This is a genomic window from Nocardia sp. NPDC047648 (genome assembly GCF_040642815.1).
Taxonomy (GTDB): domain Bacteria; phylum Actinomycetota; class Actinomycetes; order Mycobacteriales; family Mycobacteriaceae; genus Nocardia; species Nocardia gamkensis.
On record NZ_JBEYSX010000014.1, the window covers coordinates 1 to 56756 of the forward strand.

Consider the following 56756-nt stretch of genomic DNA (forward strand, 5'->3'; position numbering starts at 1 on the left):
CGCGGCGGCCACTCGGCCGCGTCCGCGACGCAGTCGCCAGCGGCGGTCACTCGGACGCGAGCCATGAAGGGGCCGCGAACACCCAGCGCCGCAGGCGCTGGAAAACCAACACCGCGAACACGCCGCGCCGCAGGCGCGGCCGGTCCAAGACTGTGTAGGTTGACCCCTCGTGGGTAAGAGCAAGCGCAACAGTCCTAAGCCCGGCGGGAACCGGGCCCAGCGTCTCGCCGAGCGGCGGGCAGCGCAGGAGCAAGCGGCACAGGCCGTCACGCGGCCGTTCGAGGGCCTGGCCGCGGAGTGCGATCTGGTCGCGCTCCGTGAATTCGTTCCCTCGGCGACCGCGCGGTTGACGCCGGTGGCGTCGGTCGCGGCCGAGCGGCCGGTCGTGCTCGCCACGGTGCTGCCCGGCGCGGTGGCCGCGCTGGTGCGCGCCGGCGACGAGCCCAGTGGGTACGTCGGCGTGCAGACGCAATTCCAGGGCGCCGACCCGGCGGCCGATCTGGCCGCGGCGATCCTGTGGACCCAGTCCGCCGAGCCCGGTGATTCGCTGTCCTCCGTGGCGAGTGTCGCGGGCGGCCCGCGGCTGGCCGATGTCATCGATCCCGCCGCGAGCCTGGAGCTGACCGTGCACCAGGACTTCGACTGGTGGGTGCCTGCCGGAGTCGAGCCCGACGCGCAGGTCGCCGCCACCATCGAGCAGGCCAAACAGGCGATCATGCCGTCGGCGCGGCTCGGGCTGGACGCGGACGCGATCGGTGCCGCCTGGTGGGTGGACGCGGGCGAGAAGGCGCATATCCGCTGGGTGCGGCCGGAGGACGAGGACGCGCTGATGCTGGCGCTGGCTCGCCTGCACGCCTCCGGCGGCCTGCACCTCGGCGAGGGTTCCCGATTCGCCGGGTCGTTCCGTACGCACGGCGTGCTGGTCCCGGTGTTCGACTTGGACCCGGAGCGGCACCCCGACGAATGGGTGAAGCCCGCAACCGAATTCGGTGCGCGCCTGTCCGAGGCGCTGGCCGTCGACGCCCCGCTGACGGCCGACGAGCGCCGCTCCCGTGACGGCCTGCGGTCACGTCAGGTCACACTGCGCTGAGTTCCCGGTCGACGGGATTCATGCGAAATACCTATCGATCCGCGGCGCCGCTTTTCGATTGCCGCCGATAACGCTGAACGATAGGGAAGTCTCACCGAACTCTCGACGAAAAGCGCCGGAACCGTCTCGCGTGGATTCGGCGGGCAAAAAGACCCCGAACAGCGGCAGGCCCGGTTCCTGATAAGAAACCGGGCCTGTTCGCCTTCTCGGCGCGAGCTCCGTCAGACGGAGCCGCCCGCCACCGAAGGCGCACCGGAGGTGTCGCTCGGGCCGCTCATTTCCCGGGCGACGAATTCCTCCAGGTCGAACAGGTTCGACCCGGCGCGATCGGCGATGGTGAGCAATGTGGTCATGTTCGCGACTTCCTCGACCTGTTCCTTCAGGAACCACTGCATGAACTGTTCGCCGAGGTAGTCGCCCTCTTCCCGGGCGGTGCTCGCCAGCTGGATGATCTGCTCGGTGACCGTCTTCTCCTGGGCGAGCGCGAGCGCGATCGGCTCCCGAGCGCTCTCGAAATGCGATTTCGCCGCGTCGATGCCGGAAATCTCGATGCTGATATCCCGGTCCAGGAAGTACTGCACGATCATCATCGCGTGATTGCGTTCTTCGACCGACTGCTTGTAGAACCGCTTGGCCAGCTGCGGCAGGTCGGCATTGTCGAACCACACCGCAATCGCGATGTACTGATGCTCGGCATTGAATTCGTGCCGGATCTGATCGTGCAACAGGCTGTGAAATTTGCTGCGGGGTGCGTCCGGATGGCTTGACATGGCATCGACATTAGCGCTGGTCAGATCGCATGTCATCCAAGTGCAGCCTTATTGAGGCTAGTATTGCCTAATTAATTCCGCGCTGCTCCAGCCATTTTCGGCGCCGGTATATCGGTGCGCTGCCGCACCCGCATCTCCCGGGCGACGAACTCCTCGACGTCGAACAACTGCCCGTCGGCACGGTCGAGTACGGCCAGCAGCGTGGTCATCCGGGCGACGTTCTTCACCTGTTCCTCCAAGAACCACCGGACGAATCGTTCGCCCAGATAGTCACCGGAGCCGCGGGCCGCACGGGCAAGATCGCTGATCCGGGTGCTGCGGTCCTGTTCGATCTCCAGCAGCAGAGCGATTGCGCCGCGCGGGGTTTCGAAGGTCGATGTGATCTCCTCCAGCCCTCCGATCTGCACCGGGAGATCTCGATCCAGCAGGTACTGGACCATGCGCAGCGCATTGCCGTGGTGTTCGCGTGACCGGCCGTAGGCGTGTCCGGCCAATTGCGGCAGTCTGCGCGCGTCGAAGTACACGGCGGCGGCGAGATACTGCTGGGCGGCGGTGAATTCGTGACGGATCTGCGTGCGCAGCAAGTCGGGAAAGGACTCGTCGGCCTCGTCGGTGTCCGGCATGGCATCGACGCTACCGCGTCAGCAGATCCTCCGGAACGGCACGGTCGGCGGCCAGTGCGTCGAAGAAGCGGCCGGCCTTCTCCTTGTCCCATAGCAGCACGTTGCCGCTGTCGGTGTCGTCGAATCCGCCGATCGGTACCGTCGTGGCGACGGTTTCGCCGCGCAGCGCCCAGCCCAGTCCGCCGAGGTCCCAGATGTGGTCGCCGTTGTCGACCTTCAGCGATTCGGCGGTGTCGGAGGCCAGCGGCCACAGCTTGAACGGGTTGGCCAGGGTGGCGCCGCTGGTCGCCTTCTTCAGCAGGGCGGCCATGAACAGGCGCTGGTTGTTCATCCGGTCGATGTCCGCGAGCGCGGTCGCCCGGCTGCGGACGAAGCCCAACGCCTGTGGTCCGTTCAGCCGCTGGCAACCCGCGGGCAGGTCGATGCCGGCGAGCGGGTCGTCGATGGCCTTCGGAACGCACACGTCGATGCCGCCGAGGGTGTCGACCACGCCGGCGAAGCCGCCGAAACCGATCTGCGCGTAGTGGTCGATGCGCAAGCCGGTGGCGATCTCCACGGTCTGCACGAGCAGCGCGGGGCCGCCGATGGCGAACGCGGCGTTCAGCTTGTCCTTGCCCTGGCCGGGGATGCCGACGTACGAGTCACGCGGCAGGCTGACCAGGGTGGTTTTGCCCGATTTCGGCACGTGCACCAGCATGATCGTGTCGGTGCGCTCGGGGCCCACCTCGCCGCCGGTGGCGAGTTCCTGCTCCTGCTCGGGGGTCAGCTCGCCGCGGCCGTCGGAGCCGACCAGCAGCCAGTTCGTGCCAGGGGTGTTCCCGACCCGCTTGGCGTAGTTCGCCAGGGCGGGGATGCGGTTGAGCGAGTTGTCCAGTTGGATGACGGCGCCGACGGCGGCGATCACCAGCACCAGCAGGATCACCAGGAACCAGCGGAACGGGTGTCGCCTTCGGCGCGGTCGCGGCGCTCGCGGCGGGCGCTGGCCACGCGGCGGCACGGGCGGTGGACTCTCCCGGAACGGCCGTGGCTTTCGGGGCGGCGTGGGCGGCGGACCTTCGTGATAGGGCACCGGGCGCTGCGTGGGCGCGTGCGTTGGCGCTTCGTGATGCGGCGCCGGGCGCTGCGTGGGGGCGTGCCTGCGGGCCGGGGGAGGCGGCGGCATGCGTCGTGCCTGTTCCGGGGGGACCTGCGAATATGCCAGCGGCTGCCCGTGCGGGTCGACCGCGCCATCGCGACGCATCACCTGGGTGGGCTCGATCGGCGGCGGCGCGCCCGGACCGGGCGGTGGCACGCGGCGGCGCATGGGAGGCTCACCGGGCCTGCCGGGCGGCGGCATCCGGCGCGTGTGCGCGTTGCGCTGGGGGTCGTCGCCGTTCATCACTGAAACTCTACTTATCGGGCGGTTGTGAGGTGTCGCATGTGGACACCGGGCGCACACGGAAGCGGCGCTGCTTGCTAATTCGCGGGCGGCGCCGGGTTGTTAGCGTTCCGCGGGGCACGGTTGCGTCACGGGAGCCACGAAACATGGCCACGCAGAACGGTATAGCCGAGATAGGCGACCGCATCGATGGTCGCGTGCGCGAGCACCAGCGGCCACAGCCGGTTCGTGCGCTGCCAATAGCGACCGAATATGACGCCCATCACAAAATTTCCGAGTCCTCCGCCCAGTCCCTGATACAGGTGATAGCTGCCACGCAGTAGCGCCGAGGCCAGCAGTGCCGAGTTCGCCGACCATCCGAGCCTGCGCAGCCGGGTGAGCAGGAACGCCACCACGATGACCTCCTCGGCCAGAGCGTTCGCGCAGGCCGAGAGGATGAGCGCGGGCAGCCGCCACCAGTAGTCGCCGAGCGAGGCGGGCACGATCGTCACGCTGAGGCCCAGTGCGTGGGCAAGCAGATACAGTCCCAGCCCCGGTACTCCGATGATCGCGGCGAGCGTCAAGGCGGGTAGCACGTCCTCGCGCCACCGGAGCCGATTCGCCAGCCCGATCAGTCGCGGCCCGATGCCGCCGCGCCACAGCAGATACAGGCCCAAGGCCGCCCACCCGAGCAGCCGCAGCACGCTGAGTAGCTGAAACAGCAGGTCGATCGTGGATTGCGTGGACCGCGACGGGTTCAGCGCGACCGTCCGTCCGCCGATCCCGCCCGGCGCGAGCGCACTTTCCACCAGCGAAAGCGCGGCGCTGAGCCCGCTGAGCCCGAAGGTGACGAGCAGCACCACCGCGATCTCGAGTTTGAGCGCCAGCCGCTCGCGATCGGTCGGCTCGGCCTCGTCCCACTGGGCATCGGACTCCGCACGCATGGGTCGAATCTATTGCGCTCGCCCGGCGCGGCGCGCGGCGCGTCACCGTCGAGTTCCGCGAAGGTCCGGAACCCGCCCGTCGGTGCGTCACCACGCGTCGTGTCGTAGTCGCTACACGTCGGCCGCCGCTGTGGTCGGCCTGCGTGGTGCTCGGGCGGGGTCACATGATCGAGCCGGTTCGTGATCGAGCGGCCAGACCCGAGGGGTCGGGCCGCACCGTGCTCGGGTCACCTGGTTCTGCTGTGCGGTGCGCGGGGTGGTCACCGGGTCAGATGCGGCGCAGTCCGTTGAGGAACGGGCAGCCCGCCAGGGTGCGTACGGCCCGGCTGAGGCCTTCGATGTCGTCTGCCGGAGCGCTGAACGGCAAGCGGAAGTCGTGGTCGCCGTCGTGTCCCTCCACCCGCAGGGTGAGCCCGTAGCGGTCGATGGCGAGCGGGTGCACGGTGCCGCGCTGTAGCTGCGGCGGCAGGTGCCTGGCCAGCTGGGCGACGATATCGGCGTGGTCGGCCTGCATGTGCTGCAGCCATGCGGATTCCATGGCGCAGAACGGATCCGGCTGCGCCGAGCGCAACTCGTCGCTGCTCACCGATTCCGCGCCGGTCGAGTCGGCGACCACCGCGGAGTTGATCACCAGCCGCAGCAGCGTGGCGCCGAAGCCGATGTCGAGCAGGCCGGGATGCGGGTGGTCCTCGGCCACCGCGGTGGCCAGCGCGCGCTGCGCCTGGGTGGGCACCGCACGCACCCAGCCGCGCAGCCATACCAGTGCGCGCACCGGCTCGCGCAGCGGCAGCGGGGCGTGATCGGTGAGTTCGAGCACCGCGGGCGCGCCCTGCTCGCCGGAATTGCCGGCCAGGATCGCGGCGACCGAGGCGGTGGGCACCGCGATCACGGCGTCGCCGCACTGGCGTACGTGGTGCACCGACGCGGGGGTGGGATCGATGCCCGGCATGGCCAGCACCGCTTGCTCCGCGTGGGCGCACGCGCTGCGCACCCGCTCGGCGGTGGACGGTGCGACGGTCGAGGACGGACTCGGCATACAAACCTCCGTGGAGCGGGCAGCGCGGTATTGATTAGGTTACCCTAAGCTAAGTGACGGCGCGCGGATTCCGCAAGCGTTCCGATCGAGCCGAATCGAAGCGACCGTGGCGCGGCGGATCTCATGTGCGCCGGTCCGCGGGCAGCCGCCCTCGGGTCGAAGAGTGTTGTTACGGTGAGGGCGTGTCGGAAGGGACGGAATCCGGAGAACCGGTGCTGGTGACGTTGTCGACGCCGCCGCGGCGCAGTCTGGTCGACGGGCTGGTCCGCAACATCGGCGCAAGCCCCGCCGCGCCGGCCGTGGAACTGGACGCGCCGGACAGCGCGATCGCCGCCTTCCTCGCGCAGGCGGCACACTCCGATACCGGTTTCGTCGCCCGTACCGCCTCCGGTGAGCGCGCGGTGGCCATCGTCGCCGCGACGGCCGCCGCCCTGTGCGGCGAAGACATCGGCGCCGCACTGCGCAACCCCGATATCGCCTTCCTGACTTCTCTGAAACCACCGGCTGTCGAGGCGGTCAGATCCGTCCTGCTCGCCATCGAAACCGCGGCCGTTGACCGGGTGAACGACGCGTTGCGGGTGCTCAACGAAGGTTGAACGGCGCTCGGGCTGCCGTGGAACAGCGGCCGCGCGGTGCCCGGGCCTTCCGCGATTGGTGGGGGGCCGGGCGAGCGCGCAAGTAATCTCGTAACCGTGCCGCGAATCGCGTACTTCGGGCCGTCCGGAACCTTCACCGAGATGGCCCTCGCCCAACTCGAATCCTCGGGAACCTTCGACGGACCCGTCGAGCGGATTGCCGCGCCCAGCCAAGGGGCCGCGCTCGACTTGATCCGCTCCGGCGACGTGGACGGCGCGGTGGTGCCGATCGAGAGTTCCGTCGAGGGGTCGATCTCGGCGACGCTGGACTCGCTGGCAATCGGCCCGCGTCTGCAGATCGTCGCCGAGACCGAACTCGAGGTGAGCTTCACGATCCTGGGCAAGCCGGGTACGGCGCTTCCGGATGTGCGTAACCTCGCCGCATACCCTGTGGCCGCCGCGCAGGTGCGGCTGTGGGTTGCGCGGCATCTGCCGCAGGCGCAGCCCTACACCTCGGCATCGAATGCCGCCGCCGCGGAAGACGTGGTGGCCGGCCACGCCGATGCCGCCGTGTCGACCGCCCTGGCGGGCGAGCGGCTGGGGTTGATCGCGCTGGCCTCCGGAGTCGCCGACCACGAGCAGGCCATCACGCGATTCGTGCTGTGCACCCGGCCCACGGTCGCGCCGCCCCCCACGGGTGTCGACCGCACCTCGATCGTGCTCGAATTGCCGAACGTACCGGGCTCGCTGATGCGCGCCTTCGCCGAATTCGCCACGCGCGGTATCGATCTGACCAGGATCGAGTCGCGGCCCACCCGAACCGGCATGGGCACCTACCGGTTTTATCTCGACTGCGTCGGGCACATCGACGACACGGCGGTGGCCGAGGCGCTCAAGGCGCTGCACCGCGCCGCGCGGATCCGCTTTCTCGGGTCCTGGCCGGCGACATCGGCGACCGGCACGCCGCCACCGTCCGACGAAGCCGCGTCGGAGTGGTTGATCCAGCTGAGAAAGGGGAAGGCGGACCTATGACCGGGAGGTTGATTCTGGTCCGGCACGGGGAGACCGAAGGTAACGTCGCCAAGCTGCTGGATACCAGAATTCCAGGACTACCGCTGACCGAACGCGGTGCGGCACAAGCGAAGACGTTCGGTGAAGGCCTGCTCCGCGCGCCGAAGGTGCTGTTCTCCTCGGCGGCGCTGCGGGCACGCCAGACGGCGAGCTACATCGAGGCGGCGACCGGTGTCGCCGCCATGGTCCTGGACGGCTTGCACGAGGTGCAGGCCGGGGACCTGGAGGGCCGGCACAGCGAGGACGCGCACCAGGCGTTCCAGCAGATCTACCGCGCCTGGCACGAAGGCGATCTCACGTTGCGGGTGCCCGGCGGCGAGTCCGCCCAGGACGTGCTGGATCGATTCCTGCCCGTGATCGCGGAGTTGCGGAACACGTATCTGACGCCGGAGGACGACGGGCACGGCGACGTGATGGTGGTCAGCCACGGTGCGGCCATGCGGCTCGTCGGCCGTACACTCGCGGATGTTCGACCGCCGTTCACCACGAACAACCACCTGGACAACACCGAGACCATCGAGTTGGTGCCGATGCCGGACGGCGGGTGGGAGTGCATCCGCTGGGGCCGGTTCACGCCGCCGTTCGGCTACGACGTCGCGCCTACCTCCGACGACCCCATGGGTTAGCGACGCAGGTTCGGCGTGCTCAGGACAGCTTCGGATGCCGCGGGAACTCTTCGCGTTCCGGCAGGGAGTTGATCAGGTCCTGCACCGCCGTGCGCAGTCGCGCGGGGGTTCCGCTACTGAGTGACGTCCACTTCACGCCGTCGTCGGACTTGCTCGCGGTCGCGATGAATCGCCCTGCACGCGTGTTGAAGACGGCGATGTGGTTGTCGGCCATGTCTCTGGTGCCGTCGCCGTAGATGACGCCGACTATCTCTGCATACGAGTGGATTTCGACCAAAGCCGCCGCCAAGGTCTTCGCATCGTGGGCAGGATTGCCCACCTTCGTCAGCCGCTGGGCGGTGGCCGCGGCGTCACCGGTGTCGCCGAAGATCGTGGCCAGCTCTTCGGTGGGGGCGTTCATGCCGTACAGCTCCAGCGGCTCGGCGTAGCCGAGGGCCGCGAGAATGGTGCCGGGCAGGTCGATTCCCGCCTCGTCGATGACATAGGAGTCCTGTCCCCGAAGGGCGACGACCGCGAGGTCGGCGCCCTTCGCCAGACAGAAGCGACTGACCCAACCGTCGACGATCAATCGCAGCGCGATGATCCAATGCGGCCGGTTCAGCGCGCGTAGCCGATTCTCCAGGTCGCGATGGAGCACATCGTCGATGAGGAGTTCCCGCTGGACGAGCGACTCGGCGGCCGCGTCCATCGCCGCTGTGTGATCGGTCAGATTGTCGTAACGTGCCCGAGCGTTCAAGACGACGGGGACTTCGATCTGCAGTTTCTCCACGAGAAACTGCATCTCGTCGAGCGACAGGACGACCGCCTCGAGCGTCGACGGGTCGCGGCCCGCACCGAGTACGGTCACCTAGCCGTCCCGCTGAAGTCACCGCCGATGACTCCATCGGCGGTGAAGCGGCCGTCGTTGAAGTGCTCGGTGGACCGCAGGTAATCCCGGCCGTTGTGCTCGCTCTCGTCCTCCTCGTCGCTGCGAGCCTGGTTCCCGAGCAGCGGATTGCCGTTACCGTTGTTCGCCGGACGGACCGGGGCAGCCTCGACGGGCTTGACCGCCACAGTCTCCTGCACCGGGGCGGAGCCACCGATCGTGCCGCTGGAGCCCCAGCCTTCCGGAAGCTTGAGCGATCCGTTGCTGATCCCGGCCGACCCGAGGCCGGAGAACGACACCGCCCGAGTCGCGGCGCCGGTGGCGGTCGCTGCCGCACCGGCTCCCATGGCCATCGGAGCCATGCCGGAGAAGGTGGGCGCGGAGGTGGTGGTCGCCGCGGCAATCGCGCTGCCCGCGACATTTCCGACGGTGGAGACACCGGTGGTGGCGATCGAGCCGACGGCCTGAGCGGCCTGGGTTGCAGCGCTCGCCACACCGGGGTTGCTCAAGAATGCCTGCGTGGCGGCCACGGCGGCCTGGATCGGATCGGCCGGGACCTCGGTGGTCGTATCCGCCGCCTGTTCGGGGCCGGCCGATCCGGCGCCCTTGGCGATCGGCGGCGGCAGCAGGAACTCGGCAGGCGTGGCGACCATGGCGCTGGTGGCGGCCTCGTAGGTCTCCATGACCAACGCCGCGCGAATGTCCATGGCGTTCCTGGCGACTTCCGCGACCTCGAACGCGCCGCTCAGTACGCCGGGCGGGTTCGCGGACGCGGCCAAGGCTGCGTTGACGGCCGCGATCTCGGGCGGGCTGGGCATCGCCAGCGAGGCGACGGTGTAGGCGGTGGCGTTCGCCGCGGCCTTCGCGCCCATCGCGGCCGCCTGCACGCCCTGCTGCTCGGACCAGCCGAGGAAACCGGTGAGCTTGCTCAGCGCGGCGATACCGTTGATGCCCTGCATCCCGACGCCGAGTTCGGCCATCACCCTGGCGACGGTCGTCGTCGCGTCGATCCAGGCGGCGGTGAGGCCGCCCCAGGCGGTGGCCGCGGCCGAGATCGGAATCGCGTGCGCGCCCGCGTGAAGGGTGGCCGAATTGATCTCCGACGGGCGCGCCGCCCAGATCACCCCGGTGACTCCTGCAACCATGTTTGACTTCTCCCCTGCTTAAGCGTTGCTGATGGGTCTGGAACTACACCTGGATGGCGCTGATGCCCGCGGCGCGCACCACGTCACCCGCGACGTGCTGCGCCAACTGCATGCGCAGCGTCGCCGCGGCGTGGTGGCATTCCAGAATCGCCTGCGCGATCGCGCGGTCGTGCGACATCGCCCCCTGGTTGAAATGGCTCGCGCCGAGGAAGGAGACCTCCTCGGCGCCGGAGGGCAGCACGTGCGTCGCGGGCGCGGTGATCGCCGCGGCGGCGGCCAGACGTTCGGCGACGAGGTCGAGTTCGGCCGCGGCGGCGAGAATGGCTTCGGGTGCGATCAGTACATGTCCAACCATGACTCGACTCCTTCTAGTGGCTGTGGGGCGGAACCACGAGAATTCCCCCTTCGAGTGATAGGACGCGACAGCAACGCGATCGGTTCCATCGAATCCCCAACTTTTCGATCTCCGTGCCGATTACACACCCACCGCTCGGGGCGCGCAATACAGCTCGGTTCAGACTATCCCCATCCCAGCTGATGCAGGCGGTCTTCGTCAATGCCGAAATAGTGTGCGATCTCGTGGATCACGGTGACCGCCACCTCTTCCACGACTTCCGTCTCGTCGGCGCAGAGTTCGAGAATGGCCTCGCGGTAGATCGTCACGGTATCGGGAAGCGCTCCGCCGTAATGACTGTCGCGTTCGGTGAGCGCGATGCCGTGGTACAGGCCCAGCAGATGCGGATCCTCCGGATTGCGCGGCTCGATCAGCACCACCACATTGTCGATCGCGCGGGTCAGCTCGGGCGGGATGAGATCCAATGCGTCCCCGACCAATTCCTCGAACCGGTCGTCGGACATCGATACAGGCATCGGCGCCGGGCTACCTCGGCTGGGGCTGCGGCGGCAGCGGCGCGGCGCCGGGCAGCGGTGCGGGCGTGGAACGCCCGGTGTTCGGCGGCGGCACCGGCGCCTGGCCGTTGATCAGGATGTCACCCCGGGCCGAGCCGGTGATCGGCGCGAAACCTTCCCGATCGGCGCCCTTGCCGATCATGCAGTCCAGTTTGCGGCTGCCCGCCATCCAGCTGCGGGCATCGATGTAGTCGAAGAACAGCGTGAGCGTCTTGTTGCGGATGACGTCCGGCCCGCCCAGGTAGTCGGTCGAGGTGCGGGTGCACTCCTCCTCGACGAACTTGTCCTGGTCCTCTTTGGCGGGCGGGCCGCCGGTGAAGTGCCCGGCGAGATCGACTGTGGAGACGATCTCGACGGCGTGCGGCTGCGCGCAGTCCACCGGATCGGTGGGCAGGTTCTGGTTGATGCCGAGGCACACGCCCGCCTCGTACACCTTGGACTGGTCGTGCTCGGTGGCGCTGCCGACCGACGGCGGCGTGCCGACGCTGGCCGCGACCTGCAGGCCGCAGCGCAGAGTGCGATCACCGTGCTGCCAGCCGTCCGGGCTCGGGTACATCAGTCCGACGATGTACTTGCCGCGCGGATCGAAGCGGCCCGACATGTACTTCTGCACCGAGGGCACGCAGTGCTCTTCCTTCAGCTCGGTGAGCCGCAGCGAGTCCGGGAAGCGCGAGCCGGGACCGAACTCCTTGCCCGGGTACCTGCTCATATCGATGTCGGCCGCGACCTCGAACATGTGCTTGCTCGAGCAGTTCACCTTGACCAGGTCGGACCGGTCGGGCTTGGTCCAGCTCAGGCAGTCGCCCTTGGCGGCGGTGCCGAATTCCTTGTCCAGCACGGGCTGCGCCGGGGCGCCGGGATTGTGTACTTCCAGGTTCTTCCCGTTGTCGAAGCCGGTGATGGACAGCGTCACCAGGGCCGCGACCACGGCGCCGACGGCCACCGCGAGCAGACCCCAGCGCAACGTGGGCGCCGACAGCTGCACATCGCGCAGATCGCTGTCGGCGAGAGCGGCCTTGGCCGAGTCGATCGAGCGGCGCACCGAGTCGGCACGCGACGACCCGCCGCGCTTGGGCGCCTGCGGGGACCGGGACACAGGTTCGGAGGACATCGCGGTCCATCATGGCAGCGTCCGTGCCTCGGTGCCACGACCTGCCCCGATCGGCGCGGCACGCGTCACGGGCGGTCAGCCGCGCAGAGCCGACAGGAAGACGCCGGGCAGCCGTGCGGGGTTGGCGTCGGCGTAGAACTCGGTGAGCCTGCGCCCGGTGGTCGCGGCGGTGGCGTTGCCGACGAACCACGGCGGCTTCGGGGAGAGAGCGAGTTCGCCGCCCAGCAACGAGCGCGGCGCGGGCCGGAACGGGCCGCGCACCACCGTGCGCTCCACGTCGTCGAGCAGCAGCGCGTTGTGCACCACGCCGATCCCGCTCTGCACGTCGTCGAGGGTGTGGCCGGGGAAGGCTCCCCAGGCGGCCCGCGGCGCGAGGAAGGCCAGCCCGGTCCAGGTGTTCACCGCGATCGCGCCGTAGCGCAGCCGCTCGATCGCGCGGTCGAAGGCGATGCCGAGCCTGCGGATGGTCGTCGGATGAGCGATGACGTTCGCGCCGAGCGTCCCGGTCAGCTCGGCATTGGCGAAGTCGACCGCGCGTTGCAGGAACTCGCCGCCCGTGTAGGGCAACTCGACCACGCCGAGCACGGGGGAGAAGTACTCCGTGCGCAACAGCGGTGTGCCGGTGGGCGGCAATCCCTCGACCAGCACCCGTTGCCCGCCGAGACGCTCGGCCTCCGGATACGAGGCCACCGCGTCGGCGACACGCGCGTCGCTGCCCGGGTAATACGCCGTGCGCTGTGGCGCCCGCTCCATGGCCAGGCGCAGCTCGGCGAGGAACCGGTCTTTGCGGTCCCACTCCGCGCCGATCACCACCGCCTGCGCGGCCACGCAGTTGTAGCCGCCGTTGTGCAGGCGCTGGGTCGCCACGTGCTCGGCCTGGTAGCGCAGATCGGCGTCGGACCAGTCGCCGGGCACCACGATGGTCGGCGAGACCCCGCCCAGCTCGCTGGTGATCGGCTTGTCCAGCAGCGGCCGGTTGTCCTTCTTGCGCTCCGCGCCCTCCGCGCCGGGGCCCCACACGATGGCATCGTGGGTCTGCGCGCTGCCGGTCATGTGCACGTGCGCGACATCGGGATGACCGACCAGATAGCCACCCTGCGGTGCCCCGCCGGTGAGAATCCGCAGCACGCCGAGTTCCAGCAGCGGTTCGAAGACCATCTCGAACACCGTGAACAGCGGGTCGGTGATCGGGTTGAGCTTCAGGGCGACCACCCGGTTGTGCGCGTACAGCTCGTACAGCGCGTCCAGCGGCGGGATCGAGGTGATGTTGCCCGCGCCGAGCACCGCGCCGATCCCGCCGGTCGCGGTCGGATCCAGCTGGCCGAGTCCGGCTCTCCTGCGTGCGGCGCCCGCGTCCACGCCGGGTCGCAGCCACACCTCACCGTGAAAACCGTTGAGCAGCAGCCGGTCGTAGACGCCGAGCGGGAATACCGGCACCGCGACCCGTCCGCCGGGCGCCTCCCGCAGCGTGATGCCGGTCAGCGGGGTGCGCCCGGCCTCGAGTGCGGCGAGGGTGGCCGACAGCGCGGCCGTGGCTTGCAGCAGGGTGAGCGGGCCGGACATCCATTCCTCGCCGACCAGCGGGGAATCCGGGGCGAGGTCCTTGACGACACACGCGGCGCGCACCCAGTCCTCCGCGAAGCGGGCGGTCCGGGCGTGGATCTCGTCGAGCAGCTCGCGGCGGCGGCGCAGCGAGGTCGCGGCCCACGCCTTCTCGCCCGCGATGAGGTCGGCCAGCGCGTTGTCGATGGCTGTCTCGTCGAACGGAGTGCCCACAAGCCCACTATGCGCGCGATCTCGCGCGGATGTACCGCATCCTGGGATATCGGCGTGAAAGCTCGGCACAGCGACCACTAGGCTGGTTGCCCATGATCGACCTCCGATTCCTGCGGGACGACCCCGATGCGGTCCGCGCCTCGCAGCGCGCCCGCGGCGAAGACCCCGCTCTCGTCGACGCGCTGCTCGAAGCGGACGCGGCGCGGCGTGCCGCGGTGGCCACCGCGGACAATCTGCGCGCCGAGCACAAGGCGATGGGCAAGCTGATCGGCAAGGCGAGCAAGGAGGAGCGTTCCGCGCTGCTGTCGCAGGCGTCGGAGATGTCGGTCAAGGTCAAGGAGGCCGAGGCCGCACAGCACGCCGCCGACGCGGATCTGGACGCCGCGCATCGCGCCATCTCCAACGTGGTGCAGCAGGGCGCGCCCGCGGGCGGCGAGGACGATTACGTCGTGCTGCAAACCGTCGGCACGCCGCCCGAGTTCGACTTCGAGCCGAAGGACCACCTGGAACTCGGCGAGTCGCTCGGCCTGATCGACATGGAGCGCGGCGCGAAGGTCTCCGGCGCCCGGTTCTACTTCCTGACCGGCTACGGCGCGCTGCTGCAGCTAGGGCTGCTGCAACTGGCCGCGCAGCAGGCCGTGGCCAACGGCTTCACCATGATGATCCCGCCGGTGCTGGTGCGCCCGGAGGTCATGGCGGGCACGGGGTTCCTCGGACAGCATTCGGCGGAGGTCTACCACCTCGCCGACGACGACCTCTACCTGGTGGGCACCTCGGAGGTGCCGCTGGCGGGCTACCACTCGGACGAGATCCTCGACCTGAGCGGCGGGCCCAAGCGGTATGCGGGCTGGTCGTCGTGTTTCCGCCGCGAGGCGGGCAGCTACGGCAAGGACACCCGCGGGATCATCCGGGTGCACCAGTTCGACAAGGTGGAGATGTTCGTCTTCACCACGCCCGATCAGGCCGACGTCGAACACCGGCGCTTGCTGGCCTGGGAACAGGAGATGCTCGCGGCGATCGAGGTGCCCTACCGGGTGATCGACGTCGCGGCAGGCGATCTCGGCAGCTCCGCCGCGCGCAAGTTCGACTGTGAGGCGTGGGTGCCGACGCAGCAGACCTACCGCGAGCTCACCTCGACCTCCAACTGCACCACCTACCAGGCACGCAGGCTGTCGGTGCGTTATCGCGACGAGAACGGCAAGCCGCAGATCGCCGCCACCTTGAACGGCACTCTCGCGACCACCCGCTGGATCGTGGCGCTGCTGGAGAATCATCAGCAAGCCGACGGGTCGGTCCGGGTTCCGTCCGCCCTGATCCCGTTCGTCGGGACCGATGTGCTCCGACCCGCGAACTGACGACACGCGAATGACGTCCGGGTGAATAGCTACTGGTTCGCCATGCCGGATTCCCGGGATGTGGCAACCGGCGGGATTCCTTGTGGATAGGCTGTTCGTCGTGCGAGGAATCGGGTCTCGCGGCGATACCCGAACCCGGGTGCGGGCCGCGTCTGCGCTGGCGACGGCTATGGTCATGGCTCGGACCACCGGGGCGTTCTACGTCATGGGCGGGGTGCTCGGTCTGTTGATCACCGCCATCGCCCCTGGTGAGGAGGGTAATCGGCCGCTGGTCGGCGGGGCAGCAGCGGTAGCGCTGGTGCTCGGTCTCACGCTGCTCGCGTGGGGGCCGCGGCTGCCGCATTCGATCCACCACGTGTACGTCGCGATCGCGACGGTGCTGGTGACCATCGCGGTGCACTCCTTCCCGAACACGGTGGGCGCGATCAGCCTCGCCGCGTTCTACGTATTCATCGCCTGCGACGCCGCCCTCTTCTTCGCCTGGTCGCAGGCCGCCGCCCACATCGCGTTCGCGTTGGCGCTGTGCCTGTGGGTGCTGCCCGCGCGGCCGGTGACTCCCGGGCTGCCGTGGTGGTCGGGCCTGATCCCGGCCGGTGTGACCTTCGGCGTCGGCGTCGTGGTCGGAATCCTGACCAGGATGGCGTCCGAGGCCGACATCGACGTGCTCACCGGGCTGCTCAATCGGCGCGGCTTCGACCGGGCGCTGAACACCGCGATCCAGCAGGCCACCAGGTCCGGTCACGGGCTCGCGCTGGTGCTGGTCGACCTGGACCGCTTCCAGAAGATCAACGACCATCTCGGCCACCGCGCCGGTGACGCCGTCCTGCAGCGGGTGGCCGACACCTGGTCGAAGTTGCTGGCCCCCGACCAGCGCTTGGCGCGCTACGGCGGTGACGCGTTCGCCTTGCTGCTGCCGAACACCACCGAGCAGGCCGCGATTCTGCTCACCGAACAGCTGCGCGCGGCGGTGACCACCGGCTGTTCGGCCGGTGTGACCTCCTGGCAGCCGGGGGAATCCGGGTCGCTGCTGGTCAGCCGCGCCGATGTCGGTTTGTACCGGGCCAAGCAGGCCGGGCGCAACCGGACGGTGCTGGAGTCTTCCCGGCAGTTGCCGCTGGCGGTGGAGCTGCGCGAGGCGATCGACCGCGGCGCCCTCGACGTGCACTACCAGCCGATCGTCAGCCTGACCGAAGGCGGCGGCAAGGCGGTCGGCGTGGAGGCACTGCTGCGCTGGTCGTCCAGCGCGCAGCCGGACGTCACCACCGAGGGTCTGATCCGCGTCGCCGAGGAGTACGACCTCATCTCCGACCTGGACGAACTGGTGCTGCGCCGGGCCTGCGCGGACGCCGCGCGATTGCAGGAAACCTTCGCCCAGCTGGATCTGACGCTGAATGTGAACGTCAGCGGGCTGGAGCTGGCCGAGACCGGTTACGCCGACCGGGTGGCGGGCATCCTCGCCGCCACGGGCTGGCCCGCCGATCAGCTGGTGCTCGAGGTGACCGAGAGCGAACTGGCCGCCGAATCACAGACCGCGATCGAGAACCTGCACGTGCTGCGCGACCGGGGCGTGCGCATCGCCATCGACGACTTCGGCACCGGTTACTCCTCGCTCAGCAGGCTGGCCACCCTGCCCAGCGACATCCTCAAAGTCGATCAGTCTTTTGTCGCCGCGATCCGCTCCGATTCGCCCGCGCCGCCTTTGCTCGGCGTGATCGCCGCGCTGTCCAATGCGCTGGACCTGCAGGTCATCGCCGAGGGCGTGGAGACCGAATACCAAGCGGCCGTGCTCACCGAACTGGGCTTCGCGCTGGCGCAGGGCTATCACTACAGCGATTCGCACCCGGTGTCGGAGCTGATCAGCGACCTCAACGAGAACAAAGGCCGGATCGGCCCCGGCGTCACCGACCGGGAACTGGGTGATGGCGACTCGGTGCCCGCCAACGGTTGGGTGCCGCTGCCGTAAATCGCTTGACCGTACGGGCCGACGGTGAGCATGCTGGTCGACATGCGATTGCTCGTCTACGCCTATTGATTCGCCGAATCGTTGCGCCCCCCGCGGGCGGGTAGCGCACATACCTTCGGCCTGCGCTCGCTGACGGTTCGGGCGGTGCTCTTCAAGAGCATCGGTGAACTGATTCCGCTGTACGCGTTGTACGCCCTGCTGTTCGCCGACCACGGCATGAGCACCGGGCAGATCTCCTTGCTGTTCGCCATCTGGTCGGCGACTTCGTTCCTGCTCGAGGTGCCCTCCGGTGCGTGGGCCGACACGGTCTCCCGGCGCGGACTGCTCGTGCTCAGTGGTGCGTTGCTGACGGCAGGCTTCGCGCTGTGGACGGCGGCGCCCTCCTTCGCGGGTTTCGCCGCGGGATTCGTGCTGTGGGGAACCTCGGGGGCGCTGGCCTCCGGCACCTTCGAGGCGCTGCTGTACGACGAACTGGCCGCCCGGGGCGAGTCGTCGGCATACCCGCGCGTCCTCGGCTATGCCCGTGCAGGCGCGGAAGCGGCCGTCGTCATCGCGATCGTCGCCGCGACACCCCTGTATCTCTACGGCGGCTATGCCCTGGTCGGCTGGTCGAGTGTCGCCGTCGCGGCCGTGCACACGCTGATCGCGCTGTCGCTGCCCACCGCGCCGAAGGCGGTGTCGGCGACGGACATCGACGACCTGGAAGAGGAAGAGCCGGCATCCGCTGTGCCGGCCTTGGACCCGGCGGTCGGGAACGTCGCTTCCCTCCTCGGCTTCGCAGGTGACTCCGCCCGGCCCGGTGGGGCGCCCGGCGCGGATGGACGTGGTTCCGTCTCGGTGTCCGGCGGTCGGGACGAGACGGACGAGGCGGCGTTCACCGAGAATCGCGAAGCGGCCCGGCCTCGCCCGTTCGCGCGATATCTCACCATGCTGAAGGCCGGTGTGGGCGAGGCGGTCCGCGTGCGGGTGGTGCGCCATGGCGTGCTGCTGGAAGCGCTGCTGTTCGGGATCACCGCGTTCGACGAGTATTTCGCCCTGCTGGCGGAGGAATCGGGCGTCTCGACCGCTGCGGTGCCGCTGCTGGTCGGTCTCACGGTGCTCGGTTCGCTGACCGGTTCCGTGCTGGCGGGGCGCACCGAAGGAATGTCGGGTCGCACGATGTCGATCGCGGTGGGCATTGCCGGCGTGCTCTTCCTCGGCGGCGCGCTGATCGCGGGCCTCGCGACCGGTCGTCCGGACGCGATCTACCTGTTGACGGGCCTCGGTTTCGCGTCGATCGGCGTCTCCTACGGCATCGTCTACAACGCGGGCATCGTCGCGGGCGCCCGCCTCCAGGACGCCATCGAGGGCCCGGCCCGGGCGACCGTCACCTCCGTCTCCGGTCTCTTGGGCGAGGTGATCGCCCTAGCGGTCTTCGGCTTCGCCGCCGTGATCACCCTCTGGTCCTCCATGGCCACCCTCCTGGCCCTTCTCGGAGCCTCCATCCTCGTCCTCGCCACCCTCGCTCCCCGCTGGCTCCCACCCCGCGCCGACTGACCAGCGGCACACCACCGAGAACTCTTCTCGGGAAACGCCGCGACCACGTACCAGTCGCGGTTGGGTAGCGTGCGGAAGGTGAGTGCGGAGGCGAGGGTGGGGCTGGTTTTCGGGTTCGCGATCGGTGCGGGGGTGGCGGTGCAGGCGCGGATCAACGGGGCGTTGGGGGCGCGGCTGGAGGACGGGGTCGCCGCGGCGGTGATCAGTTTCGGGGCGGGATTCGTCGTGCTGGCGGTGGCGTTCGCGGTCAGTGGGCGGCTGCGGGAGGGTGGGCGGCGGGTGCGGCGGGCGTTGTCGGAGGGCGTGCTGCGGCCTTGGCAGTTGCTCGGCGGTCTGTGCGGCGCGTTCTTCGTCGCGTGCCAGGGGCTGACCGTCGCGGCGATCGGCGTCACCGCGTTCACCGTGGCGGCCGTCGCGGGCCAGCTGCTCAGCAGTCTGGTGGTCGACCGGCTCGGGCTCGGTCCGAGCGGACGCACGCCGGTCACCACGGTGCGTCTGGTGGGGGCGGCGCTCGGCGTGGTCGCAGTGCTCGTCGCCGGATTCGGGCACACTCGCGTCACCGGTGGGCTCTCGGTGCCCGACGCGCTGCGCGGCACGCCGACCGCTCTGCTGATCGTGCTGCCCGCGCTGGCGGGCATCGGACTGGCCTGGCAGCAGGCGGTGAACGGCAAGGTGGGCGCCGTCGGCGGGTCGCTCTCGGCGGCCATGGTGAATTTCTGCGCCGGTCTGGCCGCGCTGCTCGTCATCGAGGCCGTGGTCGTCGCGTCCTCCGGCGGACCGGCCGAATTCCCGACCGAGCCTTGGCTGTATCTCGGCGGCTTCATCGGCGTCGCCTTCATCGCCCTCGCCGCGCTGACCGTTCGCTGGATCGGCGTCCTTCTGCTCGGGCTCACCTCCGTGGCGGGGCAGTTGCTGGTCTCGGTGATCCTCGATGTGCTCACCCCGACCAGCGCAGGCCTGTCCGCCACCGCGATCGTCGGTTGTGCGCTGACCCTGGTGGCGGTCGCCATCGCCACTCGGTCCCAGTCCTGAGAACACTCGCCGCGCATTCATGCTCGAAGCGCATGAGTGTGGAATGGTGCGCTCATGCTGATCGAATACGGGGTGTGGGTTTCGCGGCTCGGGCTGTGTGTCGTGTTCGGGTTGTCGGCGTGGGGCAAGCTGGCGGATCGGAGCGCGACGCGGCAGGCGGTGGGGGATTTCGGGGTGCCGCTGCGCTGGGTGCCCGCGGTGGCCCGGACGCTGTCGATCGCCGAAGCGACCATCGCGGTAGGCGTGCTGCTTCCGTGGGTTTGCGGCGTGGCCGCGCTGGCGACGCTGCTGTTGCTCGCCGTGTTCACGGTGGTGATCGTGCGCTTGCTGCGGCGTGGCGAGCATCCGTCCTGTTCCTGCTTCGGTGCTGCGAGCGCCGCGCCGATCGGGCCGAAGATTTTGGTGCGCAATGGTCTTTTCGCCGTGCTCGCAGTGCTGGTGGGTATCGGCGCGCTGACACATCCGCGCGTGCCGATGGATCTGCCGGCCGACAACGCGATCGGTTGCGCGGTGGCCGCCGCCGTCGTGGCGGTGCTGGTGTGGTTGGCGGGCCAGGTGCGTCTCCTGCGCCGCCGGGTGGACGAGCAGGTGTTGTCCACACTGGGTGCGGAGGGCTTGCCGGTCGGCGCGGTGGCGCCGGAGTTCGAACTGTTCGGCCCGCAGGGAACGAAGACCACGCTCGAGGATCTGCTGAACGGGGCGAGGTCGGTCCTGCTGGTCTTCGTGCACCCGGGCTGTGAGTTGTGCGCGGCGCTGGCCCGCGAGTTGCCCCGCTGGCGCGCTCGGGCGGCTGACGCCCTGGCCATCGTGGCGGTCGGCAACGGAGACGCCGCCGAGCAAGCCGCTTGGGGCGTCGAGCACGGACTGGGTGACATTCCCTCGCTCGTGCAGCAGGGCAACGAGGCAGCCTTGCGCTACCGGGTGCGCGGTACCCCGTCCGCTGTGCTGATCGACCCCGAGGGGCGGGTCGCCGCGCCGGTGGCCAGAGGGGGCATCGCGATCCGCGAGTTGATCACCACGGTGCGGAAAGCGCCGCGCGAACCCGCGCGCGACAGGGTCCCGGCCGGGGCCGCGCGTTGATTTCGGGACGTACCTCTTCTTCGCTCCCGAGACCGACCCGAGGCCGGTAATTCGCTAGTTGGCAAATTTACAGCAAATTAGCTTTGGGCACCGATAGGATCGAGTCGCACCGGTGCGGAATTCGCCATCCATCGACCACAGGACCCATCGACAAGAGGGGAAAGACATGGCGCTCTTCGCATTCACCGACTACTCCGGCAAAGAGTTCATCATCCAGCTGACCAATGAACAGCGGATCGCTGAGGCCCGCCGCATCCTGTCGGGTGACGAGCAGATGTCTGTGCACGTCATGGGAAGGATCCGGAAGATGCCCGCGCCCTACAACCCGGGCTGGGACTTCCATATGGACCCCGACACCATCACCTTCTTCACCATGGCGATCGAGGTCTGCGACGCCAGCATCATGTACGTCAACGACCACCTGGACGAGGCCTGTGGCGCGTTCCTGCCGGGTTGTTTCTGGTGCCCGTGGTCGTCGAAGCTGACCCGCGAGGTTGCCGACCGATAGCAATCAGCTGGCAACTGCTTCCGGCCGACGTGGACGCGTCGGCCGGAAGTGGGTCAGTCCAGCTTGCGCGAGCGCAGTTCGTGACCCTTGGACGTCTTGCACCGTCCCGACTCCAGGTCCCACTGCCAGCCGTGCAGATTGCAGGTGAGCGTGTTGCCCTCCACCACACCGAACTTCGACAGGTCCGCCTTCAGGTGCGGGCAGCGGCGCTGCACCTCCCAGCCGCTGAGCTCGGTGGAGGCGGAATCGTCGTGCGCCTCGGCGAACCAGCCGTCGGCGTAGGCGATCCGCTCGTCGGTGAGGCATTTGAAGAACGTGTAGAGGAACTCGTTGTACCCGCCGATTCGCCAGGCCTGGAAGCGGGTGGACAGGAAGATGGTGTTCACCCAGTCGGGCTCGCGGTCGCGCAGCACCGTGCGCACCAGTTCCGGCGCGATGCGGAAGCCGTAGCGGTAGCGGCCCTCGCCTTCGATCGGCTCGCGCACGGCGCGCTTGGGGAAGTCCAGCACGATGGTTTCCTCGCCGATCACCAGGCCGACGGGGTAGCCGATGCCGTCGCAGATCACGTCGCTCTGCGCCATGATCGGCTCGAACAGCTTGCGCAGCGGTTCCAGCAGGGAGCCGTCGCCGCGTTCCCAGGTCGCCTTCTCGGCCTCCAGCACCGGCGCCAGGCGCTGGGCCATCCGCTCGATGTACTCGGCCTTGTGCTCGTAGATCTCGGCCGGGTCGCTGGGATGGGTCAAGGTGAGTTCGGCGCCGCGCACGTCGGCGACCGAACCGGGGATCATCAGGATGCCGCCTGCGTTGCCGTGGATCTCCATCTGCTCCAGGAACACCTTCTGATCGGGGAAGATGTTGCCCTCGTCACCGCGGTCGTCGTTGAGGTAGCGCAGCTCGTCGTCGAGGAACACCGGCGGACCCGCCGACGGCACCACCCAGGTCGCGCCGACCTGCTCGATGTAGCTGCGCGCGCGGTCCATGCCGCGCTGACGCTTCTGTTTGCCGAAGTTCGACTTGGTGCGAGCCGGGATGTCGTAGACCATCGGGTACCAGATCGCGCCCGAGTACTGCAGCAGATGGATGTCGACGTGGCCGAACGCGTCGTGCAGCACGTCCATGTCGACCGGCCGGGCGTCGTTCATGTTGAAGCAGGTGGTCTCGCCGTCGGAGACGACGAGCCCGGAGTCGCCGATCGGGCCGTCGGCGGGCGCGCGCAGCGCGATGATCATGATCTCCAGGTCGCCGCCGGGACCGGTCACCGTGTGCTTGACCGAGTCCTCGGTCTCGAAGAACTTGTGGAAGCCCAGTTGTTCGAGCTCGCGGCGCAGATCCGGCACGGGATAGTCCGGCAGCAGTACGGTCGCGTCCTTGTCGACGTGCTCGGCCAGCGTCCGAGCGTCGAAGTGGTCGCGGTGCAGGTGCGAGACGTACAGGAAGTCGCACGCGCCCAGCTCGTCCCAATCCAGCCCGGTGTTGTCGGGGAACGGGAACCAGGAACCGAAGTACGCGGGGTTCACCCAGGGATCGCAAAGGATCGACCCGGCCGCGGTGCGGATGTGGAATCCGGCGTGTCCGACGCTGGTGATCTGCACTAGCTGCTCCTCCTGCTGTTTACCAGCCAACCAGGGTAGTAGTTACGGCGAGATGTCGCCGATGCAGTAGCCGTCCGGCCCGGAGCGCAGGGTGAAGGTGCGGGTCTGCGTCACACCGGAGGAGTTGGTCACCGGCACGAGCACCGCGATGTAGTCGGTGTTCACCTGCTCCGACCGGATCTGCTGGTCGGCGAACTCGGTGGCCCCGGTGAGCACGCCCTGGTTGTTCGCCAGCGGCGCGGCGCTCGGACGCCCGGTGCCTTTGGGGTCCCAGGTCGCCGGGGACGCCTTACAGATCAGAGGGTAGTCGCCCTCCTTGTCGGCGGGGTCGAGCGGTGTGCCGACGAACCGGGACAGGTAGCGGCGCACGGTGTGGCGGGCATCGGCGTCGTTGTAGGCGATCTCCGCGCCCTCCGTGGCGACGCGTGGGCAGGCGTAGCCGCTGTCGAGCTCGGCGCGTGGCACGGCGACCGTGGTCGCCGGGCTCTTCCAGACGACGGCGTCCTCGGTCGTCGTGCCCGGCTGGGCCAAGGCGGTGAAGACGGCCTGCTGGTCGGCGTACATCTCGGCCACATTCCTGGGCGCGATGGTCCAGCACTTGTCCTGCATCTCGGCGATGGTGTGCGAGCGCAGGTCGGCGGCCCAGCGCTGCATCGCGGTCGCGGCGGCGGGCAGCCCGGCGACCGCGCCGACCGGCGGAGCGCCGGCGGGAACCGGAGGCAGCGCGGAGGTGCTGGGCGGTGGCGTGGTCGGGGCGGCGGCCGGTGGCGTTGTGCGCACCGCCGCCTGCGGCGCGCTCTCCTCCGGAATCCCGACGACCGAGTCGCAACCGGACAACGCGATCGCTGCAATCAGGACCGAGCCGCCGACCAGCGCAGCGCGGGGCGCTCGCCCACCCGAGGCCCGATTCCGCTCGCGTGCTGCACTGCGGTCGTACTCGCGCGGTGCCGATCGGGCGCGTTCCACTTCGGCGATCCTCTTCTCTCAGGCGTGTGATCGGGGCTGCTCGTGCGTCCTCGCTCCGGCGCGACGCGTGATGGCGCGCACTGCCGGTGGGGACGAGCAGCGACTACGCTAGCGGACTTGTGGAACCCGTCTATCGGACGATCATCGGGCTGGCCCGTACCGTCTTCTTCGTCGAAGGTCTGAAGTTCACCGTCAAGGGCGCTGAACACATCCCCGCCCGCGGTGGCGCCGTGCTGGCGGTGAACCACACCGGCTACATGGACTTCACCTACGCGGGCCTGCCGGTGCGCACCCCGAAGCGCTACGTCCGGTTCATGGCCAAGAAGGAGGTCTTCGACAACAAGATCTCCGGCCCGATCATGCGCGCGCTCAAGCACATCCCGGTGGACCGCTCGGCGGGCGCGGACTCCTACAAGGCCGCCGTGGAATACCTGCGCCGGGGCGAGCTGGTCGGCGTGTACCCAGAGGCGACGATCAGCCGCAGTTTCGAGATCAAGGAATTCAAGTCCGGCGCGGCGCGCATGGCCGTCGAAGCGGAGGTGCCGATCATCCCGATCGTCATCTGGGGCGCGCAGCGGGTCTGGACGAAGGGTTTCCCGAAGCGGCTCGGCCGCACCAACACCCCCATCTCGATCGCCGTCGGTGAACCGATCCAGCCGTTCGAGCCCGTCGCCGAACTCACCGCCGAGCTGCGCTCGACCATGCAGGACATGCTGCTGGACCTGCAGAAAGACTACGTGCACGAGCCCGGCGCGTACTGGGTTCCCGCCCGGCTGGGCGGCAGCGCTCCTACCCTGGAAGAGGCGGACGCGATGGATGCCGCCGAAGCCGAGGCCAAGGCCGCGCGCAAGGACGCGGCGGGGCAGTAACGGGAGCTGTGATGGCGCGGGAACCGGTCTACGACATCCTCACCGGCATGGCCCGCGCCATTTTCTTCGCGCAGGGTCTGCGCATCGATGTCGAGGGGCAAGAGCACATTCCGCGCTCCGGCGGCGCGGTGCTGGCCGTGAACCACACCGCCTACCTCGATTTCATGGAGGTCGGGCTGATCGGGCGGAAGTCCGGCCGCAACGTCCGGTTCATGATGAAGGCCGAGCTCGAGCACGGCATAGTCGGCTTCCTCATGAAGCACTGCAAGGCGATCGGCGTCGATCGCACGGCGGGCGCCCAGTCGTACGCCCGCGCGGTGACCGCACTGCGCGACGGCGAGCTGGTGGTGGTCTACCCCGAGGCGACGATCAGCCGCAGCTTCGAACTGAAGGAATTCAAGTCCGGCGCGGCGCGCATGGCTCTGGAAGCCGATGTTCCGATCGTGCCCTTGATCATCTGGGGCGCCCACCGGATCTGGACCAAGGACATCCCGAGACAGCTGGGCCGCCATCGTTTCCCGATCAATATCCGTATCGGCGCACCGATCCCACCGGACGATCCGGCCGAGAAGCTCACCGCCACCCTGCGGACTCGGATGAGCGAACTACTGGAACGCGCGCAACGCGACTATCCGATGGCGGAAGGCGCCCGCTGGGTGCCCGCCCGGCTCGGCGGGACCGCCCCGACCCTCGCGGAGGCGGCTGTGCTGGAACGCGAGGAGATGGAGAGGCGGCGGCGCGCGAAGGCGCGGTGAATCGACGCGTGCCCGGGGGAGGGCCCCGTGACAGGCTGTGGCGGTGTGGGTCGTCATCCGATCAGGCGGCGTCGATGGCTACGGTGATCTTGCGGGCCATGTCGGTCATGACCGGGGTGGGCGTGCCCTTGCGGGTTCCGGCGGCGGTGTCGATGGCGACGAGGACGGCGCTGCGGAAGTTGTCGGCCTCGGCGGGATCCTGCTTCTGCAGCAGATTCATTGCCGCGGTGAGGGCCGGCAGTACGTGGTCGGCGAGTTCGGCGACGTTCTTGCCGTTCAGGGTGATGTCCTTCGACTTCGCGGCGAGTACGTGCCCGACCAGGCCGGTCGCCGACGACAGGGCGATGGAGCCGTGGGTGGCGGCCTTGTGCGGTGAGCCGGTGGCGTCAGCGGCGGCCAGCAGCGAGACAGCGCCGTAGGCGGCGGTCCGGATGGTGGCCTTGTCTTGGTCGGTCAGGGTGACGGACATGGTGGTGTCTCCTTCGGAATGGGTTGTGCGGCAATGCGATCTGTTGGACGAGTCCCGGATTGCCGGGGGTTGGTGGGCGAACGAGGTCGCCCAGGCCGACGGTCGGTCAGCGGCTCGGCGAACCCTGCTGGTCGTCGGCCGCCGTGGTCTCGCGGACGGCCTGGGCGATGGCGCGGAAATCCTTGCGCAGGAGCGCGCCGTGGTTGCTGGCGACCTTCGCGGTCACGCGGATGTTCGGGTTGCGGGCGCACACCGCGTCGAGGCCGGCACGGATCCGTTCCTGCTCGTCACCGCGGCTTCCGAACGACGTCCCGGAAGCGACCACATACCGCACCGGCACGCTGATGTCGTCCAGCACGGGACCCAGCTCGCGTTCGCGGGAGAGCCTGCCGAGTTCGATATTGCTTTCGGCCATCTGTTCGACGGTCATCCGCGGGGTCAGGCCGGTCGGCCGCAGCAGCGGCGTGAACCAGCCAAGCCGCTTGAACAGCTTGCGGATCCGCTGCTCCATGGCCTCGTCGAGCCAGTCGTACGGGAACGCGCCGTCGACCAGCACCGCACCCATGGCACGGCAGGGGTTCCGGGCGGCCCAGTGCGCCGCGACGACCGCCCCGTAGGACCAGCCGGCCACCAGCGCCCGGTCCACACCCCTGTCAGCCAGGACGGCGTCGACGTCCCGGATCGCGGCCTCGAGGGAATAGTCCGCCGAACGCCGCGATTTGCCGCGAGCCCGCTCGTCGAAGGTGATGTGCCGGTATTCGGGGCCGAGCTCGGCGATGACCCGCCGCCAGTACCCCTGAGTGGCGAACTGGCCATTGCAGTAGACCACGGGAATGCCGCGCCCGCCGGTGTCGGTGACGGCGAGGGCCGTATCGTCGACCGGCACCATGCCGGTCCACTCAGAAGCGGTGGAGGAGGCGCTGTTGTTCGTCATGGGAACCACTGTCGGCGTCCGGCCTGACACCACGCTGACACTCGCCTGATACGGCCACTGACACCGTGCGTTCCCTGCATGATCGGCGCGATCGGTTGGTCTCCGGCTTACCAAGGGATTTCACGGCGGCGAAGCTCGGCAGCCCGCCCCAGCGCGGGCGCTGGTCGGCACTTCGCGACCACCGCCCCGCGGGCGTCAGTACGCTCCCTCACCTCGCGCCACGACACCGACCGTGCGCGCGATCAGCCGCAGGTCCATCCGCATGGACACGTTCTCCACGTAGGACAGGTCGAGTCGCACCGCGTCCTCGAGCGGAAGGTCCGACCTGCCACTGACCTGCCACAAGCCGGTCAGCCCCGGCTTCACGAGCAGGCGTCGGCGCATCATGTGGTCGTAGGTGTCGACTTCCCGCCGCACCTGCGGTCGCGGCCCGACAACGCTCATGTCGCCACGCAGGACGTTCAGGAACTGCGGCAGTTCGTCGAGACTGTACTTGCGCAGGAATCGCCCGACCGGCGTGACCCGGGGGTCGACCTTCATCTTGAAGAAGACCGGATTTCCACCCTGCTGTGCGATCAAGACTTCGGCATACCGGTCGGCGTTGTCGTACATACTGCGGAACTTGATCATGCGGAAGGGCAGGCCGTATCGGCCGATGCGTTCCGACAGGTAGAAGACCGGGCCGCGGCTGGTGGTCTTCACCGCGATCGCGATTGCCAGGAACACCGGCAGGAGCAGCAGTAGGCACACTGTCGCGAAGCCGATGTCGAAGGCCGTTTTGCTGACCGACCGAGCCCGCTCGTACTGCGGTTCGGCGATGTGCATCATCGGCATCCCCGCGACCTGCCGATTGGTGAGCCGGGATATGGCGATGTCGATCGCCCCTGGCGCCAGCATGAACTCGACTCCCAGCGCGTCCAGTTCCCAAGCGAGCCTGCGGAGCTCGGTCGGGCCGAGATGGCGGGAGGGACCGATGGCGACGGTGTCGGCGTGGGTGTGCAGGACCGCCCGCAGCACAGCGCTGTCGTCACCGACTACGGCGACCGAACCGCCGGCGAAGGCCAATGGCGCATCGCCCGATTGGCCACCCGGCACGCAGGCGCCCACGACGTCGTAACCGGCGCCCGGGTCTGCGGCCAACGCCGCGGACATCGCCGCGGCCGCTTCGGCAGTGCCGACCACGAGTACGGCCGAACGGTGGCGTCCCCGGCGGCGTTCCCTGGCAAGCTGATGACGCCACCACAGTCGTCCACCGACCACCGCGAGGACGCCGGCCGGAAAGGCGATCGCGAGATAACCTCGGGCGAACTTGATTTCGAGTGCCAGTGACATCAGTGCCAGTACGCCGAACAGGTGCATGGTCGCCGACATCAGCCGCCGGAATTCCTCGACACCGCTGCCGACCAGTTGCGGCGCGCGGCTACCCGCGCTGCCGAGGATCGCGAACCAGCCCATGGCGAGCGCGCCCGATACCACCGTGTAACCGATTCGGTACGGCTGATCCCAGGCCAGCGGCGGAGCGCCGCTCCCATTGAAGCGAATCAGCTGCGCACTTCCCACGGCGATGGAAACGGCGGCGAAATCGGTGATGGCGAGACGACGTACGTACTCCGATCGCCAGGCCTTACGGGTCGAGACGGTAATCGGTGGAGCCACGAAGGGTCGTGGGGATTCGGCGGTCCCATTCCATTTCGGGACCGCCTTGGATTTCATCAAGAGAACACCCCTCCTGGGGCAACGGTGGAATTGCTACCCGATCCGGAGATCGTCTTTCCCGGCAGCGTCCCGACCGCCTCTACCGAACGCTTCATCGGCACTTGATCGGCAAGTGTCACAACATCTCTCGCCGGTCGGAAGGTATGCGCGAAGTAGCGTGATCGGGATGTTAACTGCTCCGGATCAACCCGGCGACCCATCTCGATACGCATCTGGAATAACACCATGAAGGTGAATATGGAATGTGCTCTATATCACAGTTTGTAACGCTGATGTGGAATCCGGCCGATATTGCCGTCGGTACGCTGACGGTCGCAACAGTGCCGGCCCGTACGACGAATGATGTTCTCGTCACGCGCATTTCGTGATACGCCGGGCAGCTGATGCTTCCGCGCGCCGCGACAGGCGTTCCGACGGGCCGGAACGTTTAGAGCAAAGGATCGGATCTGTGCGCTGTCGACTCTGTGACTCCGGCAGACTGTCCAGCGTTCTGGATCTCGGTGCGACGCCGCCGTGCGAATCGTTCCTCACCGCCGACCAACTCGACCTGCCCGAGCCGACCTACCCCTTGCATCTGCGGGTGTGCGCCGACTGCCTGCTGCTGCAGATTCCGGCACTGATCACACCGGAGGAGACCTTTACCGAATACGCCTACTTCTCCTCCTACTCCGACAGCTGGGTCCGCCACGCGGGTGAGTTCGTCGACACCGCGGCCGACCGGCTGGGGCTGGGCAGGGACTCCTTCGTGGTGGAGGTCGCCAGCAACGACGGCTACCTGCTCCGCCACGTCGTCGACCGCAATATCCGATGCCTGGGCATCGAGCCCTCGGTCAACGTCGGAACAGCGGCTCGCGAGTCGGGCGTACCCACCGAAACCACCTTCCTCGACGAGGATTCGGCCCGCCGGATCCGTGCCGAACACGGCCCCGCGGATCTTGTGGTCGCCAACAACGTCTATGCCCATATCCCGGATCTGCGCGGATTCACCCGTGCGCTACGCATCCTGCTGGCGGACGACGGCATGCTGACCATCGAGGTGCACCATGCGCTCAACTTGGTCGGGCTCGGCCAGTTCGACACCATCTACCATGAGCATTTCCAGTACTACACCGTGCTTTCGGCGCAACGTGCGCTCGCTGTCGCGGGATTGACCGTGGTCGACGTCGATCAGCTGCCGACGCACGGCGGATCGATCCGGCTGTGGGTACGCCCCGATGCCGCCGTGGCGGCGGTGAGCGACCGGGTGCGGGAAGTGCTGGAACTCGAGCGGTCCGCGGGGCTGCACTCGGCGGACGGCTACACATCGCTGCGGCGGCGTGCCGAGTCCGTGCGGCATGAGCTGCTCGGGTTCCTGCTCGACTGCCGACGCCGGCGCCGGCGCGTCGTCGGATACGGTGCGCCGGGCAAGGGCAACACACTGCTCAACTATTGCGGGGTCCGGCCCGACCTACTCGAGTACACCGTCGACCGCAATCCCTACAAACACGGCAGATTCACGCCGGGAACGCGAATCCCGATCCACCCACCGGCCCGGCTCGACGCCGATCGTCCGGACGTGGTCGTGGTGCTGCCCTGGAATCTCGAGCACGAGATCACCGCACAGCTGCGGCATGTCGCCGAGTGGGGCGGTCGGCTCGCCTATCCCTTGCCCGAGCTGCACGTGGTCGACCCGGCGTCCCCGGCCCCGACCGTGCCGGCCGGAGCCGAGTCGAAAGGAAACCGGCGCGGATGAAAGTCGTCCTGTTCTGCGGTGGCTACGGCATGCGCATGCGCGGCGGCACCGATGACATGGTGCCCAAGCCGATGCAACTCGTCGGCCCCCGCCCCTTGCTCTGGCACGTGATGCGGTACTACGCGCACTACGGTCACACCGAATTCATCCTGTGCCTCGGATACGGCGCCGAGCACATCAAGAATTTCTTCCTCAGCTACCGGGAGTCGGCGTCCAACGACTTCGTGATCCGCAACGGCCGGGTCGAATTGCTCGGCAGCGATATCGACGACTGGACGATCACTTTCGTCGATACCGGCGTGGAGTCGGCCATCGGAGAGCGATTGCGCCGGGTGCGCGAGCACCTCGGCGACGACCAGTACTTCCTGGCCAACTACGCCGACGTCCTCACCGACGCTCCCCTGGACGAGATGATCGCTCAGTTCCACGCTTCGGGGGCGTTGGCATCTCTCATGGTGGTGCCACCGCAATCGTCGTTCCACTGTGTGGACCTCAGCCCCACCGGCGAGGTCAAGGAAATCGTTCCCGTGGCCGATATGCCGCTGTGGGAAAACGGCGGCTACTTCGTGCTCGGCCGGGAGATATTCGACCTGCTGCCACCAGGCGGCGATCTGGTGGAAGACGCCTGTGGGGCGCTCGCGGGCCAAGGCCGGTTGTTCGGCTACCGCCACGACGGATTCTGGAAGCCGGCAGATACTTTCAAGGAGCGCGCCGAACTCGATGCCGCCTACAGCAGCGGACACCGGCCATGGATGGTGTGGGAGCGGTGATCGCGCTGCTTTCCCCGCGGCCTGCCGAGATCGCCTTGCTCGGCGCGCATTGCGATGACATCCCGATCGGCATGGGAGCCACGCTGCTGTCGCTGACCAGCGCCCATCCGGGTATGCGGGTGCGCGCGCTGGTCCTTTCCGGTGCCGGCACGGAGCGCGAACAGGAGGAGCGGGCGGCGCTCACCGCCTTCTGCTCGGGACGGACACCGGAATTGACGGTGCTCGACGTCCCGGACGGACGCGCACCGGCGCACTGGGATCGGATCAAGACGGCCGTAGCGGAGTTTCGCCGTGCTGGTGAACCGGACCTGGTGTTCGCCCCGCAACCGGGCGACGCGCACCAGGATCACCGCACGCTCGCGGAGCTGGTGCCGACCGAGTTCCGCGACCACCTGATCCTCGGCTACGAGATCCTCAAGGCTGAGGTCGACACACCGGCGCCGACCGTATTCCATCCGGTCGACGCGGACCTGATCCGGCGCAAATCGCGACTGCTGCATCGGTACTACCCGTCCCAGACCGGTCGCGACTGGTTCGACGAAACCGCGTTCCTGGCGTCCGCGCGGATCCGCGGCGTGCAGTGCCGCACCGAGTACGCCGAAGCCTTCGTGGTGGACAAGGCCGTCATCTCATGGGAAAAGGAGTGACAACGATGCGAGTCCTGGTCACCGGGCATCAGGGATACCTGGGCACCGTCATGGTCCCGATACTGCGAGCCGCGGGGCACGAAGTCGTCGGGCTCGACACCGGCTGGTTCGCCGACTGCCTGCTCGGTGAGTTCTCCGGCGATCCGGAGGGCCTGCGCCTCGACCTGCGAGCGGTGCAGATCGATGCCCTTCGTGGCATCGATGCGGTCGTCCATCTCGCCGCGCTGTCCAATGATCCCCTGGGCGCGCTCGCGCCGGAAGTCACCCACGAAATCAATCATCGCGCCTCGGTGCGTCTGGCTCGGCTCGCGAAAGAAGCGGGTGTGTCCCGGTTCCTGTACGCCTCCACCTGCTCGGTGTATGGCGCCGCCGGAGACGAGCTGGTGACCGAGTCGGCGCCGCTGCGGCCGATCACCCCCTACGCCGAGTCGAAGGTGCGGGTCGAAGACGATGTCGCGGCGCTGGCCGACGACGACTTCGTTCCTGTCTTCCTGCGCAATGCCACCGCGTTCGGATTCTCCCCTCGTCCTCGCGCTGACATCGTGCTCAACAACCTCGTCGGACACGCCGTCCTCACCGGTGCGGTCAAGGTGCTCTCCGACGGCACGCCCTGGCGGCCGCTGGTCCACGCCCGCGACATCGCGGAGGCCTTCGAACGCTGCCTCACCGCACCGGCGTCCGCCGTCGCAGGCCGGGCGTTCAACATCGGCACGGAGCGAAACAATCTCACCGTGGCCGAGATCGCCGAGTCGGTGGTGGCCACCGTGCCGGGGTCGCGACTGTTGATCACCGGGGAGACCGGCGCCGACCCCCGCTCCTATCGGGTCGACTTCTCCGCCGCCCGCGCAGTGCTCGGTTTCGAGGCGCAGTGGTCGGTGCCTGACGGCGCCGCCGAACTCTACCGCGAGTACACCGAGCGTGGCCTCACCGAAGAGGCGTTCTCCCAGCGATTCACCCGGCTCGCGTGGCTGCAGCGGCTGCGCGCGTCCGGCGCACTGGACCCGCGCCTGCGTGCGGTCACCGCTCCGGTGACAGGGTAGCCCGCAGATGGCTCCATCGTCCGGCGTTCGCGTCGCGATCCGACACCGCCGTCACCGGCAGCGGCCAGGCGATCCCCAAGTCCGGATCGTCGAAGGCGACGCTGAGATCCTCGGCGGGATCGTGCGGCCGATCGATGCGGTAGCACACATCGGCGGTGTCGGTGAGTGCTTGAAATCCGTGCAGAAAGCCCGGTGGTACGTACAGGTGCCGGAACTCCTCGTCGTCGAGCCGGAACGCCTGCGTCCGGCCGAACGTCGGCGACGACGGCCGGATGTCGACCAGCACGTCATACACCGCGCCGTGTGCGCAGCGGACCAGTTTGGCTTCCCCACGCCCGGACCGGCCGTGCATGCCGCGCACCACCCCACGGCGCGACCGGGATTGCGAGTCCTGCACGAAACCGGCGGAGATTCCCGGAATCCCCAGATGGGAGTCGAATTCGGCGGCATCGAAGGTCCGAGTGAACAGGCCACGGTCGTCCCGGACGGGCGCTGGGACCAGCACCACCACGCCGACCAGGTCGGTCTGCTCCATACGCACACCGACATCGTGTCATGACCGGCCGCTGCCGCGCCTGCTCCGGCGCCGTTCTGCATACCGTCCTCGATCTCGGGACGGTGCCCGCCGCCGATGATTTCCCGCCTGCGGGCCGGCCGGTGACACCGGCGGAGACCACGCACCCGCTGCGGATGGTGCGGTGCCCGCGCTGCGAGCTGGCGCAGCTCGCCGAAGACGACACCGTGGCCGCCGAACCCCGTGGCGTGGAGCCGCGGGCCCTGCGCGATCAAGCGGCCGATGCGATTGCCCGGGTCGACGCGGCCGGTCTGCTGCGCGGGCGCACGGTCATCGAGTTCGGTAGTCCGCACGGTGGTTCCTGGCTGCCGCTGCTGGCCGAGGGTGGCTGCACCGAAGCCGACGCGGCGCGGGCGGACCTGGTCGTGGACTGTTTCGGCATCATGCACGAACCCGACCAGCGGGCCGCGTTCGCCGCACGCGCCGCGGCAACCGCGCCGGACGGGCTGCTCCTGCTGCAGTTTCACTCGCTGGCCGCCATCGTGGCGCAACGGCAGTGGAACGCGTTGCGGCACGGGCATTTCGCGTACTACTCCCTGCATGCGCTGAGCCTGGCGCTCACCGCCGCGGGCATGGGGGTGACCACCGCGTGGGAGTTCGACCTCTACGGCGGGACGGTGCTGGTAGCAGCTCGGCGCGGCCCTACCGAGCCGGACCGCGCCGTGCGCGAGATCCTGGCCCGCGAACGCGAAATCGTCACCCCGGCATCGCTGCGTCGGCTCCAGCGGTTCGTGGACGACCATGTGCGCGCGCTGCGGAACTGGCTGATCGATGCGGCCGCGGCGCAACAGCGCGTCTACGCCTACGGCGCCGCGTCGCGGGCGGTTGCTCTGCTGTCGCTGGCCGGTGCGCACCAGGGACTTGTCGCCGGAGTCGCCGACGCCGCGCCCGCCAAACGGGGACGCCGGATGCCCGGCACCGACATCCCGATCATCAGCCCGCGGGATCTGATCGCGGCAGCACCCGACCGGGTGTTGTTGACGCTGCCCGACCTACTGGACGAAGTGTCGACCGAACTTCCAGGACTCGACGGTCGCTGGTTCGTGGACGATCCACGCGGACCCAGAAGGGCGAGTGGATGACCGACCCCCGACCGTGTGACTCCATCCCGCCGACCACGATTCCCGGGCCGCACCCGGCCAGCAGTTCCCGAGCGAGGACAGCCGTACCGATGAACATCACCTCTCGGATGCGCCGACAGCCGCATTCGCCGGCCGACGCGGTCGCACCGGCCATGGCGCCGATGGTCGTGGCCGACCGGTCCGGCGGTCTCGTGCGCGCCGGCGGCATCGAGGCGATCGGACCGGTGCGTTGGCGCCGCCGCGCCGAACTGATGTCGCCGAGCGGCGATGTCGACTGCCCGGCCTCGACGGTGTGATCGGCGATGGCCACTACCGGACAGCAGCAACCGCGGTCTTGTTCAGCGGCCGACCGCGGCCCGCGCGCGCACCCGCAGCCGCGTCCCCAATGCCCGGACCAGGCGCAGGTCACCGGCCAGCACGTCGGCCGGACCGACGAGGTCCGGGTGATCGGCGCCCAGCCGATGATGGAAACGCAGCTGCTCGGTGAGCTTGCTGCGGGTCGACGTGCGGCTGCACAGGTTGAACGAGGAGTTCCGCCAGGCGGCCACGATGTCGCCGAGCCCGAAGAAAGCGCCGCGGCTGCCGACGCGGGCGAACAGGTCCACATCCATCGGGAACACGAGGTCGCCGCGCAGTCCGCCGACGGCGTCGTAGTCGGCACGCCGGAACATGGCGGCCGCGGTGGGGCCGAAGTCCGCCGCCCCGCGACGCACGATCACCCGGGCCAGCTGGCGGCTGCCGTGCCTGCCGATCAGCTGCGGCAGCCCCAGCCCGGTCTCGAGCAGGTCACCGGACTCGTCGATCACGTCGAACCTGCCCGCGCACAACGCGATCGCGTCCTCGTCGAACACCGCCGACTGCGCGGCGAGGGTGCCGGGACGCAGGAGGTCGTCGGCGCAGACCACCTTCACGAGGTCCCCGGTGGATTCCCGGATCGCCCGGTCCCAATTCGCGCCGATCGGCAGTACGCGATCGTTGCGCAGGACACGCACCCGCGGATCGCGCCGCGCCCGCGCGATGTCACCAGTGCGGTCGGTACTCGCGTTGTCGAGGATCACGACTTCGAAATCGAGGTCTTGGGTCAGCACCGAATCCAGGGTCGCGGACAGCGTTCGCTCCGCATTGTAGGCCGGCACGCACACCGACAGTTTCCGCATCGCCAGCCGCCCCTTTGTCAGAATCGCAATCGGACATTGCCTCGTAATTGCCCGAACTATGCCATATTTCGCTCCGGGCCGGCATCCGGACTCGTACGGACCGGTGCCGAATATCGGATACCGCGCAGCTGCGTGAGAAGGCCGAAACCGGTGGCCAGCCCTATACTTCCCGGCCGCAAACGAGTTCGGCCGACGACTCCACAGTTCGGCATGCGGGATGAAGGGGCCGGGTCATGATCAGCGCTTCCGGCGCGGTGCAGGTGCACATGACCGGGTCGGAATGGTTCGGCGCCGCGCCCGGCGGCCTGGGCCGATACTTCACGGATTTGCACGGCGCATTGCTGGAAGTTCCTGGGATTTCGTTGTCTGCCGCCGCCTTCGGCCCGCCCGACCGGACGGTTGCCGGTACGCGGTCCTGGGGGCCGGTCGGCGGATCGACACTGCGCCGCGCCCGCACCGCGTTCTGCGCTGGCGACGCGTTGGACCCCGGCACCGTCCTGGATCGCCACTTCTGCCTCTACGGCCCGGTCGCCCGAGACCGGCGTGGTCGCAGGCTGCCACTGGTCGTGCATTTCCACGGTCCGTGGGCAGCGGAAAGCCGAATGCACGGACAGCATCCCGCCGCAGCCTTCGCCAAATACCTCATCGAACGTTTGCGATACGTTTGCGCGGATCGTTTCGTCGTGCTTTCCGATCACTTCCGCACGGTGTTGTGCGAGGACTACCGCATCGCGTCCGATCGCGTCGAGGTGATCGCGCCCGGAGTCGATCTCACCCGGTTCCGAGCCGCCCCGGTCCCCGCGTCCCCGCCGGCCGTCCTGTGTGTGCGGCGGCTGGAGCGCCGGATGGGCATCGATGTGTTGCTGCGCGCGTGGCCGGGGGTGCTCGCCGAGCACCCGGAGGCTCGTCTCGTCATCGTCGGAACCGGCAGCGCCGAGGCGGATCTCCGGCGCGGAGCCATCGAGGGCGGGCTCGACGGGAGCGTCGAGTTCACCGGCCGGATTCCCGACCAGGAACTCGCCGACCGCTACACCTCCGCCGCGCTCACCGTGGTGCCGACGGTGGCCCTGGAGGGATTCGGCCTGATCGCCCTCGAGTCGCTCGCCGCGGGCCGGGCGCCGGTGGTCACCCGGTGTGGTGGTCTGCCCGACGCTGTACGGGGCCTGGACCCCTCGTTGATCGTGCCGCCCGGCGACCACACCGCGCTCGCGGCTCGGATCAGCGCGGCGATCTCCGGCCGTCGGCCGACGCCGGAGCAGTGCCGCGCCCACGCGGAGACCTTCAGCTGGCATGCCGCCGCACAGCGGCACGCCGCACTGTATCGGGAACTCGCATGACTGGGCCCGCCGTCTTCCTCGGCCACACCGCCGCGCCGTCCGGAGCCGAATTGGCCACCCTGCGGCTGCTGCGCACGCTGCGCGCGCATGGCACCGAAGTGGCGCTGGTGTGCACCGAGGACGGCCCGGTGATGGCACGTGCCCGCGACGCGGGGATCGACACCCGTGTCGTGACCGGCCGATTCGACAGCCGGGCGATGACCATCGGATCCGGCCCGCTGCGGCTGATCAGCGGGTTTCTCGCGTTGCTGCGGCTGGGCTGGGCGGTCGGGGGTACGGTCCGCGACTTGCGCGCCCGGGTGCTGGTCGCCGAGAGCACCAAGGCGCTGGTGCTGGGAGCGGTCGCGGCCCGCCGCGCCCGGGTGCCGCTCGTCTGGCAGGTCCACGACCGAGTATCCCGGGACTACTTCGGCCTGCTCCCTGCCACCACCATCCGGCTGCTGGCCGCTCTGTTCTGCCAGGGACTGCTCGCCAACAGTCACGGCACCCGGGAGACACTGCCCGCGCGCATCCCGGTGGTCGTCGCTTACCCGGGCGTCGCCCTGCCCGCCACACCGCCGCCGCCCCGCACCCGCGCGGCCGCCGAGGCGGTCGTGGTCGTCGTGGGACGGCTGAGCCCCTGGAAAGGCCAGGACGTGTTTCTTCGTGCCCTGGCGGCGGTGCCGACCCGGCCCGCGGCGGTGTACCTCGTCGGCGGGACGTTCTTCGATGAACAACCCTTCCGGCAGTACCTGGAACAACTCGCTGACGAACTCGGCCTGGCCGTGACGTTCACCGGTCACGTCGACGACCCCCACCGGTATCTCGCCGAGGCCGACGTGCTCGTGCACTGCTCGGTGCTGCCCGAGCCGTTCGGGCAGGTAGTCGTCGAGGGTATGGCCGCGGGTTGCGCGGTGATCGCGGCGGTCCCCGGCGGCCCGGCCGAGATCATCGCCGACGGGCGTACCGGCCGCCTGGTGCCCGCCGGTGACGAAGCCGCGCTCACCGCGGCTCTCACCGAACTGCTCGGCGATCCGGCCGCGCGCGCCCGGATCGCCGCCGCAGGTGCCGACCGCGCCCGCGACTTCGACATCGGCACCACGGCACGCGTGGTCACCCGCTTCCTGGACGAGGTGGCGCCGCCGTGACCGAACCCGATTACCTCGCCACGCTGACCACCGACGTCTTCCCTCGGGTCGAACTGCCCCGGCGTCCCGGCGGGGTGCACCGTCGCGCCGACGGGGCTCGCGGGCCGGGCGGTGGTGGCGCGCACAGCAAGCCGAGCCGGTTCGAGGTACTCGGCGATATCGCACTGGTGAGTTTCGGCAGATACGGTCAGTACATCGTCACGGTCGTCACCGTGCCGCTGATCGCCCGGGTACTCGGCGCCCACGGCCTCGGCCTGCTGGCCATCGGCATGTCGGCCTACTTCATCGGCTCGCTCGTCGTGGATCTGGGAGTCACGCAGTTCCTGTCCGCCCGCGTGCCGGAGATCAACGCGCGCAAGGGCACCCGGTTCCGGGAGATGAACCAGCTGCGTGGTGACTATCTGGCCATCCGTCTCGCCACGGCGACGCTGTTCGGTGTCGCGCTCGCCGTAGCCTTCGCCGTGCGCGTGCCAGAAGCCGCGCAGATGGTGCTGCTCGGCCTGTTCGTCGGTGGCTTCTGGTCCCTGTCGGAGGACTGGCTGCTGATCGGGGAGGGTCGGTTCGGCACCTCCACCGCGTATCAGAGCGTCGGACGGTTGTGCTATCTCTTGCTGCTGGTGGGCCTGCTTCCGCAACTGCCGAACCCGCACGTCGCCTTGCTGTGCCTATTGCTGTCCTCCGTGCCGACGGTGGCACTGACATGGTGGGATGCCTGGCGCCGGTACGGGTCGCCGTCCCGTCCCCGCTACTACGGCGTCGTGCTGCGCCGCAGCGTGCCGGTGTTCGTCTCCCGGTTGCTGGTCACCGGCTACGGGCAGGGTGCGGCGACGCTGTACTCAACCGTGCTCGACGCCGTCTCGCTGGGCTTGTACTCGGCCGGCGACCGCCTGGTGCGCGCGGTCCAATCACTGCTCGACGCCATCGGCTTCGCACTGTTGCCACGCATGGCTCGACGCGGCGACCATCTCGGGTTCTGGCGGTACAGCACGCAGGCGCTGGCCGTGACCGTCGCCGTCGCCGCACTCGCTTCGGCGAGCCTCTGGCTGGCGGCGCCCCAGCTGATCCGGCTGGTCTTCGGTACCGAATTCGCCGCGTCCACCGGTCTGTTGCGGATCGAGGTGCTGATCCTGCCCGCCACGACGGTCACCTCGTTCATCACCACGGCCATCCTGCCGGTGCGCCAAGACACCACCGGGGTCCTGATCGGCGCGCTGCTCGGAACTCTCGTCGCCGTCGGCGCATTGCTGCTGACCGTCTGGACCCGCTCGGTGCACACCTTGGTCTACGGCCTGCTGCTGGCCGAAATCACCGTCGCCACCTGGCATCTGCTGCGGATGCGCTTCCTGGCCCGCCGCGACCACGCCGAAGCCGACACCGTGCCGCTGCCTGTCGCGCCCCGGAAGGAAACCTGACCATGAGAATTCTGTTCGTCGGCGACGACTGGATCGGCAGCAACGCGCGTTCGCTGGCCGACGGCTTCCGGCAAGCCGGCCACGACGTGCTCGTGGTCGACTCGACACCGGTCACTCTCCCGGCCAGGTTCTCGCCACCTTGGGTGCACGCGAAGGCGACCGGTCGGCGCGACCCGCGCACGGTCGAACGAGTTCATACCCGGATCGAACGTAGCGCCGCCACGTTCCGGCCCGACATGCTGTTCGTGTTCAAAGGGATCCATCTGGACCAGCAGCGACTGCTCGACGTGCCCGCCGCCGTGCACGTGCACTACAGCCCGGACGACGTGTCCAACCCCGAGAATCTCACCGAGGCCTACCTGGCTGCGGAACCCGGCTGGGACCTGATCGTCACCACCAAACAGCACAACGTGCCGGAGTTGCGGGCGCGTGGCGCCCGGGCCGCCGGTTTCGTGCTCAGCGCTTACGACCCGGCCTGGCATCATCCGGCGGCGCGCCGCGGCGCCGGTGACTACCTGGTCGGTTTCATCGGAGTGTGCCGGCCCGACCGCCGCGCCGAACTGGTGTCCCTGGCACGCCGCTACGGACCGCGCCTGCTGGTCCGCGGCCCCGGCTGGCGCCGCGTTCCGGAGTTGCGCGCCACCCGCGCCGTCGTCGGCGGCGCGATATACGGTGCGGGGTATTCGGCCGCGATCGCCGAGGTGACAGCCAATCTGGTGCTGCTCAACTCCGGCAACCGCGACACCCACACCTGCCGCACCTTCGAGGTGCCCGCGGCCGGTGGATTGTTCGTCGGTGAACGCACCGGCGAACACGCCGACCTGCTGCGCGACACCGTCGAGTGCTTCCTGTTCGACGGCACCGACGAGCTGGTCTCGATTCTCGATTGGGTTGCCGCCCACCCGGAGCGGGCGGCCGAGGTCGCGGCGGCCGGGCACCGGCGGATCACCGCCGCGGGGCATCGTTACGTGGATCGCGCCCGGCAGATCGTCGGCCTCGCCGCGGAGGTCGGGAACTGAACGCCTACACCGATGTAGCCGCCGTCGCGGCCGCACTGATCACGATCGCCGCGGCCGCACTGTGGGTTCCGGGCATCGCCCGCGTGTTCTTCATCGCGCAGGCCCTTTTCTGGTCGCTGTCCTACGTGGCGCGGCCGCTGGTGCTGCTCGCGGTGCAGCCGGACCCGCATTACGGCGACAACATCTCCGATCCCCGGCTGGCTGGTCTGGGGTACGACCGCGGCATCGGTCTGGTGCTCGACCACGTCGTCTTCGGCTTATGGTGTTACGCGCTGCTGGTGATCGGATACGCGCTCTGGCGGCGTCGGCACCCGCCTCGCCCTGTCCCGGCCGCGGTCGCGGACCCCGACGTGATGCCGACTCTGCTGGCGCTCTACGCGCTCGGGCTGTTGGGGCGGGCGGCCTCGGTGGCCACCGGATCGTTGGGCGCCGCCGGTGAGGTCAGCAGCGGCAACCCCCTGCTCAGTTTTGTCGCCACGTTCGCCGGGATCGCGGCGCTCGGGATGATCGTCTTCCTCCGACCCGCCCGGCCGCAGACCACGGCGCTGGTGCTCGGCGCGCTATTCGCGGGCGAACTGTACTGGTCGTCGGCCGTGCAGTCCAAGACACCGATCCTCGCCGCCGCACTCGCTCTGGCCGTACGGTTCTCGATGCTCGGCTGGAACCGGCGCACCACGATCGGTGTGGCACTGATCGGTGTGCTCGGCGTCGCCGGATTCGGCTGGCTGCAGTCGTTCAAGAACTCCGGCACGGCCGCGCTCGACGCCACTCTCGTCGACTCCCGCTACCCGGCGGACGTCCGGCCGTTCCTGAGTATCCTGCGGCGCTTCGACCTGCTCGAAGCAGCCACCGATGCCTACTTCGTCGCCCCGGGCGGCTGGTTGTCCCCCGGCGAAGTACTGCGCCACGCGAGCCTCAGCCTGATCCCGGCGCAGGTGCTCGGCGCCGAGAAGCTCCAATCCGGCACGGCTTGGGCGAACGACGTGCGTGGCGCGTCGGTGGATATGAGCACCGTGTCGGTGTCCCTGGCGGAGGGCAACGTGAACGAAGGCTATCTGCTCGGCGGCGAGGCGGGCGTGGTCGTCGCCGTCGTGTTCACCTTCGTGCTGCTGCTCGCCTGGGAGCGATCGCTGTATTCGCGGTACTTCCCCGTCCTGGTGCTGGGACTCGCGATCACCGGCGCCTCCACCCTGTTCGAACGCGGCATCCTCGGCAGCTTCGAGAATCTCGGCAAATTCGCGCAGTCGGCCGTGCTCGCCTGGTTCGTCCATCTGATCGTCACGGAATTCCGTCGCCGCCCGCCGCCGCTCCCGGCGCCGGCGCACGCTTCAGCAGTTACGAAGACATGAGGTCGCAGTCCATGGGTTTGATCGATATCTGGCACATCGTTCGGCGGCGGTGGGTACTGATCGCCGCGATCGCGCTGACCGTGACGGGGGCCGGCGTCTGGTACGCCTCGTCGCGGGCGGTGACGTACGTGGCCAGCAGCACCATGTACGTCTCGATGGCCACCGGTACCTCGGTCAACGACTCCTACCAGGGCGGCTTGGCGGCCCAGCAGCGCGTGCGGTCCTATCTCGAACTGGCCACCAGCGCCGCGGTCGCGGAGCGGGTCGTCCACGATCAAGGGCTGACGGAATCCCCCGATGAGTTCCGCGGCCGGATCACCGCCTCGTCGCCGCCCGCCACCACAATCCTGGAGATCGCGGTCTCCGCGCCCTCCGCACAGCGGGCGCGTGATCTCACCGACGCCACAGTCGCCCAGTTCCGGGCCATGGTCGACAGTCTCGAGTCCATCGAGACCGGCGCTGCTCCCGCCGCCCGCGTCTCGGTCGTCGACCGTGCCCGGCTACCGGCCGCTCCGGCCGGTCCCGGCACGAGCCGGTTCGTCGCGATCGGCCTGTTCGGTGGACTGTTACTCGGCTTCGCCGCCGCATTCCTGCGTGAACGCACCGACCGGCGCGTTCGCACCAGCGATAACCTCGCCGATGTCGCGCCGGTTCCGGTGTTTGCCGACTTCGGCAACGGTGAATCCGCCGCGGAGCCGGCCCGGCGGCTGCGCAATCACCTGCGGGGCGCGCAGACCATCGAATGCACCAGTCTCGACGACCGATCGCGGCCCAAGGTGGCGCACACTCTGGCGCTGGCCTTCGCGGATGCCGGTCATCCGGTGATCCTCGTCGACGCCGACACCTCCGGCGGCGGAAGCTCCGGTGCGATGCCAGGTCCGGGCCTGACGACACTGCTGCGCGGCGGCGTACCACTGGACCGGGCGATCACCGGCGACTGGGGCGGGACCGGGGTCGCGGTGCTGCCGATCGGGCACATCGAGCCGGACACCTCCGACCTGATCGCCTCGGAGCACTTCGCTCATCTCATCGCCGATCTGCGCGAGCGTTACTACCGCGTGATCATCGAGACCGCGCCGGTCAGCTCCGCCGCCGACGCGGTCGCCGTGGCGCCCTTATCCGATGCCGTCCTCGGCGTCGCCGATCTCGGCAGACTCACCGAACCACAGTTGCGTGCCGCCCTGACCGCGTTCGGCACGGCCGGGCTGACCGGTGTGGTCAGCCACCGCACATCCGGTTCGGCGGTGGACCGGCTGATGGAAAGGTTGAAGGTATGAGCGACGACTTTCTCCGGCGGCGCCGCTTGCTCGCCGCGACTCTGGGTGCGGCGGCCGCGATTCCGCTCACCGCCGCCTGCGCCACAGCCGAGCCGGACGACCCGCAATTCCGCTCGCCCACCACCGATGCGCCCGGAGCGCGCAACGTCCGGGATTTCGGAGCCGTCGGAGACGGAATCGCCGACGACACCAAGGCATTGGCCGCAGCCGTGGCCGCGGACCCGAACGGGCCGCTGGTGCTCTACCTGCCCGCCGGGCACTACCGGGTCGAGTCGATGCCCGATCTGCCGGACTATGCCACGATTCTCGGCGACGGCGCCGACGTCACCACGATCGTCTACGCGGGCAACGGCACTCTGGTGCGGCTGCGCAAGCGCAGCCGGGTCCGTTTCGCCAGGCTGGGGATTTTCACCACAGGTCCCGGCTCGACCGCGGTCGAGCTGTCGGAATGCTTCCGCTGCTCCTTCGACGCGGTGGTACTGCGCGGCAACCACCTCAGCGATAACCATCCGCAGTACCTGACCCAGCGCGGCGTCGTGTTGCGCGACAACACCGGCGGCACCGCCTTCATCAACTGCGATATCAACAACTTCGGGATCGGGCTGACCACATCCTGTATCCAGAACTACGTCACCTCCTCGAAGTTCACCAGCAATCACACCGGCGTCCTCGGCACCGGCAACGACCACAACGCCGGGCTGGCACTGACCAACGTCGAATTCGTCTCCGACCAGAACCCGCTCACCACCGACCGCCACCTGCGGGTCGACGGCGCCGCCAACGACTGGTGGCTGACCAACGTGTGGTTCGAAGGAGCCGAGGTCGCCCTGTCGGTCGGTGAGATCGGGCGCGGTGGACCCGCGCAGTTCGGCATGGTCAACGCGAAGGTCGCGGCCCGTTCGGTCGGGCTCGAACTGAACTACTGCCGACAGCCCTATCTGGCGAACGTGATCTTCGACGCGGAGTCACGGCCGCCGGGCATCCCGGTGCGCGTGGATCCCGTCGGCTGTCCGGAAGGCACCGCGGTCGGATTGATCTCCGGGATCACCGACGACATTCCCGTCGAGACGTTTCCGACCGGCTGGAACATCCTCGGCCGCAAGGGCATGCGCACGCCGCGCTTCACCGGCACCGTGGTGGCCCAAGCGGGGCCGCACGGCGCGGACGTGTTCCAGGCACAGAGCGGCGACGGCGTCGTCCGCGCCGCGGTGACCGCCGACGGAACCTGGGTCTGCGAGCACGTCGACAACGGACCCGTGCTCAAGGCGCCCGACGGCGGATACTGGCGGCTCACCGTCTCCGACGACGGGAAGCTGAGCACGGTAGCGCTCGGCAGGAAGCGTCCCGGCGGATGACCCGACGACGGCACCGCCGCATCGAAGCGCAGCCAGCCATCACCGGGCCCATCGGTACGGCGGTGCGGTTGCGGCCGCCGCGCTTCGATGATTTCGCGGAGTGGCGGCGGATCCGGCTCCGTGACCGCGCGATCATCGAGCCCTACTGGGTCAGCTCGGAACAGGACTGGCCCGCCCGCCACACCGCCCGCCACTGGGTGCGGGAATGCCTCGACAACCGGGCCGACGCACGCGCCGGGCGACGGATGAGCATGGTCATCGAGGTGGCCGGTCGGTTCGCCGGACAGGTCGAACTGGCCTCGATCGACGCGGCGACAGGCAGCGCCGAGCTCGGCATCTGGATCGGCTCCGCCGTCGCGGGCGGCGGTATCGGCGCTCTCGTCCTGACCATGATGACGGTCTTCGGATTCGACAGCCTCGGCCTCATGCGAATCAGCGCACCGATCGCGCCCGGCAACATCGCCGCGGCCAAGATCGCGGCCGCGGCGGGCCTGCGGTACGAAGCCCGGATGCGCGCCTATTTCGATGCCGGTGGCGCACGCCGCGACCACGAGCTGTGGGCGGTGACCCGCGCCGATCGGCTCGACCGCGGGTTCACCGCCGTCCATCCGGCCCGGCAACGCCTCAACCCGATGACGCCGCAACTGCCCGCTGCCTCTGCCGCCCCGCACGGGCCACCCCCCATGAGCATCGCAGCCGCGCATCTGCGGTACCAGCTATCTCGATTGCGGCGGGTGTTCCGGTGGCTGCGGGGCAGCGCCGCCATCGCACTCACCGACTCCGATGACCGCGGGCGGGTGCTGGTGCGATCACGCCGTGTCGCCGACTTCCGGCAGCGCCGAGCGGCCCGTATCCGCAACCGTGCGACGCTGGCACGTGATCCGCACATGTCACCCGCCGCCTGGCTGCGCCGGCATTCCCTGCGCCATTGGCTGGTCGAACTCGCCGAAGCCAGAACCGGCCTGCGTTCCCGGCCAGGGCTGACGCTGACGATCCTCGACGACGGCCGCTTCGTCGGTGAAGCCCGGCTGCACGGGCTGGACATGTTCGATCGCAACATCCGGCTCAGCATCTGGACCGATGCCTCGGCCCGCCCGGAACTCCGCGCACGCGTGCTCAGCCTGCTGGTGCACCATGCGACCGAACGGCTCGGGATCCTCCGCATCGCCACCGCTATCCCGGTATCCGACCTGGCCGCCGCGGCCGCGGTCGCCGCGGCCGGGTTCGCCGAGGAGGGGCGGATGCGCGGGCACCTCGATGTCTTCGGACCCCGCGGCGATCACGACCTCTGGGCGTACAGTCATCCGGCCGGCACGGCTGCCCCCGGATGACGTGCCGACCCGTCCAGGGCCGAGGCCGTGAGTTCGGCGACCGCGTGCACCCCGACGCACGACCACAACGCCTCCGGCCGGTCCCGCGACCGGCTCGACGCCGGAGCGTAGCCCGGTCCGACACTTCCGCTCTGCTATCCCGGCTTCCGCCGGTATCCCGCCCGCACCGCACACGGAGCATCAGATGAACCTGCACCCCGACGTCCCACCGCATCACGGGTTCGCCCGCAGCAATGCGCTGCAGCGTCGGCTGCACGAACTGGTGCCCGGCGGCGCTCACACCTACGCCCGCGGAGCCGACCAGTATCCCGAACAGATGGCGCCGATACTGGTGCGCGGCAACGGATGCCGCGTGTGGGACGCCGATGGCAACCAGTATGTCGAATACGGAATGGGCTTACGTTCGGTCACCCTCGGCCATGCCTACGCACCGGTTCTCGACGCCGTGACGACCACGATCGCCGACGGAGTGAACTTCAGCAGGCCGACCGAGCTGGAACTCCTCGCGGCCGAGGACTTCCTGGCCCTCGTTCCCGGTGCGGACATGGTCAAGTTCGCCAAGAACGGCTCCGATGCCACCACCGCCGCCGTCCGGCTGGCCCGGGCCGTGTCCGGCCGCCAGCGGATCGCCGTCTGCGAGCAGCCGTTCTTCTCGGTCGACGACTGGTTCATCGCGACGACACCGATGTCGGCGGGCATCCCCGATGATGTCGGCGCCGAGATCGTCCGGTTCCGCTACAACGACGTCGACGCTCTCGCCGCGGTCCTGACGGGCGACAGCGTGGCCGCGGTCGTCATGGAGGCGGCCACCGCAACGGCGGAACCCGAGCCCGGCTACCTTCAAGCGGTACGCGCGCTGTGCGATCGGCACGGCACCTTGCTGGTTTTCGACGAGATGATCACCGGATTCCGCTGGGCCGCCGGCGGCGCGCAGTCCGTCTACGGCGTGACTCCCGACCTGTCTTGCTGGGGCAAGGCCATGGGTAACGGCTTCCCCATCTCGGCGCTCGCCGGACGACGCGAATACCTCGAGCGGGGCGGCCTGCGCACCGGCGCCGACCGCGTATTCCTGCTGTCCACCACGCACGGCCCCGAAACCAGCGGGCTCGCGGCCTTCCGCGCGGTCGCCGCGGCCTACCGGACCGGCGAACCGATCTCCCGGATGGAATCGGCCGGTGCCGCACTGGCGACCGGATTCGTCGCGTTGGCAGACGAACTCGGCATCGGTGATCACCTCCGGGTCCGCGGTCGCTCCTCCTGTCTCATCTTCGAAACCCTCGATTCCCACGGAAGACCCTGCCAGGCATTCCGCACCTTGTTCCTGCAAGAACTGCTCCAACGCGGAGTACTCGGGCAATCCTTCGTCACCTCGGCGGCACACGACCACGACGCGATCGCCGCCACCTTGTCGGCTTGCGCCGACGCGGCCCAGGTGTACCGCACCGCCCTCGAACGCGGCACCGTCGACGGACTGCTGCGCGGACGACCGGTCGCGCCCGCGCTTCGCCGCACCGCCGCACCGCGACAGATCGAAACGAGCACATCCCGATGACCGCACCCCGCATCGCCATCGTCCACGAACGGTTCACCGAATTCGGCGGGTCCGAAGCCGTGGTGGGCGAGTTCGCCCGCACCTGGCCCGGCGCGGACATCTACGCGCCGATCGTCATGCCGAGCGGAATCCGCCCGCCCGTCCAGCACGTCCACGACAGCTGGCTATCCCACGCCCACATGCTGACCCGCGGTCGGCACGCCCCTCTGCTGCCGCTCGTCCCCCGTTCTCTGCGACGTATGCCATTGCGGGGCTATGACGCCGTGGTCGTCAGCCACCACTCATTCGCCACCCAGGCCGCACTGGCCACCGACGCACCCGTGATCGCCTATGTGCACAGCCCTGCCCGGTGGGCCTGGGATCGAGAGTTCCGCATCCGCGAAGCCGGCGGACGGGCCGGCCAGTTCGCCCTCGGCGCCCTGGGCGCACTGGCCCGCCACGCCGAGCTGCGGGCCGCGCCGCGCTTGGCCCGGGTGATCGCCAACTCGACCGCCGTCGCCGACCGGATCCGCGACTGGTGGGGCGTCCCCGCCACCGTGATCAATCCCCCCGTCGATGTCGACCGCTTCACTCCCGATCCCGCACGCGCCCGGGAGGACTTCTTTCTCTACGCCGGTCGCCTCGTTCCCTACAAACGCGCCGATCTCGCCATCCGAGCCGCCCAACTCGCCGGGGCCCGGCTGATCGTGCTGGGCGACGGACGGTTCCGGTCCCAGCTGGAAGCTCTCGCCGGACCCGAGACGACTTTTCTCGGCGCCACCTCTACCGACACTCTGCGGGACATGTACCGACGCTGCCGAGCCCTGCTCATGCCCGGCGTGGAGGACTTCGGCATCGTCCCGGTCGAAGCCATGGCCTGCGGTACCCCGGTGATCGCCATCGGCGCGGGCGGCGCGCTCGACACGGTACGACCGGGCATGACAGGCGAACACGTCGCTCCGGGCCCCGATACGGACGTCGTCACCGGCCTGGCCGCGGCAATGGCGGACTTCGACAACGCCCACTACGATCCCCGCGTCATCCGCGCCCATGCGGAAACGTTCGCACCACCCGCATTCCGGGCACGAATGGCCGCATGCGTCGATGTGTGATCGGCCTCGTATCGAATTGCCGGACGCCGGCTCGGCAAGGGTGATATGCCTGGCCGCATGGTGATCGAGGCGATCGGTGAGACCCGCTCGCATGGCTGTGGGGAGCCGGTCCTCGATGCTGAGGAGTCGGCTGTGCTCAGCCTAAGTAGGGCTGTTCGCGTCCTTCGGTATGGTGCCGCAAGCGTAGCCGGACAGTTTCGTGGATCGGTTCGTGTCGGCGGCGTACGGATGGATTTCGCCGGGTATCGGCTCGGGATGCTGCCTGGTGTAGGTGCTGCCGGTGAATTCAGCCCCGCCTCGCGGATGCGAGACGGGGCGGGGCGGGAGTTCAGCCGACTACTTCACGAAGTCGCGCACGCTCTCGAAAACCGTCGACGACGACAGCAGAGCCACGTGACCGAGGCACTGCGTCTGGGTGTTGGTGGCACCGCCGAGAATGGTGCTGTCATCGGGGTTGATGATCTCGTCGCACGGTGACCACCAGGTGCCGTAGTTCACCCGGCCGGGGGTCTCGTCGGTGCTGTTGAGTTCGGCCAGGAAGGCCGAGCCGGGCCGCATCTCCGCGCAGGAGGTGTCGAAGCATCCGTTGGCGACATCGGTGCCGTGATTGGGGCCGGCGATGGAGACCCAATCATCGACGGAATTCAGGCCGTCGAGCTTCTTCAGGTACCAGCGACTGTTGAGACCGCCCATGGAGTGGCTGATGATGTCGACTTTGGCGGCACCGGTTTTCGCGCGCAGCGCATCGACCTGTGCTTTCACCTCCAGTGCGATGTCTTTGTTCGACTGGGTGGTGTCGTAGCTGAATCGTGCCATGCTATCCGCGGAGTATCCCGCGTCCAGGAATCGGCTCCACATGTAATTCCAGTCCGCCGCCGACCCCTGCCAGCCGTGGACGAAAAGGATCGGATCTCGCGCCGGCGCCGCAGCTGCCTGCGGCGTTGCGATGCCGAGTGACGCGGTAGCCGTCGCGACCAGTGTGATTGCGGCCATTCCGAGTCGGCGCGTGATCGATGTGACGTGCATGAATTGAACTCCGATCTGCTCGCTGCACCGCGAGCAGACAGAAGATAGCGCGAGCATCTCAGGAGCACTGGGAAATGTGGTTACTCATTTTGCTGTCAGGTCCTGGGATCTATCAGGGTATTCCGCGGAGGGATTGCGGGAGAAGCTGCGCCGTGCTGACGAGTTGCCAATAGCGGGCAAGTCGGGCGAGGAGTCCAAAGCCTGATCCGGGCCGGTTGAAGTCGTAGTCACCTGCCGCACAAACAATTCCGGATTCTCGCGTCAGCTCGGCAATGAATTCGACGGGCCGACGCCACATCACCAGCGGCCGTGTATCCGGACCAGCCGCTTGCCGGGCCGCTCCTGCCTGAACCCACGGTCGGCCGCGTGGAAGGGGAGTGATCGCTGATGCCAAGGCCGTTCGGACCGCCGATCAGCGGAGACGGGTGAGTGCTCGGCACGGGGAAGGGGCGGGCACCTCACCTCGGAGGAAGGAGGCGGGCGGGACGCCCATCAGGCTGCGGAAATCCGCCGTCATGTGGGACTGGTCGTAGTAGCCGGTGCCGGTGGCGATGTCGGCCAATGGTGTGTCTTCGGCCTGGGACAAGACCCGGCGGACGCGGTCGATGCGTGCGAAGTGTTTGGGGGAGACGCCGATTCCACTGGTGAACAGGTTGCGAAGTTGTCGTTCGCTGACCGCCAAGTGCGCGGCAAGCGCGGTGACGGAGAGGGGTCGGTCGGCGGCGATGGCAGCCACGGCGGTGGCGAGCAGTCTGCGGTGGGCGCGCTGGGCCGGGTCGTCGGGGATGCGGCGGGGCAGCTCGTTCTCCAGGTATGGCACGACCTCGTCGTGTGCGAGTTCGATCAGCTCGGAAGCCAGTCGCGGGACCGGACCGGGTAAATCGTCCAGTCGCAGTACGCGATCGGTGAGGTCGGCCGCCGAGACGCCGAGCAGCGCGGGGACCGCACCCGGCGCCAGCCGCAGGCGGACACAGCCCGCGGGCTTGCTCGCGCGCGAATAGCTCGCCTTGGTCTGCGGTCCGACGACGAGCGCGACGCGGTCGTCACCGGCGTCTGCGTGCTCGGCCCGCAGCACGATCGTGGTGGCTGCTTGCGGAATGTGCGCGAACGGCTCGGACAGGTCGAGCACGGTCGGGATGCGGCCGAGTTCGGCAAACCACGGGCGCAGCGACTCCGGCGCAGGCTCGGACGTCTCGACCAGTTCGGCGGTCACGACCGGCGGGCGCAGCAGGGTGGTCACGGCATCCACTGTATGCAGTCGCGACTCCCGCAGGTGTGCCGGAATTTCCTAGAGACCTGCGCGAATGCCCGGCACGGTGGTTCCAATGATCGTGATCACCGGTGCGACCGGCACCATCGGCAGTGAAATCGTCCGGCAGCTCAGCATGCGCGGATCCGCGATCCGTGCTGTCACGCGTGACCCGGACCGGGCCGAGGTGCCCGCAGGCGTCGACATGGTGCGCGGCGACTACACCGACCCCGCGTCCATGGCGAAGGCGATGGTCGGTGCGGAGGCCGCGTTCATCGTCGGCGTGCTGGGTCCGGAGTATGTGGAGGCCGACCGTGCGCTGATCGCGACAGCGCGGGACGCTGGAGTCGGCAGGATCGTCAAACTCTCCGCGATCGGTACCGGCGATACCGGCCTCGGCCGGGTCGGAACCTGGCATCTGCCCGGCGAGCAGGCCGCGCGCGAGAGCGGCGTCGACTGGACCATCCTGCGCCCCAGCTCGTTTGCCTCCAACACCCTGAGCTGGGCCGCCGCGATCCGTGCCGGGCAGCCGGTGCCGAACATGACCGGTGCCGCGGCGCAAGGCGTCATCGATCCACGCGACGTCGCCGGGGTGGCGGTCGAGGCGCTGACCTCCGCAGATCACGCGGGACGGATCTACACCCTCACCGGACCGGAATTGCTGACCACGCACGACCTGGCCGCCATTCTGGCTACTGTCACCGGCCGTCCCGTCGACGTGACCGATATTCCCGAAACCGAAGCGAGGGCACATATGCTCGCGTCCGGAATGTCCGCCGAATTCGCCGACGGTGCGCTGGCCGGGCAGGCATATGTGCGCGCGGGGCACAATGCGATCGTCACCGACGATGTTGCCCGAATTCTCGGGCGTGCCCGAAGTTTTGCCGAATGGGCCACCGATTACGCCGGTAAGTTCGTGGCCGGCGAGCGCACGCCGTAGGGTACCTGTGACCAGCACCACATCGAATTGCCGAACGGTGCCTGCTCGGCAAGGGTGACAGGATCGGCCGGTCGGCCGGTGTGCTTACACGAAAAGGAAATTCGGATGCGTCAACGGGTCATGACGGTCTTGGTAGCGGTCGTAGCAGGCGGATCGGCCGCCGCGTTCGGCGGCGCGAGTGCGTCCGCGGTCGCGGTGAACCCCTTCCCGGGCGGCACGGAGGTCTACTTCGACAACGGTGAGTCCGCGGCGATCGCGAACCTGAACCTCGGACCGGCGCTGAGCCAGGTGGCCGTCGCCTGGTCTCCCGGAGCGAAAGCTCTGCTCGGCGATGGGATCACCGAGCACGCCCGCTGGGCCAGCGAAACCCCGACCGGCGGGGTTTCGATCGAGGTGTACGGGTCGCCCATCCAGCCATCGCTGGTCACGGTCACCACCCTTCGCGGCTGAGCGAGATTTCATTTCGGATTTCGGTATGCCAGGGGTACGCTCGCCCATGGCGTTATGCGCATGCTTTGCCGGAATCCGCGGCGCTCGAGCGTAGAACTCGAGCAGCGGCCGCGAGCAGGCATGTGGCGAGACATCTGGCCGCTGCTCGTGCCGCCGGATGCCGCGCGGCTCGCGCCGCGCCTTCGGTAATTGCCGACATGGAGACCTCCTGGCGGATGCCCGGACGGGACGACACTACGTGTGCCGTCCCGTCCGGTGTTTTCTTCAGTTCGCGGTCGAGCGGAAGCCGCGCAACCGCAGGCTGTTGCTGACCACGAAGACCGAGGAGAACGCCATCGCGGCGCCCGCGAGCATCGGATTCAGCAGGCCCGCCATGGCCAGCGGGATCGCGGCCACGTTGTAGGCGAAGGCCCAGAAGAGATTGCCCTTGATGGTCGCGAGGGTGCGGCGCGACAGCCGGATCGCGTCCGCCGCCGCCCGCAGGTCGCCGCGCACCAAGGTCAGATCGCCCGCCTCGATGGCCACGTCGGTGCCGGTACCCATGGCCAGGCCCAAGTCGGCCTGGGCCAGCGCCGCGGCGTCGTTCACGCCGTCGCCCACCATCGCCACCACTTTGCCCTCGGCTTGCAACCGCTTGACGGTGTCGACCTTGTCCTGCGGCAGCACTTCCGCGATCACCTCGTCGATGCCGACCTGGGCGGCGATCGCGTCGGCGGCGGCCCGATTGTCGCCGGTCAGCATGATCGGGGTGAGGCCGAGGGCACGCAGCTGCGAAATCGCCTCGGCGGAGGTCGGTTTCACCGCGTCGGCCACCACGAGCACACCGCGCGCCTTGCCGTCCCAGCCGACCGCGACTGCGGTTTTGCCTTCGGCTTCGGCCGCGCGCATCGCCTGCGTCAGATCGTCGTCGAGGTGCTGTGACCAGTCGGCGAGCAGCCGGGCGCGGCCGACGAGCACCGCGTGGCCGTCCACCATGCCCTGCACGCCCAAGCCCTCGACGTTGGCGAAATCCTCGACCGGCTTCAGCTCGCCCACCCGCTCGCGGGCGCCCTTGGCGACGGCTTGGGCGATCGGGTGTTCCGAGGAATCCTCCAGCGCTCCGGCCAGTTCCAGAATCCTGGGGACCTGCTCGCCTTCGGCGGGGACGACATCGAGCAGCGTCATCTTGCCGGCGGTGACGGTGCCGGTCTTGTCCAGCACGATCGTGTCCACCCGCCGGGTCGATTCCAGCACCTCTGGGCCCTTGATCAGGATGCCCAACTGCGCGCCGCGACCCGTGCCGACCATCAGCGCGGTCGGCGTGGCCAGCCCGAGCGCGCACGGGCAGGCGATGATCAGCACGGCCACCGCCGCGGTGAAGGCCGCGGCCACCGATCCGCCGGTGCCGAGCCAGAAGCCCAGCGTCGCGACCGACAGGGCGATCACGATCGGCACGAAGATCCCGGAGATCCGGTCGGCCAGCCGCTGGGCCTGCGCCTTGCCGGTCTGCGCGTCCTCGACCAGCTTCGCCATCTGCGCCAGCTGGGTGTCCGAACCGATCCTGGTGGCACGCACCACGATCCGTCCGCCGACGTTGACGGTCGCGCCGACCACGACGTCGTCTCTGCCGACCTCCACCGGCACCGACTCACCGGTGAGCATCGAGGCGTCGACGGCCGAGGAACCTTCCGTCACGATGCCGTCGGTGGCGATCTTCTCGCCGGGACGCACCACGAACCGGTCGCCGACGGTCAGCTGCTCGACCGGAATACGCTGCTCTATTCCGTCGCGCAGCACCGAGACCTCTTTGGCGCCCAGTTCGAGCAGAGCCCGCAGCGCCGCGCCCGCACGCCGCTTGGCGCGCGCCTCGAAGAATCGTCCGGCCAGGATGAACGTGGTGACGCCCGCCGCGGCCTCGAGATAGATGCTTCCGGTGCCGTTCATCCGCGAGATGGTGAACTCGAACGGATGCGTCATGCCCGGCGTGCCTGCGGTGCCCCAGAACAGGGCGTACAGCGACCAGCCCAGTGCGGCCAGCGTTCCCATCGAGACCAGGGTGTCCATGGTCGCGGTGCCGTGGCGCAGGTTGGTCCATGCCGCACGGTGGAACGGCAGCGCGCCCCACACCACCACGGGGGCGGCCGAGGTCAGCGACAGCCACTGCCAGTTGGTGAACTGCAACGCCGGGATCATCGCCATGGCGATCACCGGCACCGACAGCACCAGCGACACCAGCAGGCGGGTGCGCAGGGCAGCGGCGGGATCGTCCTCGGTCTCGGCCTCCTCCGAGGGCTCCGGCCGGGCGGGCAGGGCAGCGGTGTAACCGGCCTGTTCGACGGTGGCGATCAGCTCGTCCGGCGAGACGCTGCCGGTGACCTCGACCCGGGCCTTCTCGGTCGCGTAGTTGACCGTCGCGGTGACGCCGTCGAGCTTGTTGAGCTTCTTCTCGATCCGGGCCGCGCAGGACGCGCAGGTCATTCCACCGATCACGAGTTCGACCTGCCCGGCGGGGGGTGGTTGTGTCGCGGTGGTCATCGTGGGTGCTCCGTTCTGTGCGCGGACGGTCGTCGGTCAGTGCGCGTGGCCGTCCGGCGCCTGCTGCTGACCAGTGTGTTCGTTGTGAGTGGAGGCGTCTACGGCGGGGGTGCCCGGCGCGACGGTCAGGGTGAATTCGGCGGTGCGGACCACACCCTCGTGCTGGAAGTCGAGGAACAAGCGGTAGTCGCCCGCGCTCGGCGCCGTCACCGCGAAGGTGATGCCCGGTCCGGGCGCGGTCACGCCGTCACCGGGGTGACCTTCCGGATGGACGTGCAGATAACCCAGGTCAGCGGCGCGCAGGGCCACCAGGTGGCCGTAAGCCCCGAGGTAGGGCTGCAAATCGGTCACCGGTTTGCCCGCCCGGCTCACCGACAGCCTCACCTGCGAAGCCCGGCCCGGGACGACAGCGCCCTCCAGTGTGACGGTGTAGTCGCCCACGGTGGTGGTGGATGCCGGCGCGGGCAGCTTCTGGGGGTCGTAGACGCCCGCAACCCGCAGGTCCGCGCCGAGCGTGAGGTTGTCGCCGCCCTCGGGGGTGAAGTCGGCGAACACCCGGTAATCACCGGCGCGAGTGAGGTCGAGCGGAACGCTCCACGTTCCGTTGCCGTCGAGCACCGGATGCACATGCTGGAAGGCGGCCATATCGCGGCGCACGACGATCAAGTGAAGATCCTTGTCGTGGCTGCGCACATACCGGGTCACGGGTTTTCCGGCGCGGTCGAGGATCGTGAAGCGCAGCGGTACGTTCGCCGCGGCGGTGGTCTGGGCGGTGTCCAGCCGCAGGGTGTAGCCGCGGTCGGTTGCCATCATTCCTCCGGGTGATGAGTTGGGTTCGCCCTGGTCGGCGGCGTGTGCGGTCGAGTCATGGGCTGCGGGTTCCGGCCCGATGAGCGAACCGGCCGCGAGAGCGATCCCGAAGACCGCGGCGAGGCCGAGGGCGAAACCGCCGAACTTGGTGGATGCGTTCATCGGAGTGCTCCGTTCGTCAGTCGGTGACCGTGTAGCCGGCGCGCGCCACGGCCGCGGTGAGTTCGGCGCGATCGATCGGAGTCGCGCTCTCGACGGTCACCAGGCCGTCGGCGAGGTCGACGGCGACGGAATCGACGCCGGAGATGCGGCCGATCTCGGTGCGGACCGAGGCGGCGCAACCGCCGCAGGTCATACCGGTGACGGTCACGGTGCTGGTGCTCATCGTCGTTCTCCTCGTTCGGTGCTGCAGATGCGTTTACCCTACCCCCCTAGGGTATCTTGTTGTCAAGCCCGGCATGGACGAAAGCCCGGTCCGCGATGGATCGCGGACCGGGCTCGCTGGTCGAGGATCAGGAGGCGGGGTAGGTCACCAGTGCGACCGCCGGAGCCGAAACCACCTGTACTTCTGCCGCATCGGAGACCTTGACGTGCAGGAACCCACCCTCGATGGCGATTCGGACGTCATCGACGCTGCGCACGCTCCGCCCCTCCCTGTCCAGCAGGGAGTAGCCCTCGACCAGGACGACCTTGCCCGCGGACCGCCATTTCGCTTCCATCACTGTGCCTTTCGTCGGCGCCGCGGGCGGGAAGTCGAGTTCCGGCTCGGCGACGTGGTTGAAGTAGTTGGACAAGACGTTCAGCGCGACATGGCCGACGATCTCGCTCAGTTCGGCATCGCTGACGCCGCGTGCGCGCGCCGCGGCGAGCGCGTCGTCATCGATCCGGCCGCGGGAACGCAGCACGTCACGAGCGAGGCGCAGGATCGCGTCGGCGTGCGGGTCCTCGGCGCGCGCCGCGCGGGTGTCGGCGATCGCCTGTTCGGTGAAGCCCATCCGCTCGGCGCGCATGGTGTGCGCGGCGGTGCAGTAGTCGCAGCCGTTCTCGTTGGCGACCAGCAGTGCGAGTTGTTCGCGCACTCGAGCGGAGAGCTTCCCCCTGGTCAGTGCGTCGCGCAGATTCAGGTATCCGCGCAGTGTGGCGGGACTGTTCGCCATGGCGGCGTAGAGATTCGGGACGCGGCCCAGCTGGCGCTGTACCTCGGCGAGCAGGTCGGCTTGCTCGCTATCGGCGGAGTCGGGG

General features: G+C 68.9%; 54 protein-coding genes (1 of these 54 running past the window's edge). 30 read left to right on the forward strand and 24 right to left on the reverse strand.

Translation table 11 applies throughout. From position 1 onward, the window contains the following. Positions 1 to 169 precede the first annotated feature (169 nt). Positions 170 to 1090 (forward strand): DUF5926 family protein, encoded by a 921-nt coding sequence (locus ABZ803_RS26110; RefSeq protein WP_357043131.1) that lies wholly within the window; start codon positions 170 to 172, stop codon positions 1088 to 1090. Between the two features lie 221 nt (positions 1091 to 1311). Here ABZ803_RS26110 and ABZ803_RS26115 read toward each other — a convergent pair whose 3' ends face one another. The 5 genes from ABZ803_RS26115 to ABZ803_RS26135 all read right to left on the reverse strand — a co-directional run bounded on the left by ABZ803_RS26115 (position 1312) and on the right by ABZ803_RS26135 (position 5820). Beyond that, complete coding sequence (locus tag ABZ803_RS26115) at positions 1312 to 1860, reverse strand: ferritin (protein WP_357043446.1); 549 nt, start codon at positions 1858 to 1860, stop codon at positions 1312 to 1314. A 71-nt stretch (positions 1861 to 1931) separates the two neighbouring features. Then, positions 1932 to 2483 (reverse strand): ferritin-like domain-containing protein, encoded by a 552-nt coding sequence (locus ABZ803_RS26120; RefSeq protein ID WP_357043133.1) that lies wholly within the window; start codon positions 2481 to 2483, stop codon positions 1932 to 1934. A gap of 10 nt (positions 2484 to 2493) precedes the next feature. Then, a complete protein-coding gene (locus ABZ803_RS26125; RefSeq protein ID WP_357043135.1) occupies positions 2494 to 3861 on the reverse strand; it encodes an LCP family protein in 1368 nt (455 codons plus the stop codon). Positions 3862 to 3989: 128 nt separating this feature from the next. After that, the gene (locus ABZ803_RS26130) at positions 3990 to 4784 is read right to left on the reverse strand and encodes a CPBP family intramembrane glutamic endopeptidase (RefSeq protein WP_357043137.1); all 795 of its coding nucleotides are present in this window, start codon (positions 4782 to 4784) and stop codon (positions 3990 to 3992) included. A gap of 268 nt (positions 4785 to 5052) precedes the next feature. Further along, the gene (locus ABZ803_RS26135) at positions 5053 to 5820 is read right to left on the reverse strand and encodes a DUF2470 domain-containing protein (protein ID WP_357043139.1); all 768 of its coding nucleotides are present in this window, start codon (positions 5818 to 5820) and stop codon (positions 5053 to 5055) included. Between the two features lie 182 nt (positions 5821 to 6002). Here ABZ803_RS26135 and ABZ803_RS26140 point away from each other — a divergent pair, with 182 nt between their 5' ends. The 3 genes from ABZ803_RS26140 (at position 6003) to ABZ803_RS26150 (ending at position 8092) form a co-directional block, all read left to right on the forward strand. Continuing rightward, positions 6003 to 6416: a hypothetical protein gene (locus ABZ803_RS26140; RefSeq protein ID WP_357043141.1), complete on the forward strand. Its 414-nt coding sequence runs from the start codon at positions 6003 to 6005 to the stop codon at positions 6414 to 6416. A gap of 96 nt (positions 6417 to 6512) precedes the next feature. Then, positions 6513 to 7427, forward strand: coding sequence for a prephenate dehydratase (gene pheA / locus ABZ803_RS26145; RefSeq protein ID WP_357043143.1), 915 nt, complete (start codon positions 6513 to 6515; stop codon positions 7425 to 7427). Further along, the gene (locus ABZ803_RS26150; RefSeq protein ID WP_357043145.1) at positions 7424 to 8092 is read left to right on the forward strand and encodes a histidine phosphatase family protein; all 669 of its coding nucleotides are present in this window, start codon (positions 7424 to 7426) and stop codon (positions 8090 to 8092) included. Before pheA ends, ABZ803_RS26150 begins: the two co-directional genes overlap by 4 nt. Before the next feature lie 19 nt (positions 8093 to 8111). Here ABZ803_RS26150 and ABZ803_RS26155 read toward each other — a convergent pair whose 3' ends face one another. From ABZ803_RS26155 to ABZ803_RS26180, 6 genes are all read right to left on the reverse strand, one after another. Further along, positions 8112 to 8939 carry an ESX secretion-associated protein EspG gene (locus ABZ803_RS26155; protein WP_357043147.1) on the reverse strand — a complete coding sequence of 276 codons (828 nt, stop codon included), beginning with the start codon at positions 8937 to 8939 and terminating at the stop codon, positions 8112 to 8114. Then, positions 8936 to 10102 (reverse strand): PPE domain-containing protein, encoded by a 1167-nt coding sequence (locus ABZ803_RS26160; RefSeq protein ID WP_357043149.1) that lies wholly within the window; start codon positions 10100 to 10102, stop codon positions 8936 to 8938. Before ABZ803_RS26160 ends, ABZ803_RS26155 begins: the two co-directional genes overlap by 4 nt. Positions 10103 to 10145: 43 nt before the next feature. Further along, positions 10146 to 10457, reverse strand: coding sequence for a PE domain-containing protein (locus tag ABZ803_RS26165; RefSeq protein WP_040864191.1), 312 nt, complete (start codon positions 10455 to 10457; stop codon positions 10146 to 10148). Positions 10458 to 10621: 164 nt separating this feature from the next. Then, positions 10622 to 10972, reverse strand: coding sequence for a metallopeptidase family protein (locus tag ABZ803_RS26170; protein WP_062967071.1), 351 nt, complete (start codon positions 10970 to 10972; stop codon positions 10622 to 10624). A 10-nt stretch (positions 10973 to 10982) separates the two neighbouring features. Continuing rightward, positions 10983 to 12122 (reverse strand): septum formation family protein, encoded by a 1140-nt coding sequence (locus ABZ803_RS26175; protein ID WP_357043152.1) that lies wholly within the window; start codon positions 12120 to 12122, stop codon positions 10983 to 10985. 75 nt (positions 12123 to 12197) lie between these two features. After that, complete coding sequence (locus tag ABZ803_RS26180; RefSeq protein ID WP_357043154.1) at positions 12198 to 13898, reverse strand: aldehyde dehydrogenase family protein; 1701 nt, start codon at positions 13896 to 13898, stop codon at positions 12198 to 12200. A gap of 92 nt (positions 13899 to 13990) precedes the next feature. Between ABZ803_RS26180 and serS the strand changes: the two genes are divergently transcribed. From serS to ABZ803_RS26210, 6 genes are all read left to right on the forward strand, one after another. Continuing rightward, positions 13991 to 15253: a serine--tRNA ligase gene (serS, locus tag ABZ803_RS26185; protein WP_357043156.1), complete on the forward strand. Its 1263-nt coding sequence runs from the start codon at positions 13991 to 13993 to the stop codon at positions 15251 to 15253. A 175-nt stretch (positions 15254 to 15428) separates the two neighbouring features. Beyond that, positions 15429 to 17216: a bifunctional diguanylate cyclase/phosphodiesterase gene (locus ABZ803_RS26190; protein ID WP_357043157.1), complete on the forward strand. Its 1788-nt coding sequence runs from the start codon at positions 15429 to 15431 to the stop codon at positions 17214 to 17216. 144 nt (positions 17217 to 17360) lie between these two features. After that, a complete protein-coding gene (locus ABZ803_RS26195; protein WP_357043159.1) occupies positions 17361 to 18752 on the forward strand; it encodes an MFS transporter in 1392 nt (463 codons plus the stop codon). A 78-nt stretch (positions 18753 to 18830) separates the two neighbouring features. Continuing rightward, a complete protein-coding gene (locus ABZ803_RS26200) occupies positions 18831 to 19784 on the forward strand; it encodes a DMT family transporter (RefSeq protein WP_357043161.1) in 954 nt (317 codons plus the stop codon). A gap of 54 nt (positions 19785 to 19838) precedes the next feature. Next, positions 19839 to 20864, forward strand: a complete 1026-nt coding sequence (locus tag ABZ803_RS26205) for a MauE/DoxX family redox-associated membrane protein (RefSeq protein WP_357043163.1) — start codon at positions 19839 to 19841, stop codon at positions 20862 to 20864. A gap of 166 nt (positions 20865 to 21030) precedes the next feature. Further along, positions 21031 to 21372: a calmodulin gene (locus ABZ803_RS26210; RefSeq protein ID WP_357043165.1), complete on the forward strand. Its 342-nt coding sequence runs from the start codon at positions 21031 to 21033 to the stop codon at positions 21370 to 21372. A 53-nt stretch (positions 21373 to 21425) separates the two neighbouring features. Here the strand turns inward: ABZ803_RS26210 and ABZ803_RS26215 are convergent, their stop codons facing one another. Both ABZ803_RS26215 and ABZ803_RS26220 read right to left on the reverse strand, forming a co-directional pair. Continuing rightward, a complete protein-coding gene (locus tag ABZ803_RS26215) occupies positions 21426 to 22964 on the reverse strand; it encodes a Rieske 2Fe-2S domain-containing protein (protein WP_357043167.1) in 1539 nt (512 codons plus the stop codon). A gap of 42 nt (positions 22965 to 23006) precedes the next feature. Then, a complete protein-coding gene (locus tag ABZ803_RS26220) occupies positions 23007 to 23930 on the reverse strand; it encodes a hypothetical protein (protein WP_357043169.1) in 924 nt (307 codons plus the stop codon). 119 nt (positions 23931 to 24049) lie between these two features. On the opposite strand from ABZ803_RS26220, the gene ABZ803_RS26225 reads away from it, so the two are divergent. Both ABZ803_RS26225 and ABZ803_RS26230 read left to right on the forward strand, forming a co-directional pair. Continuing rightward, positions 24050 to 24799 carry a lysophospholipid acyltransferase family protein gene (locus ABZ803_RS26225; RefSeq protein WP_062967090.1) on the forward strand — a complete coding sequence of 250 codons (750 nt, stop codon included), beginning with the start codon at positions 24050 to 24052 and terminating at the stop codon, positions 24797 to 24799. A gap of 11 nt (positions 24800 to 24810) precedes the next feature. Next, positions 24811 to 25554: a lysophospholipid acyltransferase family protein gene (locus tag ABZ803_RS26230; RefSeq protein WP_357043171.1), complete on the forward strand. Its 744-nt coding sequence runs from the start codon at positions 24811 to 24813 to the stop codon at positions 25552 to 25554. A gap of 61 nt (positions 25555 to 25615) precedes the next feature. Here ABZ803_RS26230 and ABZ803_RS26235 read toward each other — a convergent pair whose 3' ends face one another. From ABZ803_RS26235 to ABZ803_RS26245, 3 genes are all read right to left on the reverse strand, one after another. After that, complete coding sequence (locus ABZ803_RS26235) at positions 25616 to 26023, reverse strand: hypothetical protein (RefSeq protein ID WP_357043173.1); 408 nt, start codon at positions 26021 to 26023, stop codon at positions 25616 to 25618. A 106-nt stretch (positions 26024 to 26129) separates the two neighbouring features. Continuing rightward, positions 26130 to 26957: an alpha/beta hydrolase gene (locus ABZ803_RS26240; RefSeq protein ID WP_357043175.1), complete on the reverse strand. Its 828-nt coding sequence runs from the start codon at positions 26955 to 26957 to the stop codon at positions 26130 to 26132. 195 nt (positions 26958 to 27152) lie between these two features. Continuing rightward, entirely contained in the window at positions 27153 to 28613 is a 1461-nt protein-coding gene (locus ABZ803_RS26245; RefSeq protein WP_357043177.1) for a sugar transferase, read from the reverse strand. Between the two features lie 508 nt (positions 28614 to 29121). Between ABZ803_RS26245 and ABZ803_RS26250 the strand changes: the two genes are divergently transcribed. The 4 genes from ABZ803_RS26250 to ABZ803_RS26265 are packed head-to-tail and all read left to right on the forward strand — an operon-like array spanning position 29122 to position 32862. Next, on the forward strand, positions 29122 to 30405 hold the full coding sequence (locus ABZ803_RS26250; protein ID WP_357043179.1) for a class I SAM-dependent methyltransferase: 1284 nt from the start codon (positions 29122 to 29124) through the stop codon (positions 30403 to 30405). Next, a complete protein-coding gene (locus ABZ803_RS26255; RefSeq protein WP_357043181.1) occupies positions 30402 to 31175 on the forward strand; it encodes a sugar phosphate nucleotidyltransferase in 774 nt (257 codons plus the stop codon). Before ABZ803_RS26250 ends, ABZ803_RS26255 begins: the two co-directional genes overlap by 4 nt. Continuing rightward, on the forward strand, positions 31154 to 31822 hold the full coding sequence (locus tag ABZ803_RS26260; protein ID WP_357043183.1) for a PIG-L family deacetylase: 669 nt from the start codon (positions 31154 to 31156) through the stop codon (positions 31820 to 31822). The genes ABZ803_RS26255 and ABZ803_RS26260 overlap by 22 nt, the downstream gene beginning before the upstream one ends. A 5-nt stretch (positions 31823 to 31827) precedes the next feature. Beyond that, positions 31828 to 32862 (forward strand): SDR family oxidoreductase, encoded by a 1035-nt coding sequence (locus ABZ803_RS26265; protein WP_357043185.1) that lies wholly within the window; start codon positions 31828 to 31830, stop codon positions 32860 to 32862. Here ABZ803_RS26265 and rfbC read toward each other — a convergent pair. Beyond that, positions 32840 to 33403 carry a dTDP-4-dehydrorhamnose 3,5-epimerase gene (rfbC, locus tag ABZ803_RS26270; RefSeq protein WP_357043187.1) on the reverse strand — a complete coding sequence of 188 codons (564 nt, stop codon included), beginning with the start codon at positions 33401 to 33403 and terminating at the stop codon, positions 32840 to 32842. The genes ABZ803_RS26265 and rfbC overlap by 23 nt on opposite strands. A gap of 14 nt (positions 33404 to 33417) precedes the next feature. Here rfbC and ABZ803_RS26275 point away from each other — a divergent pair, with 14 nt between their 5' ends. Together ABZ803_RS26275 and ABZ803_RS26280 are read left to right on the forward strand one after the other, a co-directional pair. Then, positions 33418 to 34518, forward strand: coding sequence for a class I SAM-dependent methyltransferase (locus ABZ803_RS26275; protein WP_357043189.1), 1101 nt, complete (start codon positions 33418 to 33420; stop codon positions 34516 to 34518). An 89-nt stretch (positions 34519 to 34607) separates the two neighbouring features. After that, positions 34608 to 34814 (forward strand): hypothetical protein, encoded by a 207-nt coding sequence (locus ABZ803_RS26280; protein WP_357043191.1) that lies wholly within the window; start codon positions 34608 to 34610, stop codon positions 34812 to 34814. Between the two features lie 42 nt (positions 34815 to 34856). On the opposite strand, the gene ABZ803_RS26285 is transcribed toward ABZ803_RS26280, so the two are convergent. After that, a complete protein-coding gene (locus tag ABZ803_RS26285) occupies positions 34857 to 35675 on the reverse strand; it encodes a glycosyltransferase family 2 protein (protein ID WP_357043193.1) in 819 nt (272 codons plus the stop codon). Positions 35676 to 35935: 260 nt separating this feature from the next. On the opposite strand from ABZ803_RS26285, the gene ABZ803_RS26290 reads away from it, so the two are divergent. The 10 genes from ABZ803_RS26290 (at position 35936) to ABZ803_RS26335 (ending at position 48525) form a co-directional block, all read left to right on the forward strand. Next, positions 35936 to 37012 carry a glycosyltransferase family 4 protein gene (locus tag ABZ803_RS26290; protein ID WP_357043448.1) on the forward strand — a complete coding sequence of 359 codons (1077 nt, stop codon included), beginning with the start codon at positions 35936 to 35938 and terminating at the stop codon, positions 37010 to 37012. Continuing rightward, complete coding sequence (locus ABZ803_RS26295) at positions 37009 to 38139, forward strand: glycosyltransferase family 4 protein (protein ID WP_357043195.1); 1131 nt, start codon at positions 37009 to 37011, stop codon at positions 38137 to 38139. The genes ABZ803_RS26290 and ABZ803_RS26295 overlap by 4 nt, the downstream gene beginning before the upstream one ends. Positions 38140 to 38297: 158 nt before the next feature. After that, positions 38298 to 39551: a lipopolysaccharide biosynthesis protein gene (locus tag ABZ803_RS26300; RefSeq protein ID WP_357043450.1), complete on the forward strand. Its 1254-nt coding sequence runs from the start codon at positions 38298 to 38300 to the stop codon at positions 39549 to 39551. A gap of 2 nt (positions 39552 to 39553) precedes the next feature. After that, positions 39554 to 40570 carry a glycosyltransferase gene (locus tag ABZ803_RS26305; protein WP_357043197.1) on the forward strand — a complete coding sequence of 339 codons (1017 nt, stop codon included), beginning with the start codon at positions 39554 to 39556 and terminating at the stop codon, positions 40568 to 40570. Positions 40571 to 40653: 83 nt separating this feature from the next. Continuing rightward, positions 40654 to 41919, forward strand: a complete 1266-nt coding sequence (locus ABZ803_RS26310; RefSeq protein WP_357043199.1) for a hypothetical protein — start codon at positions 40654 to 40656, stop codon at positions 41917 to 41919. Positions 41920 to 41930: 11 nt separating this feature from the next. Next, positions 41931 to 43196, forward strand: a complete 1266-nt coding sequence (locus ABZ803_RS26315; RefSeq protein WP_357043201.1) for a Wzz/FepE/Etk N-terminal domain-containing protein — start codon at positions 41931 to 41933, stop codon at positions 43194 to 43196. Then, entirely contained in the window at positions 43193 to 44551 is a 1359-nt protein-coding gene (locus tag ABZ803_RS26320; RefSeq protein WP_357043203.1) for a glycosyl hydrolase family 28-related protein, read from the forward strand. Before ABZ803_RS26315 ends, ABZ803_RS26320 begins: the two co-directional genes overlap by 4 nt. Beyond that, the gene (locus ABZ803_RS26325; protein ID WP_357043205.1) at positions 44548 to 45882 is read left to right on the forward strand and encodes a GNAT family protein; all 1335 of its coding nucleotides are present in this window, start codon (positions 44548 to 44550) and stop codon (positions 45880 to 45882) included. Before ABZ803_RS26320 ends, ABZ803_RS26325 begins: the two co-directional genes overlap by 4 nt. Before the next feature lie 184 nt (positions 45883 to 46066). Further along, positions 46067 to 47434 (forward strand): glutamate-1-semialdehyde 2,1-aminomutase, encoded by a 1368-nt coding sequence (locus ABZ803_RS26330; RefSeq protein WP_357043207.1) that lies wholly within the window; start codon positions 46067 to 46069, stop codon positions 47432 to 47434. After that, the gene (locus ABZ803_RS26335; protein ID WP_357043209.1) at positions 47431 to 48525 is read left to right on the forward strand and encodes a glycosyltransferase; all 1095 of its coding nucleotides are present in this window, start codon (positions 47431 to 47433) and stop codon (positions 48523 to 48525) included. Before ABZ803_RS26330 ends, ABZ803_RS26335 begins: the two co-directional genes overlap by 4 nt. Before the next feature lie 336 nt (positions 48526 to 48861). On the opposite strand, the gene ABZ803_RS26340 is transcribed toward ABZ803_RS26335, so the two are convergent. Next, positions 48862 to 49518 (reverse strand): triacylglycerol lipase, encoded by a 657-nt coding sequence (locus ABZ803_RS26340; protein WP_357043211.1) that lies wholly within the window; start codon positions 49516 to 49518, stop codon positions 48862 to 48864. A 445-nt stretch (positions 49519 to 49963) separates the two neighbouring features. Beyond that, on the reverse strand, positions 49964 to 50791 hold the full coding sequence (locus ABZ803_RS26345) for a helix-turn-helix domain-containing protein (RefSeq protein ID WP_357043213.1): 828 nt from the start codon (positions 50789 to 50791) through the stop codon (positions 49964 to 49966). Between the two features lie 85 nt (positions 50792 to 50876). Between ABZ803_RS26345 and ABZ803_RS26350 the strand changes: the two genes are divergently transcribed. Both ABZ803_RS26350 and ABZ803_RS26355 read left to right on the forward strand, forming a co-directional pair. Beyond that, a complete protein-coding gene (locus ABZ803_RS26350; RefSeq protein ID WP_357043215.1) occupies positions 50877 to 51740 on the forward strand; it encodes an SDR family oxidoreductase in 864 nt (287 codons plus the stop codon). 105 nt (positions 51741 to 51845) lie between these two features. Further along, positions 51846 to 52190, forward strand: coding sequence for a hypothetical protein (locus ABZ803_RS26355; RefSeq protein WP_157172615.1), 345 nt, complete (start codon positions 51846 to 51848; stop codon positions 52188 to 52190). Positions 52191 to 52454: 264 nt separating this feature from the next. Here the strand turns inward: ABZ803_RS26355 and ABZ803_RS26360 are convergent, their stop codons facing one another. From ABZ803_RS26360 to ABZ803_RS26375, 4 genes are all read right to left on the reverse strand, one after another. After that, on the reverse strand, positions 52455 to 54704 hold the full coding sequence (locus ABZ803_RS26360; protein WP_357043217.1) for a heavy metal translocating P-type ATPase: 2250 nt from the start codon (positions 54702 to 54704) through the stop codon (positions 52455 to 52457). A gap of 36 nt (positions 54705 to 54740) precedes the next feature. Continuing rightward, positions 54741 to 55676 carry a hypothetical protein gene (locus tag ABZ803_RS26365; RefSeq protein ID WP_357043219.1) on the reverse strand — a complete coding sequence of 312 codons (936 nt, stop codon included), beginning with the start codon at positions 55674 to 55676 and terminating at the stop codon, positions 54741 to 54743. Between the two features lie 16 nt (positions 55677 to 55692). Further along, positions 55693 to 55899: a heavy metal-associated domain-containing protein gene (locus tag ABZ803_RS26370; protein WP_040864215.1), complete on the reverse strand. Its 207-nt coding sequence runs from the start codon at positions 55897 to 55899 to the stop codon at positions 55693 to 55695. A gap of 127 nt (positions 55900 to 56026) precedes the next feature. Continuing rightward, positions 56027 to 56756: the 3' portion of a carboxymuconolactone decarboxylase family protein gene (locus tag ABZ803_RS26375; RefSeq protein ID WP_357043221.1), read on the reverse strand. The gene runs 23 nt beyond the window's last position; the window shows 730 of its 753 coding nt (coding positions 24-753); the start codon falls outside the window, past its right edge — the gene reads right to left on this strand; its stop codon occupies positions 56027 to 56029.

Excerpts from the sequence above, each read along its gene's own strand:
- ABZ803_RS26350 (WP_357043215.1), top strand. The coding sequence starts at position 50,877 with ATGATCGTGATCACCGGTGCGACCGGCACCATCGGCAGTGAAATCGTC.
- ABZ803_RS26370 (WP_040864215.1), bottom strand. The coding sequence starts at position 55,899 with ATGAGCACCAGCACCGTGACCGTCACCGGTATGACCTGCGGCGGTTGC.
- ABZ803_RS26210 (WP_357043165.1), top strand. The coding sequence starts at position 21,031 with ATGGCGCTCTTCGCATTCACCGACTACTCCGGCAAAGAGTTCATCATC.
- ABZ803_RS26260 (WP_357043183.1), top strand. The coding sequence starts at position 31,154 with ATGGATGGTGTGGGAGCGGTGATCGCGCTGCTTTCCCCGCGGCCTGCC.
- ABZ803_RS26315 (WP_357043201.1), top strand. The coding sequence starts at position 41,931 with ATGGGTTTGATCGATATCTGGCACATCGTTCGGCGGCGGTGGGTACTG.
- ABZ803_RS26265 (WP_357043185.1), top strand. The coding sequence starts at position 31,828 with ATGCGAGTCCTGGTCACCGGGCATCAGGGATACCTGGGCACCGTCATG.
- ABZ803_RS26355 (WP_157172615.1), top strand. The coding sequence starts at position 51,846 with ATGCGTCAACGGGTCATGACGGTCTTGGTAGCGGTCGTAGCAGGCGGA.
- ABZ803_RS26135 (WP_357043139.1), bottom strand. The coding sequence starts at position 5,820 with ATGCCGAGTCCGTCCTCGACCGTCGCACCGTCCACCGCCGAGCGGGTG.
- ABZ803_RS26150 (WP_357043145.1), top strand. The coding sequence starts at position 7,424 with ATGACCGGGAGGTTGATTCTGGTCCGGCACGGGGAGACCGAAGGTAAC.
- ABZ803_RS26130 (WP_357043137.1), bottom strand. The coding sequence starts at position 4,784 with ATGCGTGCGGAGTCCGATGCCCAGTGGGACGAGGCCGAGCCGACCGAT.
- ABZ803_RS26275 (WP_357043189.1), top strand. The coding sequence starts at position 33,418 with ATGACCGGCCGCTGCCGCGCCTGCTCCGGCGCCGTTCTGCATACCGTC.
- ABZ803_RS26125 (WP_357043135.1), bottom strand. The coding sequence starts at position 3,861 with ATGAACGGCGACGACCCCCAGCGCAACGCGCACACGCGCCGGATGCCG.
- ABZ803_RS26230 (WP_357043171.1), top strand. The coding sequence starts at position 24,811 with ATGGCGCGGGAACCGGTCTACGACATCCTCACCGGCATGGCCCGCGCC.
- ABZ803_RS26325 (WP_357043205.1), top strand. The coding sequence starts at position 44,548 with ATGACCCGACGACGGCACCGCCGCATCGAAGCGCAGCCAGCCATCACC.
- ABZ803_RS26115 (WP_357043446.1), bottom strand. The coding sequence starts at position 1,860 with ATGTCAAGCCATCCGGACGCACCCCGCAGCAAATTTCACAGCCTGTTG.
- ABZ803_RS26190 (WP_357043157.1), top strand. The coding sequence starts at position 15,429 with ATGGCTCGGACCACCGGGGCGTTCTACGTCATGGGCGGGGTGCTCGGT.
- ABZ803_RS26305 (WP_357043197.1), top strand. The coding sequence starts at position 39,554 with ATGAGAATTCTGTTCGTCGGCGACGACTGGATCGGCAGCAACGCGCGT.
- ABZ803_RS26365 (WP_357043219.1), bottom strand. The coding sequence starts at position 55,676 with ATGAACGCATCCACCAAGTTCGGCGGTTTCGCCCTCGGCCTCGCCGCG.
- ABZ803_RS26255 (WP_357043181.1), top strand. The coding sequence starts at position 30,402 with ATGAAAGTCGTCCTGTTCTGCGGTGGCTACGGCATGCGCATGCGCGGC.
- ABZ803_RS26205 (WP_357043163.1), top strand. The coding sequence starts at position 19,839 with ATGCTGATCGAATACGGGGTGTGGGTTTCGCGGCTCGGGCTGTGTGTC.
- serS (WP_357043156.1), top strand. The coding sequence starts at position 13,991 with ATGATCGACCTCCGATTCCTGCGGGACGACCCCGATGCGGTCCGCGCC.
- ABZ803_RS26320 (WP_357043203.1), top strand. The coding sequence starts at position 43,193 with ATGAGCGACGACTTTCTCCGGCGGCGCCGCTTGCTCGCCGCGACTCTG.
- ABZ803_RS26160 (WP_357043149.1), bottom strand. The coding sequence starts at position 10,102 with ATGGTTGCAGGAGTCACCGGGGTGATCTGGGCGGCGCGCCCGTCGGAG.
- ABZ803_RS26170 (WP_062967071.1), bottom strand. The coding sequence starts at position 10,972 with ATGCCTGTATCGATGTCCGACGACCGGTTCGAGGAATTGGTCGGGGAC.
- ABZ803_RS26335 (WP_357043209.1), top strand. The coding sequence starts at position 47,431 with ATGACCGCACCCCGCATCGCCATCGTCCACGAACGGTTCACCGAATTC.
- ABZ803_RS26240 (WP_357043175.1), bottom strand. The coding sequence starts at position 26,957 with ATGACGAACAACAGCGCCTCCTCCACCGCTTCTGAGTGGACCGGCATG.
- ABZ803_RS26360 (WP_357043217.1), bottom strand. The coding sequence starts at position 54,704 with ATGACCACCGCGACACAACCACCCCCCGCCGGGCAGGTCGAACTCGTG.
- ABZ803_RS26120 (WP_357043133.1), bottom strand. The coding sequence starts at position 2,483 with ATGCCGGACACCGACGAGGCCGACGAGTCCTTTCCCGACTTGCTGCGC.
- ABZ803_RS26235 (WP_357043173.1), bottom strand. The coding sequence starts at position 26,023 with ATGTCCGTCACCCTGACCGACCAAGACAAGGCCACCATCCGGACCGCC.
- ABZ803_RS26295 (WP_357043195.1), top strand. The coding sequence starts at position 37,009 with ATGACTGGGCCCGCCGTCTTCCTCGGCCACACCGCCGCGCCGTCCGGA.
- ABZ803_RS26340 (WP_357043211.1), bottom strand. The coding sequence starts at position 49,518 with ATGGCCGCAATCACACTGGTCGCGACGGCTACCGCGTCACTCGGCATC.
- ABZ803_RS26330 (WP_357043207.1), top strand. The coding sequence starts at position 46,067 with ATGAACCTGCACCCCGACGTCCCACCGCATCACGGGTTCGCCCGCAGC.
- ABZ803_RS26280 (WP_357043191.1), top strand. The coding sequence starts at position 34,608 with ATGAACATCACCTCTCGGATGCGCCGACAGCCGCATTCGCCGGCCGAC.
- ABZ803_RS26165 (WP_040864191.1), bottom strand. The coding sequence starts at position 10,457 with ATGGTTGGACATGTACTGATCGCACCCGAAGCCATTCTCGCCGCCGCG.
- ABZ803_RS26175 (WP_357043152.1), bottom strand. The coding sequence starts at position 12,122 with ATGTCCTCCGAACCTGTGTCCCGGTCCCCGCAGGCGCCCAAGCGCGGC.
- ABZ803_RS26285 (WP_357043193.1), bottom strand. The coding sequence starts at position 35,675 with ATGCGGAAACTGTCGGTGTGCGTGCCGGCCTACAATGCGGAGCGAACG.